Consider the following 57297-nt stretch of genomic DNA (forward strand, 5'->3'; position numbering starts at 1 on the left):
GCGCCGGGACCGGGTCCCCGGCTGGACGTGCTGGTGGCGTGGCGGCGGGTGCCCGCGCTGGAGCGGGAGTTCGACGAGGACGCGTACCGGTCCGGACACCCGTGGCTGCCGGTCGTCCTGGACCATCCGGTGCTGGAGATCGGCCCGGTGGTGGTGCCGGGCGCCGGCGCCTGCCACGGCTGCTACCGCCGCCGGCTCGCGCAGCACGACGCCGGGCGGGCGGTGCGCGCCGCCGTCGACCGGTACTACGACGCCGACCCGCAGGCCGGGCCGGCCGGGTACCTGCCGGCGACCGCGCTGTTCGCGGCGGCCACGGTCGCCGAGGTGGTGGACCGGTTCCGGGCCGACCCACGGGACGAGGCCGGCCGGGTACGCCAGATCGACGTGCCGACCCAGCAGCTGCGCTCCGGCCGGGTGGTCGGCGTGCACGGCTGCCCGCGGTGCGGTTCCGGCCGGGACGAGACCACCCGGTCGTACGAGCGGCTGCCCGCGATGCTCCAGGGGGTGTGGGGATGATCCAGATCGAGGACACCTCCCGGCAGAACGGGCGCCTCTCCGCCGCGGCCATGGCGTACGCGGTCGCCGTCGATCCGCAGTTCAGCGTGCCCGTCCGGCCGTGCCTGGCGCCCGGGCTGGTGTGCGTCCCGCTGGACGACGGGCTGGCGTTCGTGGGCAGCGCCAACCGGCAGACGGTGCTGCGCGGGCGGGCCGCGCTGACCCTGATCCCGCGGCTGCTGCCGGCGCTGGACGGTACCCGTACCGTGGCCGAGCTGGCCGCGGCGCACGCCGACGTGGCCGGAACCGACCTGCGCGCGTGCGTCTCCCTGCTGTACGTCAGCGGGCTGCTGCAGGACGGACCGCCCGGTCCGGAGAGCGAGCTGATCCCGTCCGAGGTGGCCGGCTACCTGGGCCGGAATCTGGACACCACCCGGGTCAACCACAGCCGGGGTGAGGCGTGCGACCGGCTGGCACGCACCCGGGTGCTGGTCGCCGGTCCGGAGCCGCTCGCCGGCCGGCTCCGCGCCGAGCTGGCCGCCGCGGGCGTCGACGCGCACCGGAGCGGTCCGGAGCAGGCCGCCGGGGCCGGCGACTTCCTGGTCGCCGTCGACGACGGGAACGCCGCCGCGATGGTGGCGGTGGACCGGGCCTGCCGGCGTGCCGGGATCAGCTGGCTGCGCACCGCGGCCGGACCGCGCACGGCCGAGATCGGACCGCTGTTCAACGCCCGGTACACCTGCTGCTACGAGTGCTTCGCCGGGAGCGGGGCCGGGCCGGGCGGCGTGCCGTCCCGGGCGTGCGCGGCGATCTGGGCGGCGCTGACCGCGACCGAGATCGTGCACCTGCTGTCCCGGGTCGGCTCGACCCCGTCGACCTCCGGCTGCACCGTCTTCGACCTCGCCGATTGGACCCAGCGGGCGGTCGGCGCGTACCGCCGGCCGGGCTGCCCGCAGTGCCTGCCCACCCGCGCGCCGGCCCGGCCCGGCCGCCCGGCGCTGGCCCACCTGTACGAGCAGGAGGTGGCGGCGCCGCCCCGCGAGTGGCTCAACCTCAAGGACCACCAGGCGCACTACAAGCCGGCGAACCTGTCCCTGCAGCGGTACAACAAGGAGTACCTGGCCGCCCCGCGCATCCCGCTCAACGGCGGCCCGCCCGCCCCGGCCCCGCGCCTGACCCTGGCCACCCTGTCCGTGCTGCTGCGGCGCACCGTCGGGCTGCGCGACGACGGCCCGGCGGCCGGGTCCGGCAAGGTCGGCCGGTGGGCGCCGACCGGCGGGAACCTCGGCTCGGTGCAGGCCTACCTGCTCCCGCTGGACGTGGCCGGACTGCCCGCCGGGTGGTACTTCTACCAGCGCGGCGACCACAGCCTGGCGCGGATCCGGCCGCTGTCGGCGTCGACGCTGCCGGCCGAGGCCGCGGCGGTCTGCCCGGAGCTCGCGGCGCAGCGGCCGGCCGCCCTGATCGCCCTCACCGGGGCGCTGGGCGTGGTGTCGGCCAAGTACCAGGACTTCGCCTACCGGGTCCTCTGCCTGGACGCCGGCGTCGCGCTGGCCCAGCTGTCCGCGCTCGCCGACGAGTGCGGGCTGGCCACCCGCTTCGCCGGCCGCTGGGACGACACCGCGCTGAGCCGGGCGCTGCGGATCGAGGCCGCCGACGAGCCGGTGACCGCGGTGATCGCACTCGACCCGAGGACTGACGATGATCCCGACAACTGAGACCCGTTCCGCGCCCGCCGGGCCGCGTTCCGGCGAGCCGGATCCCGCCGCCGACCGGCTGCGGCTGCTGGAACGGCTGCTGAGCGACACGCTGCTGGACGCCGCGGCGGCCGCCCGGCCGCCCGCGCCGGTGCCCGCGCACCTGCGCCGGGCGCCGGACGACGGGCCGCTGATCGGGCTGCCCGAGCCGGCGGCCCCGCACGCGGCCCTGGACGACGTGCTGCCGGGGCGCAGCGCGGCCCACGAGTACGCGCCCACCGCCCTCACCGGCGCCGAGGTGTCGGCCCTCTTCGCCGCCGCGGACCGGATGGACGCCCGCGGCTGGCCCGCCGAGCGGGAGGCCGGCGTCGACCTCGAACTGTACTGCGCGGCCTGGCGGGTGACCGGGGTGGACACCGGGCTGTACCGGTACCGGCCGGAGCGTTCCGGGCTGTGCCGGGTGGCGAGCCTGCCGGACGGCCCGCAGGCCGAGGAACTGGTGCTGCAACGGGAGTTCGCCCAGGCCGCGGCCCTGTTGGTGATCACCGGCAACCTGGCCGCCGCGCTCGCCCGGCACGGCAGCCACGGCCACCGGCTGCTGCTGTCGCGGGCCGGCGCGGCCGGACACGCCGCGTGGCTGACCGCGCTGCGCCTCGATCTCGTCGGCACGGTCTTCGCCGGCCTGCTGCCGCACGTCCTGCGCGAACGTGCCGGCGCCGACGGTTACCACCGGGCCGCGCTGTTCGCGTTCGCGGTCGGGCATCCCCCGGGCACGGCGGTGTCGTACCGGTCCACAGTCGCGGGTCCGGACTGATTCAGGTCACGGGCCCGGCCGGCGGCCCACGGCCGGCCGGCGTTCACCAGGAGACGAGAGAGCAAGGGAGTTGAGAGATGCGCAGTGAGCTGAAGAAGCCGGAGGTCTCGGAGGAGCTGGACCTCTGGCTGGAAGATGATCTGACCGCCGAGCAGTTACCGACCGTCGTCAGCGCGTCGTTGCTGGGGACCGGTGGCTGCGGCGGTTGTGGCGGCTGCCACGGTTGCCACGGCTGCCACGGCTGCCACGGCTGCGGGCCGTGTCACGGCTGCCACGGCTGCCGCGGATGCCACGCGTGCCGGTGGTGATCGCAGCCGGGGGCGTGTCGTGAACACGCCCCCGGTCGTCCGTACCGCAGCGCCGCCCGGGTAACGGAGGCATCGATGTCCCTGGACAGCGGCACCACGCCGAACGTCGTCGTACCCGAGTGGCTGGACCAGCCCATCGGGCTCGCACCGCAGGTCACCCTGGTCGACGGCGCGGATGGCCATGCCCTGCTGTTCAACGCCGCGAACGGGACGTACGTCCGGGTGAGCCGGACCGGCGCGCGGCTGGTGCCGTTGCTGGACGGCACCCGGACCGGGACGGCGCTGCTGGCCGCCGCCAGCCGGGCACGCGGGCCGGAGGGCACCCGGGACCGCGGGCCGGTCCTGCTGTCGTTCCTGCAGGATCTGCGCGCGGCCGGGGTGCTGTCGGTGCCGCCGGAACCGTTGCGCGGCCGGCGGCTGGCGCTGACCCGGCTCGGCCGGCTCACCCCGCGCGTCCGGTTCCCGGCCCGCCGCCTGAACCGGCTGCTGCGTCCGCCGGCCCTGCTGCTGGCCCGTTACCCCCGCACCGGGTGCACCGTCGCGGTGCTGGTCGCCGTGGCGTCCGTGAGCGCGGTCGTGCTGGCGTTCGTCGTGCCGGCGCCGCTGGTCTTCACCGGTCCGTCGTGGACGATGCTGATCGGGGCGCTGCTGGTGCAGGCCACCGTGCACGAGATGGCGCACGCCACCGTGTGCCAGTCGCTGGGCGTGCCGGTACGCGAGGCCGGGATCAAGCTGTTCTGCCTGCTCATCCCGCTGACGTACGTGGACCGGACGGACGCCTACCGGGTCCGGTCGCGCGCCGGGCGCGCCGGTGTGGCGCTGGTCGGGCCGCTCGTCGACCTGGCCGCGGCGGGGCTGTCCGCGCTGCTGATCCTCATCGACCCGGTCGGGTTCGGGCCGCTGCGCTGGCTGCTCGGGCTGCAGCTGTTCGTCATCATCAACAACCTCAATCCGCTGCTGCCCACCGACGGCAACCACGCGCTGGAGGCGGCGCTCGGGGAGCTGAACCTGCGGCACCGCGCCAACGCGTACATGGCCCACGTGCTGCTGCGGCTCCCGCTGTCCGCGGCGCACCGCTCGGTCTCGGCGGCCCGGCGGCGGCTGTACCTGACCTACGGGTTCGTCAGCACCGCGTTCCTGCTCATGCTGCTCACCATGATGGCGATCAACTACTACCGGCTGATCGACCACGCCACCGGCTGATCAGCGCGCCGTGCGGTGCAGCCGGCGGTAGACCGGCGCGAGTTGCCGGTGCAGGCTGGTGTAGATCTGGTAGATCTCGTCGTAGGCGGCCCGGTCCGGGCCCGGCTGGAAGACCTGATCGTTGCGGGCCAGGCCGGGGATGTCCGGGAAATCGATCATCCCGGCGCCGACCGCCCCGATCCAGCCCGCCCCCCGCGCGTTGACCGCGACCGGGTCGGCGTCACGCCGGATCTCGATGCCGAGCACGTCCGCGAAGATCTGGCACCACGAGCGGGACCGCGCCGCCCCGCCGGTGATCACCAGGGACCGCACCGGCGCGCCGAGGAACCGGTCCACCGCCCGGGTCATCCACCGGGTGTTCAGCGCCACCCCCTCGAACACCGCCCGCAGCAGGTCCGACCGGGTCGTCTCCAGCGAGATGTTGAGGAAGCCCGCGCGCAGGTGCGGATCGTCGACCGGGGCCCGCTCGCCGTAGAGCCAGGGGGTGTAGAGCACGCCGTCCGCCCCGGCCGGCACGGTCGGGATGATCCTGTCGAAGGCGTCGAAGATGGTGCCCTCGTCGCGGCTGATGTGCCCGGCCGACAGCAGCGGGTCGTCGTACTCGACGATCTTGTCGCGCAGCCAGGTCAGGTTCGCGCCGGCGGTGGCCTGCAGCGCGGTCATCAGGTAGCGGTCCGGCAGCGCGCACGGGATGGACGCGATGCCGCTGGTCACATCGGTCTTCTTGGCCGGCACGTGCGCCGCGATCCAGGACGAGGTGCCCAGGTACAGGTGCGGCTCGTGGTCGCGTACCGTGCCGGCCCCGATCGCGGCCGCGGTGTTGTCGATCGCGCCGGCCACCACCCGCACCGACGTGGGCAGCCCGAGATGGGCGGCGGCGTCCGCGGCCAGCGTGCCGATCACCTCGGTGCACCGCACGATCGGCGGGAACTTGTCCGGGTCGATCCCGCTGGCGGCGAGCAGCGACGGCGCGTACCGGATGTCGGTGGCCCGGCGGTTGTCGGTGACCCACGAGGTGAGGATCGAGTCGACGGTCGCCACCGTACGGCCGGTGAGCTTCAGGTTGATCCAGTCGAGGACGTTGAGGAACGTCTTCGTCCGCGCGTACACCGCCGGCATCTCGTCGCGCACCAGCAGCATGTGCGCGGCCGGGTCCTTGCCGGTCGGCGACGGCATCCCGCCGGTCAGGCGCAGCCACCGGACGATCCGGAAGAGCGAGAGCCCGGCGTACGACGGGAACCCGCCGAACTGCCGGCGCAGATGAGCCGCCCCGCGCATGTCCAGCCAGCTGATGCACGGGGTGAGCGGCTCACCCGCGGCGTCGACCGCGATGGTGCCCTCGCCCTGGGTGGAGGAGCAGATCGTGGTCACCGCGCGCAGGTGTTCCGGGACGTCGCGCCCGAGATCGCCGACCACCTCGGCCAGGGCGTCCCACCACGCGACCGGGTCCTGTTCGGCGCCGCCGCCGGGCAGCACCCGCAGCGGCACCGGGCGCTGCGCCCAGCCGGTCACCGTGCCGTCCGCCGCCACCAGCGCGGCCTTCATCCCCGAGGTGCCCAGGTCGATCGCCAGCACCTGCGGCGGAGTGGCCATTCAGACCCCTTCCACCAGAGCGAACACCCGGTCGAACCGGGCCAACGCGTCGTCGATGACCTCGTCGGTGTCGGCCATCGAGGTGTACATCCGGGAACCGGCCAGGGTGATGATGCCGTGCGCGGCGTACGCCGCCCCCATCTGCTCCATCAGCGTCTTGCGGGCCTTGTTCTCCCGGAGCAGCTTGATCGGGCTGCGCATGTCCAGCAGCATCACGCCGCTGCACTCCAGGTGCACGATGGAGCCCTGGTTGTACGCCACGTACGGCAGGCCGTACCGGTCGATCAGCCGCTGCAGACCGCGGGTGAGCCGGTCCCCGGCCCGCCCGGCCAGCACCGGCGCGCCGGTCCGGGCCATCTCCCGGATCGCGAAGTACCCGGCCGCGCAGGACAGCGGGTTCGCCGACAGGGTGCCGCCGACCTGGATGTGCGCGCCGCTCCGGCCGTCCAGGCCGGAGCCGAAGACGCTCATCACGTCGGCCCGCCCGCCGACCCCGCCGGCCATCGGGTACCCGCCGGAGACCGCCTTGCCGAAGACGGTCAGGTCGGGGGTGACGCCGAAGTACCCGGCGGCGCCGCCCATGCCGGTCCGGAAGCCGGTCACCACCTCGTCGAAGATCAGCAGCGCGCCGAACTCGTCGCACAGCTCGCGGACGGCCGCGTTGTAGTCGCGCGGCACCGGCCGGGTGCCCGACTCCGGGCCGAACGGCTCGACGATGACCGCCGCGGTGCCGCCGCGGACCCGGTTCTCGATCAGCTTGCGTCGCAGCGCGCCCAGGTCGTGCGGGAAGGTCTCCCGGGTCCGCCCGGTGGCGCCCCACGGGATGCCCTTGGCGTTCATCCGGAACGTGCCGGGCACCCGTAGGGCGTACACCACGGTGTCGGACCACCCGTGGTACGCCCCGCCCACCTTGATCACCATCTTCCGGCCGGTGTGCGCGCGGGCCGCCCGGACCGCCGCCATCACGGCCTCGGTGCCCGAGCCCAGCGACCGGTACATCTCGATGTGCGGCATGAACTCGTGGATGATCTCGGCGAGTTTCAGCTCGTACTCGTGGAACAGGCCGGTGACCGGCCCGGACTCGGCGATCACCGCGGCCACCTGCTCGTTGACCGGGGCGTAGTTGCTGCCCAGGATGGTCGGGCCGCCGGCCTGCAAAAAGTCGATGTAGACGTTGCCGTCCCGGTCGGTCAGGTGCGCGCCCTCGGCCCGGTCGATCGCCAGCGGGAACGGATAGTTGAACGCCAGGTTGTGCTGGACGCCGCCGGGGATGCGCCGCTTGGCCCGCTCGGTGATCTCCCGGCTGGCCGTGCACTTGGTCTCGAAGTAGTTCAGCACGTCCAGCAGCGCGTCGTGGCGCAGGCCGCGCACCGGCTGCGCGACGAGCGCCTTGAGCCGGCGCATGGTGTCGTCGACGTCCAGGTACTCGCTGATCATGTAGCCGTGGGCGGCCGGCTGCGGCTCGCCGCGCGGCCCACCGGCCGGCTCGGTGGCGGCCGGGGGCAGCGGGTCGGCGACCGAGGGCAGCGGCTCGTCCTCCGGCACCCGGACCGGCTCGACGGCGTCCACGATCTGCGCGGCGATCCGTTTCTCGTCCGCGCGCAGCTTGTTGAACGCGATCTCCCGGATCGTCGCCGGGATCGTGTGGACCTTCCCGGCCTCCGAGGTCAGCGCCAGCAGGTACGCGATCGACACCTTCTCCAGCAGCGCCATGTTGAACACCGCACGCGACGGGTCGGTGCCCACCGCCACCACCCCGTGGTTGGCGATGATGAACGCGTTGTCCCCGCTCGCCACCCTCTTCTGCACGTTGCGGGCGAGGAAGCCGGTCCCGGCCGGCGCGTAGTCGATGATCGCGACCTCCCGCCCGAGGAAGCGCACCTGCTCGTCGGTCAGCGCCGGGATCGGCTTGCGCAGGAACGCCAGGGCCGACGCGTACGGCTGGTGGGTGTGCACGATCGCGTTGACGTCCGGCCGCTCGCGGTAGATGTTCGCGTGCATCCCGCACTCGATCGACGGGACCAGCCCACCGGCGGCGCCCGGATCGGGCACGTGCCGGCCCCGGAAGTCGACGATGCAGACGTCCTCGACGCGCATCCGGTCGTAGTCGTAGTTGCTGGGCGTGACGGCGTAGAGCTCGTGGCCCGGGATGCGGACCGAGACGTTGCCCTCGGTCGCCTTGAGGTAACCACGGTCGAGCATGGTGCGGCACATGTCGACCACATGCTGACGGGACATCCGGTGCTTCACGGGCGGTTCCGATCCTCAAGGGGTGTGACCGGGACCATCGTCACCCCGCCCCGGGCCGGCGGGCACCGTCCCGCGGCCAGCAATCTGCGACCCCGCCGTTGTCACCGGGTGACAAAATGCGGCGATGACGACCCCGTGGCAGCGGCTGCCGACCGACCTGGCCGCCGTCATGCGGCCGCGCCTGCCGGCCGCCGTGCGGGCGATCGCCGAGGCGGTCGCCGCGGCCGACCCGGCCTTCGCCGGCACCGGCGGCGCCAAGTTCGAGCGGGACGTGCGGACCGCCGTCCAGGTGGCCCTGGACCGCTTCCTCGACCTGGCCGGCACCGGCGAGCCGGCGCTGCCGCCGCGGATCCGCGAGGTGTTCGTCGCGCTCGGCGCGGCCGAGGCCCGCGAGAACCGCGGCCCGGAGTTGCTGCTGGGCGCCCTGCGCACGGCCGCCCGGCTGCTGCTGCGCACCGCGTCGCAGGCGCTGGCCGGCTCCCGCCCGGTCTCGCTCGACGAGATCATCGACCTGTCCGACGCGACCAGCGCCTTCGTCGACGAGCTCGCCGCGGCCTGCACCGACGGCCTGGCCCGGCAACTGCGCGAGCAGGCCGGGGAGGGGGACCGGCGCCGCCGCCAGGCCGCCGACCTGCTGCTGCGCGGCGGCGCGCCGGCCGACGTGGCCCGGGAGGCGGTGGCCGCGATCGGCTGGGCCACCCTGGACCGGGTGATCCCGGTCCTGCTGCCACCGGACCAGGCCCGGGACGCCCGATTCCGGTTCGCCGCCGACGGGGTGGTGGCCGAGCGCGGCCGTGACGCGGTGCTGCTGCTGCGCTCCGGCCCGCGGGCGGAGCGGGCCGCGCTGGCCGAGGCGCTCGACGGCCGCGGCGCGGTGGTCGGCCCGGCCCAGCCGTGGACCGAGGTGCCCGAGGCGGTCCGGCTCGCCGAGCGCGCCGCCGACCTCGTCGGCGCCGGGCCCGCGCCGGTCTTCGTCGAGGACCACTTCGCGCTGCTGGCGTTGCGTGGCGAGCCGGGCGCCCTGGCCGCGCTCGCCGCCCGGCGCCTGGCGCCGCTGGCCGGGCTGCGCCCGAACCAGCGCGACCAACTGCTGGTCACCCTGGAGTCGTGGCTACGGCACTGGGGTTCCCGGACGGCCGTGGCCGCGGAGCTCTACGTCCATCCGCAGACCGTCAGCTATCGCGTCAACCGGCTGCGCGACCTGCTCGGCCCGGCTCTCGACGACCCCACCGCCCGCTTCGAGCTCCAGCTCGTGCTGGCCTACCGCGCCGGCTGATCCCGCGCCCGGCGACGCCCTCCCGCGCACTCTTCAGACGCCGCTCCGGGCGGTTGTGGGGGCACTGCTCCGGGCGGTCCTGGGGCACCGCTCCGGGCGGTCCTGGGGCACCGCTCCGGGCGGTTCCGGGGCACCGCTCCGGGCGGTTCCGGGGCACCGCTTCAGGCGGCTCCGGGACGGCGACTGGCTCGCCCGCCGTCCCGGTCGTCGCGCAGCGGTCAGCTCGCGCCGATCATCGAGTTGATCCACGCGGCGATGTTGTCGGTCCGCGCGGCGTTCTCCACCCCGGTGTGCGGGCAGCTCGGCCCGTTGCTGACCACGCCGGCCAGCACCGGGTCCGCGCCCGCCGGCTCGGTGAAGTACGGCCCGCCGGAGTCGTACGGGCACGGTGTGGTGTTCGACTGCGGCGCGTACCCGCGCAGCCCGAGCACCGAGCTGCTCACCGACGCCACGGTCAGCTGCCCGGTCCGCAGCCGCGTCTCGGGCACCGGGTTGACACTGGTCACCGAACCGTACCCGGTCACCCGCAGGATCGTGCGGACCTGCGGCGGCCGGAGGCCGAGCCGGATCGGGCGCACATCGGTCACCGGCTGCTCCAGGCGCGCCAGCGCGACGTCCGCGGTCGCCGACTGCCGGACCGAGACCACCTCGAGCACGTGGCCGCCGGTGCCGGTCACATCGGTGCGGCCCACGGTCGCGGTGGTCGAGTCGGCCACCGGGTACTCGACGCGGACGCCGTTCGCGTCGCGGAAGCAGTGCCCGGCGGTGATCACCCACTCCGGTGCGATCAGCGCGCCGGAGCACGCGCTGTTGCGGCGGCCACCGGTGGCGGTCGGGATGCCGGTCATGGTGAACTTGACCGAGAAGCGGTAGCGGCCGTCGGGTACCAGCTCGCCGTTGGCGATGGCATGGGCGGGCGCCGCGGTCCCGGCCAGCGTGCCGGCCAAGGCCAGCGCGGCGACGGCCCAGCGGATCCTGTTGTGCACAGTCGATTGTCCTTTCCGGACTTCCGGCAACGACCGTATCGACGTTAGTCCTTTCCGGCCGAGCGCGCTGACCCGTCCGGCCATCGACCGGGCCGGATCCCCGCCGAGCGGTCCGGGTCCCCGCCGAGCGGTCCGGGTCCCCGCCGAGCGGTCCGGGTCCCCGCCGAGCGGTCCGGGTCCCCGCTGATGTGCCTGGATCCCCGCCGATCTGCCTGGATCCCCGCTGACTCGCCCGGAGTTCCGCCGAGCGGTCCGGATCCGCGCCGACCGGCGGGGATGCCGGCCGGGGTGGGTCGGATGCCCGCCGGACGGACCGGCCGCCGGTCCGGCCCGCGGCGGTGGCGGGTCCGGGCCGGCGGCCGGTTCTCAGGAGGCGGTGCAGGTCAGCGCCGGGGTGGTGGCGCTGCCGCTGCCGATCAGACCGAACTCGGCGGAGGCGCCGGCGCCGAGGGCGCCGTTCCAGGACGCGTTGCGTACGGTCACCGCGGTGCCGCTGGTGCTCAGCGTGCCGCCCCAGACCTGGCTGACCGACTGCCCGCCACCCAGCGCCCAGGACACCGCCCAGCCGGTGGTGGCCCGGCCGGCGGTCACCGTGACCTGCGCCTGGTACCCGCCGGACCACGAGCTGGTCACCCGGAACACCGCGGAGCACCCGGCCGGCGGCGTGCCACTGCTGCCGCTGGGCGACGGCGACGCCGACGAGGACGACGGCACAGCGGTCGGCGAGCTGGTCACCGGCGGGTTCGGCACCCCGCTGGCCAGGCTGTACGCCAGGTCGGGCTGGAACGACCCGGCGGTGTACCGGCAGCCGTCCGCCTCACCGGGCGGCTTCACCCACAGGAACGCGTCCACCGCGCTGTCACCGGTCGCGGTGGTCGGGTACGTCCCGATCCGCCGGTCGGTGTTGTCGTCCCCGCACCAGTCCCCGGCCGCCCCGCCGTTGCGGCTGGTGTCCACGACCTGGTGCTTGCCGGTGACGCCGCGGCCGTTGAGCGCGCTGATGATCGCCCGGCCGTAGGCGGTCTCCGCCGAGGTGGGGTTGAAGTTGGACACGTTGGTGTAGAACCCGTCCGCGTCGGCCACGCCGGCCGCGACCAGCCGATTGGCCTGCTCGGCGGCGCTGTTCCAGGTCGAGTGGCCGGCGTCCAGGTACACCTTGGCGTTCGGGTTGGCCGCCTTCAGCGTCCGGGTGGCGCTGGCCAGGGCCGCGTTGCGGGCGGCGAGCTCACCGGCGCTCAGGCAGGTCTGCAGCGCGATCGAGTCCGGCTCCAGGATCACCAGGACGGTGCGGTTGCCGAGCCCGCCGGCGACCGCGTTGATCCAGTTCTGGTAGGCGGTGAGGTCCGGCGCGCCGCCGGCGCTGGCGCCGCCGCAGTCCCGGTTGGGGATGGCGTAGGCGGTCAGGACCGGGATCTGGCCCGCGGCGTTGGCGGCACTGACGTACGACGAGACCTCCGACCCGATGGTCGAGTTGTAGTTGGCGAACCAGCGGGACGCCGGCTGGCTGGCGATCCGGTCGCGGATCACCGCGGCTCGGGAGTCGTTCGGGTTGGCGGCCACCCAGCGGGCGGCGGCGGTGTTCGGGTCGCGGTAGAGGGTGCCGCTGATCGAGCCGGCTTCGGCGGCGCCCGCGGTGGCGAGGACGGCGCCGGCCGCGACGGTGGCGCCGGCGGCCGTGGCCGCGAGCCATCTCAGGCGAGGGGATACGGATTGCATGGGCTTCCTTCCGGGGAGAAGGGCCGACTGGGAGCGCTCCCACCGTAACCACATCGACATCGGTTAGCAATCTGTACGTCTCGATGTGCTTCCCGCCGCGCGGTCACCCCGTCGCGCGGTCGCGCGGTCGCGCCGCCGCGCGGTCACCCCGTCGCGCCGCCGCGCGGTCACACGCTGCGCAGCACCGACACCACCTTGCCGAGGATGACCGCGTGGTCGCCGTCGATGTCGGGGTAGGCCGGGTTGCGCGGCTGGAGGACCACGTGCCCGCCCCGCCGCCGGAACACCTTGACCGTCGCCTCGTCGTCGATCATCGCCGCCACGATGTCCCCGTTGTACGCCTCCGGCTGCTGCTTGACCACGACCAGGTCGCCGTCGCAGATCGCCGCGTCGATCATCGAGTCGCCGCGCACCCGCAGGGCGAACAGGCTGCCCCGGCCGACCAGCTCCGGCGGCAGCGACAGCACCTCGTCGGCGCTCTCCTGGGCCGGGATCGGCGTGCCGGCCGCGATCTCGCCGAGCACCGGGACGCCGATGGTGGCCGGCTCGGCGCGCGGCCGCTCGGCCGGGCGCAGGAACATCCGCACGTCGACCGGCCGGGTGGCGCGCCCGCGCCGCAGGAACCCGAGCTCCTCCAGGGCCCGCAGGTGCCGGCTGACCGCCGAGGTGGAGGCCAGGCCCACCGCGTCGGCGATCTCCCGGGTGGACGGCGAGTACCCGTGCCGCCGGGCCCCGTCGCGGATGACCGTGAGGATCCGGCGCTGCCGCTCGGTCAGGATCGTGGTGTCGAGCTCGTCATCCGCTAGCACCCGACGATCTTGCCTGATCGCCTGCCGTCCCGGCGAGCGGGCTCGCCGGGACGGCCCGGCCGCGAGCCCGCGGGTCGGACCGGTCGCCGGGCCTAGTTCAGGCGGAGCGCGGCGGTCAGCCTCGATCGGAACTCGTCGAGCGTGAGCGTCGCCGCGCTGCGCTCCTCGACCGGGAAGATCGCGATGTCGGCGTCGTCCTCGCGCAGCTGCGGCAGCCACTCGTCGAGGAACACCCGCACCGGGATCCGGATGGCGTGCTCGCCGTCGACCTCGCCCTCGTGCTCCAGCTGGGCCACCGCCGCGTACGGCCAGACCGGCAGCAGGGTGCGGCGCTTCGCGTCCTCGGTGAACAGGATCTCGTCCTGGTCGCCCCAGACCCACAGCGCGCCGTTCTCGGCGAGGATTTCGAACGTCCGGCTCACCCGGGCCGCCTCGGCGAGCCCGCGAAGCCGCTGCGCTTCACGGCGCGAGATGTCGTCCGGTGCCACGTGACCTCCGATGGTGGGTTGTACCGCGGCGATGGTATCGGCCACCGCCCGCGCGCCGCCGGCCGACCGGCACACCCGAGCCCCCGGGTGCCCGCGGCCCGGCTCGCCGCCGGGGCCACGAATGGGACGCCCACCTCGGGGTATGCGCCCGGCATGAGTACGAACACCTTTGCCGAAGTGCAGACGCTGCTGGAGGATCTCGACTTCCCGGCGGACAAGGACGCCATCGTGCGGCACGCCACCGAGCGGGGCGCGTCGGAGGACTCGGCGGCGGTCCGCGCCCTGCGCGCCATGCCGCTGGCGACCTACCGGAACATCTCGGAGATCCGCAGCTCGGTCGACCTGGATCCGGAGGAGATGCCGGGCTGACCGCGCGGGGCGCGCAGCCGGGCCCGCCGGATCCGCCCCGGCCGGAACCCTAGGCGTCCAGCCGGGGCGGCGCGGGCTCCCCGGCGGACGCCGGCGCCGGCGACTCGAACTCCTCGAACACCAGCAGGGTCCGCGTGTTGACGACTCCCGGCATGCCCTGGATCTCGTCCAGGACCAGGCGGCGCAGGTCGGCGTTGTCCCGCGCGCGGACCAGCAGGATCACGTCGAACTCGCCGCCGACCAGGGCGATGTGCACCACGCCGGGCAGTGCCCGCAGCCGCTCGCGCACCGGGCGCCAGTCCGCCTGGCGCAGGTTCACCGTGACGTAGGCGGACGTGCCCATCCCGGCGGAGACGTGATCGACGTCGGCGCGGAACCCCTTGATCACGTTGGTCTCGCGCAGCCGCTGGACGCGGGCGTAGGCGTTGGCCCGGGAGATGTGCAGCGTCTCGGCGAGCTTGCGGATCGGCATCCGGCCATCCCGGCCGAGCTCGGCGAGGATCCGCCGGTCGATGTCGTCGAGCGTGCTGGCCACCTGTCTTCGTCCCCCTGCCGCATCGACCGTCCGGGTGGACATCTGGCCCGCTGCGGCCGTCCACGGAACGCAAGTTTCTCGATCTGTCCCAGATTATGGAACAGAAGTGGTGTGGGCCACACCATTACCGCATGACGCCTGACTCCCGTCGGCTGTTGCCGTCCGATGCTCCTGTCACCCTCATCGACCCCCGCGGCGAGCCGGTCGGCGACGGCCGCTACGCCGCCCCGGACGACGCGGTCCTGCTCCGGTCCCTGGAGGCGCTGATCGTCGCCCGCCGGCTCAACGATCAGGCGTACGCGCTGGTCCGGCAGGGCCGGTTGGCGGTCTACCCGTCCTCGCACGGCCAGGAGGCCTGCCAGGTCGCCGCCGCCCAGGTCCTCGACCCGGGCGACTGGCTGTTCCCCACCTACCGTGACACGGTGGCCGCGGTCGGCCGGGGCGTCGACCCGGTGGAGGCGCTCAGCCTGCTCAAGGGCGACTGGCACTGCGGGTACGACCCGTACGAGCACCGGGTCGCGCCGCACGCGACGCCGCTGGCGACCCAGCTGCCGCACGCCGTCGGGGTGGCGTACGCCGCCCGGCTGCGTGACGAGCCGACCGTCGTGCTGGCGATGTGCGGCGACGGCGGCACCAGCGAGGGCGACTTCCACGAGGCGCTCAACTTCGCCGCGGTGTTCCGGGCGCCGGTGGTCTTCTTCGTGCAGAACAACGAGTACGCGATCAGCGTCCCGCTGGCGCGCCAGTCGGCGGCGCCGTCCCTGGCGCACAAGGGCATCGGATACGGCGTGGCCGCCGAACGCGTCGACGGCAACGACATGGCGGCCCTGCTCGCCGTCCTGGGCGAGGCGGTGCGGCGGGCACGCGACGGGGCGGGACCGCAGCTGGTGGAGGCGCACACCTACCGGATGCAGGCGCACACCAACGCCGACGACGCCAGCCGCTACCGCGACGAGGACGAGGTCGCGGCGTGGGCGGAGCGCGACCCGATCACCCGGCTGCGGAGCTACCTGCGCCAGCGGGACGCGCTGACCGGCGAGGCGGAGGCCGGGTTCGCCGCGGCGGCCGACCGGGTCGCGGCGCACCTGCGCGACGGGCTCAACCGCGACGTCGAACCGAATCCCGAGGACCTCTTCGCGTACGTCTACGCGACTCCCACCCCGCAGCTGCGGGAGCAGGCGGCGCTGGTCGCCGACGAGCTGAGCCGGGAAGGGGCGCTCGGATGACGGTCGTACACCGGAAACTGTCGATGGCGCAGGCGCTCAACCGGGCGCTGCGCGACGCGATGGCCGACGACCCGGCGGTGATCGTGTTCGGTGAGGACGTCGGGGCGCTGGGCGGCGTCTTCCGGATCACCGACGGGCTCACCGCCGAGTTCGGCGAGACGCGGTGCTTCGACACCCCGCTCGCCGAGTCCGGGATCGTCGGCATGGCCGTCGGCATGGCGATGAACGGCATGCGCCCGGTCGTGGAGATGCAGTTCGACGCGTTCGCCTACCCGGCGTTCGAGCAGATCGTCAGCCACGTCGCGAAGATGCGCAACCGCACCCGCGGCCGGGTCGCGCTGCCCATGGTGATCCGGGTGCCGTACGCCGGTGGCATCGGCGGAGTGGAGCACCACTGCGACTCCTCGGAGGCGTACTACGCGCACACGCCGGGCCTGCAGGTCGTCACGCCGGCCACGCCGGCCGACGCCTACGCGCTGCTGCGCGCGGCGGTCGCCGCTCCGGACCCGGTCGTCTTCCTGGAGCCCAAGAAGCTGTACTGGAGCAAGGAGGAGGTGGAGCTGCCGGTCCGGGCGCCGGGCATCGGCACGGCCGTGGTGCGCCGCGCCGGGACCGACGCCACGCTGATCGCGTACGGGCCGACCGTCGCGGTGGCCCTGGAGGCGGCTGAGGCCGCCGCCGCCGAGGGGCGCAGCCTGCAGGTCGTCGACCTGCGCTCGATCGTGCCGTTCGACGACGAGACGGTGTGCGAGGCGGTCCGCTCCACCGGGCGCGCCGTGGTGGTCACCGAGGCGGCCGGGTTCGCCGGTGTCGCCGCGGAGGTCGTCGCCCGGGTCACCGACCGGTGCTTCACCAGCCTGGCCGCGCCGGTCCGCCGGGTGACCGGGTTCGACATCCCGTACCCGCCGCCGAAGCTGGAGCACTTCCAGTTGCCCGGGGTGGACCGGATCCTCGACGCCGTCGACGACCTGCAGTGGGAGCAGTGATGACCGAGCGGATCTTCCGGCTGCCCGACCTCGGCGAGGGCCTGACCGAGGCGGAGGTCGTGCAGTGGCTGGTGGCCGAGGGCGACGTCGTCGCCGTGGACCAGGGCATCGCCGAGGTGGAGACGGCCAAGTCGCTGGTGGAGGTGCCGTCGCCGTACGCCGGCCGGGTCACCACCCGGCACGTGCCGGCGGGCAGCACGCTCGCCGTCGGCGACCCGCTGATCACCGTGGCGGAGTCGGCCGCCGACCGCTACCGCGAGGAGGAGCAGGCCGGCTCCGGCAACGTGCTGATCGGGTACGGCACATCGGGCGCGCCGGTCACCGCCCGGCGGCGCCGGCCACGCGCCGGGGTCCGGACGGCCGCCGGAGCGCAGCCGGTTCCCGCCGGAGCGCAGCCGGTTCCCGCCGGAGCGCAGCCGGTTCCCGCCGCCGGAGCGCGCCCGGCCCCCGCCGCCGGAGCACCGCGGGTGATCTCGCCGCTGGTGCGCCATCTGGCCCGGGACAGCGGCGTCGATCTGAACCGGGTCGAGCCGACCGGGCCCGGCGGCGTGATCATGCGGGCCGATGTCGAGCGGGCCATCGCCGCGTCCGCGGCCACCGCTGCGGCGGCCGTGCCCGGCCCGGCAGCCACGCCTGTTCCGGCCGCCACGCCTTTTCGGGCAGCCACGCCTGGTCCGGCGGACGTACCTGTTCCGGCAGCCACGCCTGCTCCGGCGGGCGCGCCCGGCCCCGGGGACGCACCCGGTTCCGTGGCGGGGGAGCGGCGGGTGCCGCTCACCGGGTTCCGCAAGGCGGCGGCCGCCGCGCTGACCCGCAGCCGTGCCGAGATCCCGGAGGCGACCGTCTGGGTCGACGTGGACGCGACCCGGCTGTGGCAGCTGCGCGAGAGCAACCCGGGCGGCCCCGGCCTGCTCGCCTACCTCGCCCGGTTCGTGGTGGCCGGGCTGCGCGGGTACCCGGTGCTCAACGCCCGCTTCGACGCCGACCGGCAGGAGATCGTCCAGTTCGACCGGGTCGATCTTGGCATCGCGGTGCAGGGCGAGCGCGGCCTGGTGGTGCCCGCGGTGATCGGCGCGGACACGATGAACACCACCCGGCTCGGCGAGGAGATCCGCCGGCTCACCGCGGTCGCCCGGGCGGGCCGGGCCACCGCGCGCGAGCTGTCCGCGGGCACCTTCACGCTGAACAACTACGGCGGCTTCGGGGTGGACGGCAGCGCCGCCGTCATCAACCATCCGCAGGTCGCGATCCTCGGCTTCGGCCGGATCATCGACCGGCCGTGGGTGGTCGACGGCGCGCTGTGCGTTCGTAAGATCACCCAGATGAGCTTCGTGTTCGACCACCGGGTCTGCGACGGCGGCACGGCGGCGGGCTTCATGCGTGCCGTCGCCGACGCGATCGAGGACCCGGCCTCGGCGATCGCCCGGCTGTGACCGGCGGATCGAGGCCCCGTCCCTCGACGACGTGACCGGCGGCCCGGCGTACGACGTCGCGCGCGGGCCACTGCCGCCGCGGGGCGCCGCCTCGGCGACGCGCGCGGAGCCGACCGGGCGGTCACGACACCCCGGGGGCATGGTGGCGGGCGACCGGGTTCACCCGCCGCCCGTCCGGCCCGGACCCGGTGGCGGCCGCTCGGTCCCGAACGCCGACACCAGCCGGGCCACCAGCGTCACCAGGAAGATCTGGCCGGTGAGCGCGTTCAGCACCGCGAGGCTGCGCCCGCTGGGCCCGGCCGGGGCCAGGTCGCCGTACCCGGTGGTGGTGAGGGTGACGAAGGCGAAGTACTGGATCGTGGCGCTGTCCGCCGGCTGAGCGCCGGTGAACAGCGGCGCGGTGTCGATCCGGGCGGCGGCCGTGAACAGCGACGCGAAGAGGAAGCCGAGCAGCAGGTAGGCGCTGAGGGCGCCGAGGATGGTCTGCACCGAGACCACCCGGTGACGCACCACCCGCAGCACGATCACGCAGACGCTGAACAACAGGATGGCCGCCGCCCACAGCGCGGCCAGCGCCTCGACCACCCGGCCGGGCCTCGTGGCCGCCAGGACGGCGACGGCGGCGGAGCCGCTCGGCAGCCCCCAGCACAGCCACCGTGCCGACCGTGGCGGGAATCTGGCCAGGCGCAGCGCGAGCAGCAGCGTGGTGGCGTACAGCAGCAGGTTCACCATCCGGGCCGAGCGGTTGTCCAGCATCATGGCCGTGCTGAAACTGCCCAGCAGCAGGACGAAGAGCAGCCCGTACCGGTCCGGCGGCCGGGCGGCGCCCGCAGCGTGCGGACCGGGGCCCGGCCCGGCCGGCGCTCCGCTCGCCCCCGGCTCGGCGCGATCGGACCGGCCGGCACCGGCACACCGGGCTCCGGGTGTGTCGATGCCGCCGTCGTCGGACATGCGGCGAGTCTGTGGCCCGCGACCGGCGGTGTCATCGTCCGGTGCGGATGAGTGGGCGCCGCGGGTCCCGCGGCCCGGGTGCGCCGCGTCCGCCGTCCGGCGGCCCGGAGGCGCCCCGCCTGCCGGACCATCCGGACCGGGGGACGCGGTCCGGCGCCGGACGGCCCTACCGTGTGGGCTTCCGGGCGATCACCGAGCCGCGCCGGGACCGCATCCGCCGCGCCGCCCGGGTGGTCGAGCCGGAGGGGAGCCATGGCCGATGCCGAGGCGTCCGCGGCCGAGCGGGAACTGGCGCTGCTGCGGGCGGAGAACGAGCGGCTGCGTGCCCTGCTGGCGGCCCGGCCGCCGGCGCAGCGGCGCCGCCGTGGCGGGCGGTGGGCGTTGGCGACGACGCTGCTGCTGGCCGGTTGCCTGCTGCTGCCGGTCGGCGCGGTCGCGTTGTGGGCGCGTGCCGTGGTCTTCGACACCGACCGGTACGTCGGGGCCACCGCGCCGCTGGCCCGGGATCCGGCCGTGCAGGACGCGGTGGCGGACCGGATCACGGCGGAGGTCGTCGCCGTGCTGCACGTCGACGGCATCACCACCCGGGTGCTCGACGCGCTGGTGAAGCAGGGCGCCCCGGCCGAGCTGGCGGTCCTGCGCCGCCCGGTGGTGGAGGCCGTGCAGTCGTTCGCCCGCGCGCAAATCGGCGACGTGGTGCGCTCCGACCGGTTCGTGCGGGCCTGGGAGCAGGCCAACCGAGCCGCCCACGAGGGGCTGGTGGCGGCGTTGCGAGGCACCGGGGACGGGGTGATCGGGATCCAGGACGGCACCGTGTCGGTGGATCTGGGCGCGTTCCTCGCGATGATCAAACCTCAGCTGGTGGCGGCCGGTGTCCCGTTCGCCGACCGGATCCCCGCGGTGAGCCTGACGTTCCCGATCGTGCAGTCCGCGCAGATCCCGCGGATCCAGCGCGCCGCCGGGTTGCTCGACACGCTGGCCGTACCCTCGGTCGTCCTGGCTCTCCTGCTGCTGGTCGTGGCGATCGGCGTCGCGCCGGGCCGCCGCCGGATGCTGGCGGTCGCGGGCTTCGGGACGGCCGCCGTCCTGCTGGCGCTGCTGGGTGCCCTCGCCCTCGGCCGCGGGTACTACCTGCGGCACCTGCCCGCCGGCGGCATCGCGTCCGGCGCCGCCGCGGCGGTGTGGGACGCCCTGGTGGGACAGCTGCGGCTGCGGGTACTGGCGGTGGTCGCGGCCGGCCTGACGATCGGGCTCGGCGGCTGGCTGACCGGTCCCGGGCGGGCGGCGCGGGAACTGCGCGCCGGCGCCGGATGGCTGCTCGTGGCGCTGCGTCTGGGCGCCCGGCGGCTGGGCTGGGGCAGCACCGTGGCGGATCGCTGGGTCGCGGCGCACGCCACCGCGCTGCGGACCGCGGCGGTACTGCTGGTGGTCACGGTGTACGCGCTGTGGACCAGGCCGACCGGCGCCGTCGTGCTCGGGCTGGCGCTGGCGCTGCTCGCGCTGGTGGCCGTGATCGAGCTGCTGCGCACGGGCACGAAGCCGCCGGTGGCCGGGCCGGCCGCGCGGCCGGCGCGCTGAGCCGGGCGGCTCAGACCAGCCCCAGCGCGCGGGCGCGACGTACCGCCTCGTTGCGCCGCGGTGCGGCCAGCTTGCGCAGGATGCTGCGGACGTGGGTCTTCACCGTGTTCACCGACAGGTACATCGCGTCGGCGATCTCCTCGGTGCCCAGCATCGCGGCGAGATGGTGCAGCACCTCCAGCTCCCGCTCGCTGAGCGGGTCCACCAGGATCGGCGTGCCGGGCGGCGCCGCCACGGAGCTCGCCTCGGCCGGGGCCGCCCGCTCCGGCGGTGCGTCCGGGGGCCGGCGGGCGGCGGCGAACTGCGGATCGCCGCGCAGCAGCCGGCGCAGCCGGGGCCCGCCCTGGTGGAACGGGCGCCGGTGGCCGTCGGGAGCCGCGAGCGTCAGCGCCCGCTGCAACGATTGGTGCACCGTCGCTGCCGGCTCGCCCTGTTCGCTCGCCGCGGCGGCGGAGATCAGCCACGCGTCGATCAGCAGCGGCGGCGGTGACCCGGCGCCGCCGAGGATCGGCTTGACCAGGTCAGCCGCCTGCCGGGCCTCGCCCTTGGCCAGCCGGGCGGCGGCGCTGACCAGCACCGCCTGGGCCGAGTCCCGGTCGTCCAGGGTGGCGACGGTGGCCAGCGCCTCGTCCGGGCTGCCCATGGAGACCGCCAGTTGGGCCCGGTTCACCGTGATCTCCTGGTGCAGCCAGCGCGGCCGGCGCCCGGCATCGTCGCGCGCCTGCGCCTCGTCCAGGACGGTCGCGGCGCTGCGGAACTCCCCCCGGCCGCTGAGCAGGCGGGACCGGACCAGGGCCACCGCCGCGGCGACCAGCGGGTCGTCGGCGCCGGCGCCCTCCGCGGCACGCAGGTGGGCCCACGCCGTCGCCGCCGACCACCGTTCCGCGTCGACCCAGGCCAGCGCGGCGGACACGGCCGGGCGGGGGCGCTGCGCCGCCCGGTGCCGGCTGTTCAGCTGCGCCGCCTGGCCGGCCGCGGCGACCGCCTCACACAGCCGGCCCTGGTACGCGTTGAGCAGGGCGAGCCGTTCCAGGCAGCTGAGCCGCAGGCCGTCCCAGCCGGAGGGCGGCAGGGCGCGGGTGGCGTCGGTCAGCGTCGCGATGGCGTCGTCCAGCGCCCCGGCCTCGCCCTGCGCCACCGACCGCCAGAACAACCTGATCGCGTCCAGTTCGGGGTGCTCGGCGGGCAGCCGGGCGAGCAGCGCGCCGGCCGTCTCCGCCGAGCGCAACGCCCGCGGGACATCGCCCCGCATGGCGCTCGCGACGGTGTCCAGCAGCGCCGCGGTCGCCCGTACCGGCGCGGTCGCCGGGTCCGTCGCGGCGGCGTCGGCCCGCTCCGCGGCACGCCGCAGGTGTGCCGCCGCCCGCTCCGGGTCGGTGCGGGCCAGCCACCGGGCGGCGGTCACCAGCTCGGCCTCCGGGCCGTCCACGTCGTCCGGCATGTCGTGGAACAACCGGACGAGCCGGTCGGACTCGCCGCCGGCCAGCAGGTGCCCGACTCCCAGGTCGCGCAGCAGCACGGTGCTGGCGTGCCGCCAGTCGCCGCCGCTGACGGCGTGCCGGACGGCGTCGACCGGCCGTCCCCGGGCGGCGAACCAGGCAGCGGCCCGGCGGTGCAGCTCGGGTACCCGGGCCGGATCCTCGTACGCCAGCTGGGCGCGCAGCAGCTCGCCGAAGAGCCGGTGGTAGCGGTGCACCGCGGGGTCGTGGGCGACCGGCTGGAGGAAGGCGTTCGCCCGCTCCAGCCGGTCGACGATGTGTCGTGCGTCGCCCCGCCCGACCAGCGTCTCGGCCAGATCGAGGGTGAAGTCGTCGACGATGCTGGTGCACAGCAGGAACTCGCGCGCCTGCGGCGGCTGGCTCGCGAGCACCTCGCCCAGGAAGTACTCGGCGAGATTGGACTCGTCGCCGACGACGGTGGCGATCAGCTCCTCGGCGTCGCCGCGCCCCTGCGCCGCCAGGGCGAACATCCGCAGACCGACGGCCCACCCCTCGGTGTGCTCGACGAGCGCCCGCACGGCCCGCTCCGGCAGCGCCACGGCGTGCCCGCTGAGCAGGTCGGCCGCCTCGGCGACGGTGAAGGCCAGATCGCCGGCGCGGATCTCGCTGAGCGTTCCGGCCAGGCGGTAGCGGTACAGCGGCAGGGGCGGATCCCACCGCCCCGCGAGGACCAGGCGCAGGTGCTTGTCCGCGTGCCGTAGCAGCGCGTCCAGGTCCTCGGCCAGTCGCCGGTCGGTCAGCATCGAGGCGTTGTCCAGGATCAGCACCACCGGGCCGTGGTGGGCGGCGAGATCCGCGGCGAGCCGGGCGAGCAGGGGCCGCTCGAACGCGCCGGTGCCGATCGCCTCGTCGATCGTCGGCGACAGGGTGATGCCGGCGCGGCTGAGCCCTTCGACGAGATACGGCCAGAAGACGGCCGGTACGTCGTCCCCCTCCTCCAGGCTGATCCACACGGTCGGGCCGGGCGCCCGGCCCGACGCCGCCCAGGAAGCGGCGAGCACCGTCTTCCCGCTGCCGGGCGGGCCGGTGACCACCGTGATCGGCTGCTGGACGGCGGCGCCGAGCCGGTCGAGCAGCCGGGTGCGCCGCACCGCGAACGGCGGGGTGTCCGGCACGGTGAACTTCGCGGCCAGCAGCGGGTCGATGCCGGCCGCCGGTCCGGTGCCGGTTCCGGTGTGAACCGTCGTTTCGCTCGTCACGGCAAGGCCTCGATGTCGGTCGTGCCCGGCGTTCGGCAGGCTCCATTGATCGGCTGGGGCGCGGCGGGATCCACATGCGGTGACCGGCAGGCGGCGCGGCCGGCATCGTCCGGGGGGCGAGAGGGGTCGTCGGCGGCGAGCCCGGATGTCAGGCCCCGTCTGTACTGCGCTGGTTGCTCCGACATGACCCTGCGCGGGCCCGGTCCCCGAGCCCTGACCACCCCTCATGACACTCGGTGATTTTCAGCCTACTCAAGGCGGGCCGCGGGCGGGCCCTTATGCGGGCCGACCGGGACGCGGCCTCGCGGCCGCGCCGGCCTCGCGCGGCGTGGGCGTCATCCGGCGGGGAGGATCCGCGCCGGCTGGCGCGGGCGCAACCTGAGACGATGAACGTGCCGGCCGAGCGCTCCGCGTCCGCCCCGTCCCGGGCCCTGTACCAGCTGCGGCTGGCCGGGCTCATCCCGCCGGACCTGGTCGGAGACATCGAGGGGCTGCGGATCACCGAGGAGCCGGCCGAGACGGTCCTGTGCGGGGAGCTGGCCGACCAGTCGGCGCTGTTCGGGCTCCTGGCCCGCATCCACGGCCTCGGCCTGCAGCTGCTGGAGGTGCGCCGGCTCACCGACGTCGACGCCGAGGACCCGCCGTTCGTCCCGGACCGATGACGCCGCTCCGCGCGGCGCCGGACCGGTCATGCCTCGCCGCGGCTGCCCTCCGGCACGGCCGCGACCGACCGGTCGCCGGTGGCGCGCGGCGGGCACTCCGTGGCGATCGAGCGCAGCTGGACCAGTTCGACGCCGTACCGGTCCAGCCGGTCGAGCAGGCGGTCCAGATCCGCGGCGGAGAGCCGGCCACGGATGGCGCTGTGCCGGGGGAGCGCGCGGATCCGCAGGTCACCCAGGATTCTGCGGAGCAGCGGGCCGAGACGGCCGCGTACCCGGATCTCGTAGCGCTCGCGCATCGCCGGCTCCCTGCCTCTGGCGGATGTCCTCGCCACCATGCCGCCCGGGCGCGCGCCGCCGCCTCCCCCGGGCGGGATGAGCGTCACGTCGAGCCGGCCGGACCCCCGGTGTCCGCGCCCGGTTCATCCGCGCGGAGTGAGGAACGGCGCACCGCGGCGTGGCTGACTGATCGGGACGCCGCCGCCTGCGCCGCGGCGGCGTACGCCAAGGAAACGAGCACCAGGGAAAAGAGGAGAAGTCATGGCAACACTGGTCGCCATCGGATACCCCGACGAGACCACCGCGACGGCGGCGTCGCTGGAGGCGGATCGGCTGTCCAAGGATCTGATCATCCAACCGGACGCGATTGCGGTGATCATCCGGGACCGGGAGGGCAAGTTCCACGTCACCACCAACCATCACGCGGTCGGTGGCGGGGCCACCTATGGGATGTTCTGGGGCCTGCTGTTCGGGATGCTGTTCTTCATCCCGGTCCTGGGCATGGCCGTGGGCGCCGGGCTGGGCGCGCTGACCGGCAAACTCGCCAAGGGCGCGATCGAGAAGGACTTCCAGGAGCGGATCCGGGACCAGTTGCAGCCGGGCACCTCGGCGCTGTTCCTGGTGGTCGAGGCCGTCACCCCGGACAAGGCGGTGGAGGCGCTCAGCGTGTACGGCGGCACGGTGCTCAAGTCCTCGCTGTCCAAGGAGGCCGAGAACGAGCTGCAGGACGCGCTGCACGGAGCGGCTGCCCGGTAGCCCGCCGGCGGGTACGGCGTCGCCCGGGCACCGGGTGGCGCCGCGGGGCGGGTCAGTGCAGCAGGGTCTTGAGGATGATCAGGACGACCCCGAACATGCCGGCGACCACGGTGCACTGGACCCGCTCACCGGTGCTCAGCCGGCCGTTCGCGCCGATCCGCCAGCCGGCCACGGCCAGCAGCAGCGTGCTGCAGGCCAGCGAGACGATCTCCGCGGTGATCAGGCGCGCGCCGCTCAGGCGTACCAGGATGAGCACCAGCAACGGCAGGCCGGACGCGGTGACGATCTCCCAGCCGGCGGTCAGCTGCTCGCGGATGACGTGCCGGGCCGGCCGGCGACCCTGATGGATGCGTTCCGCCACGATCCGGGCGTAGCGTTCGGCCGCCCAGTAGACGAGGAGGGTGACCAGGACCGCGACGACCACGTCCCGGACACTCTCCCCGTGCCCGGCGACCAGGACGGCGGCGCCGACGATGATGCCGTAGACGCCGGACGCCGTCGCCTCCTCCGTCTCGTGGGTCAGCCGGACCCGCAGGGCACGATTGACGGTCATGGGGCTCAGCGTCGCCGAGCCGGCGCGGCGCGCTCCTCACCCGCGGCGGATGAATCGCGGCGTCCGGCGGCGTCCGGCGGCGGACGCGGCGCCCGGCGCTGCCCGGCCCGGCCCCCGCTCCTGTTCCCGGATCAGCAGCTGCCGGGCACGCACGTCCGCCGGCGTCGGGTCGCCCGGATCGAGTCCTCGGGGCCACAGGGCGGCCTGCCGGACGGCGGCCGCCTCCGCCGCGCACACCAGAAGGTTGCTCAGCAGGTAGAGCACGGTGAAGGCGGCGGCCACGGTGGCGAAGCCGCCGTAGATCGGCCCGGCGCGCCGGATCAGCCCCGGCATCAGCGCCGCGCCCAGCTGCAGCACCAGCGTGATCCCCACCGCGCCGGGCAGCGCGGCAGGCCACAGCGCGCGCATCGGCGCCGGCCGGTCCAGCAGCAGCCGGGTGACCAGCACCAGCACCGCGTACGCCGCCACGCACGAGGCGGCCCACCCGCCGGCGAAGGACAGCTGCGGCAGCGCGGCCACCGCCACCACGACCGCGCCGGCGAGGACCACCGCCAGTGCGGCGAGCACCCGCAGGTACCGCGAGACCAGACCGGAGCGCTGCCGGTAGGGGACCGCGGCGAGGTGGTTGAGCGTCCGGTACGCGGACAGCACCACCCCGGCCCCGGCGACGGCGAGGCCGGCCAGCCCGATCAGCCACGCGGCACGCGACGTGGGCAGGGCGGCGAGGCCCGCCTCCACGCCGGGCCGCAGCACCGGCGGCACGATGGCGTCGAACAGCTCCCGGCGCAGCTCGGGCCGGCGGGGCAGCACCCGCGACATGATCGTCACGCCGAGCAGCAGCGTCGGGAAGAGGCTGAGAAACCCGTAGTAGGTGATCAGCGCGGCCTCCCGGGTGCCGCCGTCGTCCAGGTACTTGCGGAGCACCGCGTAGCCGAAGGCGACCGCTCGGTGCCGGCGCTGCCAGCCGTCGAGGCGGCGGATCACCACCGGCACCCGGCGGCGCCCGCCGGCCGGACCGGCGGCGCGTCCACGGCCGCGGAGCCGGCCGGAACGGCGGGCCGGAGCGCCGCCACCGGGACCCCGGCGGCATCGTGGCCCGCGTCGGCCCCGGCGTTCCGGCCCGCCGGACGGCACCCGGGTGAGCCGGCCACCGGCCCGGCTGTACTCGATCGGCATGACAGGTCTCTCTTTGCGCGGCGGGCCGCCAGGGCAGCACCAGCATCCCCGCGGGCCGCGCGCCGGCACCTCATTCCGCCGGGATGAGGCGCCGCACGCGGCGCGGGAGGACCGTGGCAGCGAACCGTGGCGCGCGAGGAACGGCGAAGGTCGCGACCGAGACGGGCCGAGCGATGCCGGAAGGGACCTGTCGCGTCAGGATCTCCGGATCCACCCCGACAAACCGAACGGGATCCACCCGACAAACCGAACGGAGGAACCACCGAGATGTCCAGTACACAGGAGAGAACCGGGTACACCCAGCAGCCGTCGTACGGCATGCCGGTGCCGGGCCGGGAATCCACCGGCTGGGCGGGCATGGTGCTGTTCGCCGGCGTGATGATGCTGCTGCTCGGCAGCTTCCAGGCGATCGAGGGGCTGGTCGCCATCGTCCGGGACAACTACTACCTGGCCACCAGCTCCGGGCTCGTGCTGACCTTCGACTACACCACCTGGGGATGGACCCACCTGGTGCTCGGCGCGATCGCGGTGGCCGCCGGTGTCGGCCTGCTGGCCGGGCAGACCTGGGCGCGGGTGGTCGGCATCGCCATCGCCGGGCTGAGCGCCCTGATGAACATGATGTTCCTGCCCGCGTACCCGGTCTGGTGCGCCATCGTGATCGCCGTCGACGTGCTGGTGATCTACGCGCTGGCCGCGCACGGCCGGGAGATCGGCTACCACTGAGACGGCAGCGGCTGGGCCGGCCGGTGCCGGCGTTGTGTCGGAGAGGGGAACCGTCATGTCCAGGAATGCGGTGTGGCTGCGCCTGGCGGCGGGCGTGCTGGCGGTGGTGATGGGCATCGTCGCCTTCGCCTGGCCGTCGGCCACCCTGCGGGTGGTCGGCCTCCTGTTCGGCTCCCAGCTGCTGGTGATGGGTGTGGTCCGGGCGGCTCAGCTTCTCGTCGACCCGGACACCCCGGTGGTGCAGCGGGTGCTCGGCGTCATCTTCGGCGTGCTCACCGGCCTGGTCGGCATCGTCTGCCTGCGCAACGTCGCCGGGTCGCTGGTGCTGCTGCTGGTGATCGTGGCCGTCGGCTGGCTGCTCGACGGCCTGGCCGAGATCTTCACGACGATCGGTGACAGCGGCGTCCATCCGGACGGGGCCGGTTGGCGGCTCGCGACCGGGCTGTGCGCCGTGCTCGCCGCGATCGCCGTGCTCGTCTGGCCGGGGCTGGGGCTGGCCACGTTCCTGTTCATCGGCGCGACCACCCTGGTCTTCGTCGGCCTCTGCCAGATCCTCATCGGGGTCTCCGGCCTTCGCGCCCACCCCGCCTGAGCGGCCACGCCACCGGACGGGCGCCGCGCCGGTCACCGCCGGCCGGTGCACGGCGCGGCCGGCGGTGACCGCCCGGCCGGTGCACGGCCCGGCCGGGCGGGTGGTCAACGGTGGCGCGGCGCGCCGGTGGCGTCAGCCGATGCGCCGGCGGTCGCCGAGCATGTCGTCGAGCGGCAGGTCCACGGCGGCCGGGGCGGCCAGCGCCGCCGGCACGCCGGCCCAGCGGCGCAGCGTGGCCGTGGCCTGCGCGGCGTCCTGCGCGTTCAGCTTGCTGATGTTCGCGCCGTGATTCGCGCCCGGGGCCACGTACAGCGCGGAGTCCCGCTTGCTGGGCGTGAACCGTTCGGCGCCCCAGGGGTCGTTCTCGCCGTAGATGAAGAGCATCCGCGGCGCGGCGGTACGGACCCACAGGTCCACGTCGATCATCGGTACCGGGTTGTGCCGGCGGCGCAGCTCGGCCGGCAGCGACGAGTTCGCGGTGTACAGGCCGGGGTACGCGCGCAGCCCGCGCAGGTGCTCGAAGCGCAGGCTGGGCCAGCCCAGCTGGGTGGCGGCCTGGTAGTAGTACGGCCAGTAGTACTCCAGGGCCTGGTCGGTGTAGAAGCTCCACCCGGCGACCGTGTCGACCCAGCCGTACAGCTGGTCGTCGGTCGCGGTGGCGGCGGGCACCGTCGCGCAGTCGGCGACCGTGCTGTACTGCCAGAACGCCCACACCGCGTCCAGGACGGTCATCTCGAACGAGCGGTCGGCGGTGCCGATGGTCCGGTCGAACGTCCAGCCCTGTGCGGCCGCGTCGGCCGCCAGCCGGGGGACGAGCCGGTCCCGGCGGCGCAGCGCCTCGCGCTGCACGTCGTCGAGGGCCGCGCGGCACTCCGGCGTGCCGACCGTGTCGAAGAACCGGTCGTAGGCCCGGTCGGCCGGGTTGACCACGTCGTCCGGGGCGACGTAGGCCACCACGCCGTCGACGTCACCGGGGTAGAACCGCCGGTGGTAGACCGAGGTCATGCCGCCCTTGCTGGCCCCGGTCTGGATCCAGCGCCCCGAGTAGAGGGTCTTGAACGCGGTGACGATCCGGTGCTCGTCGGTCGCCTCCTGCCAGATGTCGAGGTCGGACCAGTCGGCCGCGGCGGGCCGGGACGGGGTGAAGAAGCGGTGCTCGACCGAGATCTGGTTGGCGCCCAGCAGGGCGGTCGGCTCGGTCTGCGCCGGCCGCGGGTTGGCGGGCAGACCGTACCCGCTGGTGGCCAGCACCACCGGCGCGTCGTCGGAGCGGTGCAGCAGGGTGAGGCGCTGCTCGAAGGCGCCGGCCCCGGGACGGCGGTGGTCGGCCGGCTGGCGGTACGTCAGCACGAAGAACCGGTAGCCGCTGGCCTGCGTCTCGGAGACGACGGAGAGCCCGGGGACGGCCGCCAGCCGGTCGAGCAGGGGGTCGTCCGCGGCGTGTGCGGCGGCGGTCGGGGACAGAACTGTCAGCAGGGACACGAGGACTGCGACGATGCGAGATCTCACGCCCGCCACCATATCGACGTGCGGCGATCAGCGGCAGTCGTGGGCATCGATGGGCATCCGGCGGCGGCCCGCGCTGCCGCCGGATGCCCGCCGGGCTCAGACCAGGGCGGCGGCGGGCAGCCGTACCTCCAGGTCGGTGCCGGGGTTGAGCAGCAGCGCGCGGTCCCCGAGCCCGGCCGCCAGCCGGGTCACCGGAAGCCGCCGCCAGTCCCGGTCCTCGCCGGCCACCGGCAGGTAGCGGTCCGAGGTCCAGGCGCGCACCTCCGGGTCGTCGCCGGGAGCGGCGGGGTCGACGAAGACCGTGCCGGCCAGCAGAGCGGTGCGCACCGCGTGGTCGTCACCGTGCCCGGTGGCGGCGTTCTGGATGGCCGCCTCGACGTCGTTGGCCGGGGCGGGCAGGCCGAGGACGCGCGGCGACGGCCGGTAGTCGGGGTTGGGGATCATCTCCGTGCCCACCGTGCCGTCCGCGTCGACCGGGTACGCGCCGGCGATCGCGTACGGCGGGATCTCGTCGGCGCCCTCGTAGGCCGGGTCGACCGCGTACATCCATTGCATCGTCATGCTCCTCACCGGTTGCCCGGCACGTAGCCGTCGTTGTCGAACTGTTCCATCTTGAACTGGCCGGGCGGGATGTCGAGCTGCTGCACGCCGTCCTTGATCCCGACGTTGTACGGCATGTCGATCTTGAACGCGTGCGAGATGTTCTTCCCGGGGATGTGGTCCAGCGCGGCGAACTCCATCTGCGACGCCTTGCTGGCGTCGTGCACCGCCTGCACGTTGAGCTCGACGAAGGGCTGGCTGTCGGCACGCACCACGTAGACGTACCCGTAGTGCATCTTGTATTCCTTGCCGCCGATCTTCCTGGTGAACTCGACGCCCTCGGCCGGCAGGTTCTGCAGCTGGAACGCGATGTCCTTGTCCCGGACGAACTGCAGCGCGGTGCTCCAGTCCGAGGTGGTCGAGATGAAGCCGCTGTAGGTGTTGCCCTCGCGCACCTTCGAGCTGTTCTGCTGGTGCAGCTTGATGTCGTAGTGCGGGTTCGCCTCCTTGAAGATGGCGTTCGACTTCAGGCCCTCCTGGAAGATCTTTTCCGGCGGGACGTCCGAGCCGTGGTAGAGCCACTTCGGTTTGGAGACGTTCGGCACGAGGTTCGGGATCACCAGGTACGGGTTCTTGTACGCGGTGATCGCCGACACCCCGAGGTCGCCCGCCTCGTCGAACAGGTCCAGGGTGGCCGCCAGGTCCTCGGTGCCGCCGGGCGTGACGTGCGGGACGCTGGAGCCGCCCGGACCGGTGCACATCAGGCCGAGCGGGTCGGTCAGCAGCAGCGGGTTGGCGACGTAGCCGGCCGGGTCCAGCGCCGGCGCCAGGCCCAGCGGGTCCTGGCTCAGGTACCGGCCGGCCAGCGGGTCGTAGTAGCGGAAGACGTTGTAGTGCAGGCCGGTCTCGTCGTCGCGGTACTGCCCGGGGAAGGCCAGCGGCTGCACCGCGGCCGGGGTGTCGGTGGCGCCCCACAGCGTGGCGCTGTTGCGCCAGCGCAGGGCGCCGTCGGCGCCGAGCAGCTCGGTCGGGGTGCCGGCGGCGTCGGTGACCACGGTCGCGTAGTCCAAGTCGGCCCCGACCCGCACGGTCCGGGCGACCGGCCGCCCGTCGCCCGGGTGGTGGTCCCAGGTGGTGACCCGCAGCGTGCCGTCGGCGTCGGTGTGCGCCTGCTCCACCAGCGTGCTGCCGGACCAGGCGAAGTCGTAGCGCTCCACGGCCACCCCGCCGGTCACCCGCTGCTTGCTGATCCGGCGCCCGAGCGGGTCGTACCGGTAACGCCAGACGTCGCCGCCCGGGGTGTGCGCCTCGACCAGCTGGTCGTCGGCGTTCCAGGTGAAGTGCCAGGTGCCGGCGCCCGCGACGGTACGGCTGGTCATCCGGCCGTGCGCGTCGTACGTGCCGGAGACCGGGCCGGCGGCGCGCAGCAGCGTGCCGTCGTACTCGCCGTCGAGGCGTCCCTGCCGGTAGTGGTACGTCTCGTCGTGCCCCGCGCCCCGGACGCCGGTGACCCGGCCGGTGCGGTCCAGGTCGTACTCGCGCCGCCCGGTCCAGTCGGTGATCGCGGTCACCATGCCGTCGGCCCGGTGCTCGAAGCCGCGCACGCCGGTCCCCGGCAGCTCCTGGGCGAGCAGGCGGTCGCCGTCGCCGTGCGTCTGGGACATCACGGCCCGGCCGTCGACGGCGCGATGCGTCTCCCGGCCCCGCACGTCGTGGCGCAGCCGCAGCTCGTGCCCGCCGGAGCGCAGCGCGTACGGGCGGCCGAACGGGTCCATCGTCCAGGCGCTGACCACCCCGGCCGGGGTGTGCCGGGTGACGGTGCCGGTCGCCGCGTCGCGGTCCAGGCGCACGGTGCGTCCGTCGACCGTCTCGGCGACCCGGCGCCCGTCCGCGTCCCACTCGACGGCCAGCCGGGTGCCGGCGCCGCCGGCCTCGACCAGCCGGCCGTCGCGGTCGTAGCGGTAGGTGGTGGTCCCGGTCGGGGTGCGCCGCTCGATCACGTTGCCGAGCGGGTCCCGCACGAACTCCACGGTCTCGCCGAGGCCGTTGGTCGCGGTGATCGGGCGGCCGGCCGCGTCGTAGCCGAAGTACCGGGTGCGGCCGTTGAAATCGGTCTCGCTGACCAGCCGGCCGGCCGGGTCGTACGCATAGCGCCAGACCAGGCCGCGCGGGTCGGTGACCGAGGTGATCCGCAGCTCGGTGTCGTAGGTGTAGCTGGTGCGCAGCCCGTCCGCGTCCACGGTCGCCCGCAGCAGCCCGAACGGCCCGTACTCGGCGCGCCACCGGCCGCCCGCGGCGTCGGCCCGCTCCACCGGGTAGCCCTCCGGGTCGTAGCTGATCGTCTCGCCGTCGCCGGTCACCGCCCACCCGGCCAGGCCCTCCATCCGCTGCGGGTGGGCCGGGCGGCCGCCGCGCAGCCGGTCCGGGTCCAGGCGCGGGGCGGTTCCCGGCAGCGCGGCGCCCGGGGCGGGAGCCGGCACCACGACGCCGTCCGGCCGGGTCACCGTGGTCGGGCGGCCCTGCTCGTCGTAGCCGTAGAGGGTGGTGTGGCCCAGCGGGTCGGTCTGCGACAGCAGCCGGTTGTGCCGGCCCCAGGCGAAGCGGGTGGTGTTGCCGAGCGGGTCGGTGACGCTGGTCTTGTGGTGGTACTCGTCGAACGTGTAGGTGGTGGTGTGCCCCAGCGAGTCGGTCCAGGTGGTGCGGCCGGGCTCGTAGGTCAGGGTGGCGCTGAGGTAGCCGTCCTCACCGACCGTGCCGACGCAGCGGCCGTCCTCGTCGTAGGTGTAGCGGTAGCCGTACCCGTTGCGGTCGATCCACTGGGTGATCCGGTCCTCGTGGTCGTGCCGGAACGTCGCCGGGACCCCGGAGATGTTGCGCACCTCGGTCAGGCGGCCGTCACCGTCGTACCGGAAACCGGCGACCGCCGTCTGGCGGCCGGAACCGGCCGCGGCCAGGGTGATCCCGGTGATCCGGCCGTCCTGCGCGGTGAACCGGACCCGCCGGCCGGACGGGTGGTGCAGGGCGCGCGGGACGCCGTCCGGGTCGCGCTCGACCCGCAGCAGGTTGCCGTCGTGATCGGCGACCGACCGCAGCCGCCCGTCCGCGCCGAACGTCAGGACGCGCTCGCCGGTGTCCAGGCGGGCGCTGCCGTCCGCGGCGACGGTCAGCGGCCAGCGCGGGCCCTCCTCGGGCAGCACCGCGGTGCCCGGCGCGCCGGTCGGGTAGACCAGCACCATCGCGTCGGCGGCGAAGAACAGCGTCGCCCGGCTGTCGGTCTCGATCCGCTGGTCCAGGGTGGAGGCCCAGCTCCGGCCGAAGAGGCCGCCGCCGCGGTAGGACGACAGGTGGGTGCGTTCCAGCCGGAACGGCAGTGGCGCGGGCAGCTCCAGGTCCACCTCGGTGAGCACCATCTCGCCGGTGGCGACGTCGATCGGGTCGGTGACGCACTCGCGGATGTCGATCGAGCGGGAGACGTCCCTGGGCACCGGCGGGACCTTGACGTGGAACAGGTCGGCGAGCCGGGCCGCGCCCAGGTTCACCAGCCCGCCGAGGTTCTTGACCACGGTGACCGCGCCCACGCCAGCCCCCTTGATCAGGTTGACCATGTCGTTGGCCAGGGCCTTCATGCCGGTGAGGGCGGCCTTGCCGATCTCCTTGAGGCCGCCGGTCTTGTAGAGCGCGCTGAGCTTGGACAGCGAGGTCAGCCCCTTGACCCCGGGGATGACCCCGAGCAGGCCGAAGACCAGGTCCATCACCGACCCCTTGCCGTGCGCGAAGTCCACCACCGCTTTGATCAGCAGGATCGCGCCGGCGGCGAGGGCCACCCAGGCCAGCGGCCCACCGATGATCATCGCGATGATGCCGGCGACCAGGGCCACCCACTTGGCGACCTCGCAGATGATGTTCCACAGCTCCTTGAACGCGTCGCCCAGCTTCTGCCAGAAGGAGCGCGGCTGGATGCCGGCGTCGGAGGCGTCGTCGATCTGCCGGGCGCAGGTGCGCGCGGCGCCGTCGCGCAACTGTTTGGCCTGCATCGCCAGCTGCTTGGCCAGGTCCAGCTCGCCCTGCGCCCCGGCGACCGCGCTGCGCGCCCGGTCGCGGCGCTGCTGCGCGGCCTCGGCGTCCCGGACCGCCTGCTTGACCTGCTCCGGGTCCGGCGCCTGGGTCTCGGCGTTGAGCCGCTCGGCGGCCTGCGCGGCGCCGGTGAAGTCGGTCTCCGCGATGCTCAGCGAGCCCTGCAGGGACGTGAGCTTCTCCGCCGCGATCCGGCCGTCGGCGAGCGCCCGGTCCGCCTGGGCCTGGGCGCTCTCCAGTACGGGCGCGAAGTCCTCCAGCGCGTCGCCGACCATCCGGTGCGAGCGGTACAGCTTGTCGATCTGCCCGGGGAACTCGCCGAACTGCTCGCGGAACGCGTCCCCGGACTGGCCCACCCAGGTCAGCAGCGAGCCGTCGCCCTGCAGCGAGTCGACGGCGCGCTTGGCCCGGTATGCGTGGTCGGCGAAGTCGTGGAAGCGTTCCGCGAGCCGGCGTACCCGCTCCGGGTCGCCGGGCGTGGGATCGCCGTCCATGTCCAGGACGTACCAGTCCGCCGGCCTAGCCATGGTGCCTCCACTCTCCCTGCGACGCGGCGGAGTCTAACGTGTTCCGTCACGCAGCGTTCCGATCATGAGGTTGGATGATCTCCCCTCGGCCGCGTACGCTGCCACCGGCGCACGTGATCGACAGGGACGGAGAGGCATGGCTGCCGACCGCTTAACGGTCAATCTGGACGGCCTGTCGGACTTTGCTGTCCAGTTGGAGAGCATTAGAGCCGGTATGGACTCGGCCAGGACCTGGATGAACGAGTTCTCCGGAGACCTCGGCGGTCGAGAAGTCGACCATGCGATCAGTCACTTCGAGTCACATTGGCGCGACGGCCGGGGACGGGTCGACAAGAACTGCGAGGAGCTGATCAAGATGGCCAAGCAGGCCGTCGAGAACCTGCGCAAGGCCGACGACGATCTGGCTTCGCAACTGCGCGAGAGCATGAAGGGCTGAGCCATGACCGTGACCGGCTTCTCGATCACCGTGCCGGACTCGTGGTTCGAGCTGGAATTGCACCCCGACGCGCGCAACGCCGCCGTCAACTCGCTGGTCGAGACCCGCCTCAAGGACGTGCCGGAGCTCTACGAGCACCGGTCCGCGCTGGCCAAGGTGCTGCGCGAGACGGCGCGGCGGGCGTACGACAGCGGCGCCCGCTTCTGCGGCACGCTGGTCACCGTCGTCGGCGACGCGATCATGTCGGCCACCGTCACGGTGACCGTCGTGGACGCCCCGGACGGGCAGGGCGCCGCCGACGCGATCACCCCGCACCTGACCGCCCGGCCCCGCCGCGGCGCCGACTCGCTCTGGCGAGAGATCGAGTCGGTGGAGATCCCGGGCGCCGGCCGGGTGCCCCGCACCCGCGGCGTCGACGACGTCACGCTGCCCGACGGCGCCGGCTGGGTCCGCTCGCTGATCATGCAGACCTTCGTGCCGTTCCCCGGACCGGAGCCGACCCGGGTCGCCCTGATCACCGGCAGTTCCCCGGTGCTCGCCCTGGAGACGGAGTTCTTCGACGTCTTCGACGCGGTCACCGCGACCTTCCGCTTCACCGGAGCCTGAGTCCCACCCCGCGCCGGCCCGCTCGACCGCGAGCGTCGACCCTCCCCGGCCGGCGCCGCGCCGCCCGACTTCCGATTCACCAGCGCCTGACAAGGAGAACGACATGGCGAACGTCAATGTGACGTACCAGGAGATGCGCGACGCCGCGACCAAGCTCACCAACGGCAAGGAAGAGATCATCTCCCGGCTCAGCGAGCTGAAGAACATGGTCAACAGCCTGGTGAACGGCGGCTACGTGACCGACTCGTCGAGCAAGCAGTTCGACCAGTCGTACACCGAGTTCAACGACGGCGCCAGCAAGGTGATCGAGGGGCTGGAGGGCATGGGCAAGTACCTGACCACCGCCGCGGACACCTTCCAGCAGGCGGACGACGAGCTGGCCAAGGCGCTGCGCAGCAGCTGACCGGCGTGCCGGAGTGACGCAGGGGGGCGCCGCGGCGCCCCCCTGCGTCACTCCGGCACCTGCACGGTGATCGGCTCACCGTCGCCCAGGTGCAGCATCGCCCGCCCGGGCCGGACCGGCTGGCCGACCGCCGCGCGTTGCAGCCGCAGCCCGATCAGGTCGCCGTCGGTGCGGTTCTGCGGCGACAGCAGGGCGCCCCGCCGGCTGCGCCGGGCGTCGACCAGCCAGCCGCTGAAGCCGACGCTGAGATCCTCCGGGTCGCCCGCGTAGATCACCGCGAGCTGCCGGGCCTCGCCGTTGCGGATGACGTCGCGCAGCTCGCCGGAGGCCGCCGCGTCGCGCAGCGTGGCCGCGTCGTCGACCACGATCAGCGCCCGGCCGGTCACCCGCGCCAGCGCGCCGGTCAGCTCCTCCGGGCTGACGTCCGTGCCGGTGAGGACGGCCAGCACGCCCGGGCGGCCGGCCAGGTCACGCACCGGTGAGGTACGCGGCGCCAGGACGATGACCTGCTGACCGGCGTCCAGCGCGGAGCGGGCCATGCTCGTCAGCATGGTGCTGCGACCGGACTTGGCCGGGCCGCCGATGCCGAACGCCGGCACGCCGGTGGCCAGGTCCGGCCCGTAGCGCAGCAACTGGTGCTCGCCGCCCACCCCGGCCATCACCCAACCGGCCCCGGTCGCCGCCTGCGGGAGCGCGACCGCCTGCGCGTAGCCGATCTGGGCCGGCACCTCGCCCAGCCGGAACGGGCGCAGCGCGGCGGGCACCGCGGCGTCGCGCTCGGTGGCCAGCCGGCCGATCTCGGCCAGGGCGGCCGCCTGCGCCGCGCCGCTCGGGTCCTCGGCGAGCAGCGCGACCTGCACCTCGATGCCGGTCTCGGCGCGGAACGCGCGGCCCGGCTCGATCTCGTCCGGCAGATTGCGCGGGTGCAGCCCGAGCATCGCCACGTCGGTCTTGTCGGCCAGCCGGAACGTGATCTTGTCCTCGGTGAGGGCGGCGATCCGGCCGCTGAGCACCGACCGGTCCCCGGTGATCACCACGTGCACGCCGACGCTCGCGCCCTCCCGCAGGAACGTGAAGATCTTGTCGGTGAGGGTGCCGTTGTCCAGCTCGCCCAGCGTCGACAGGAACCCCTCCCAGCGGTCCAGCAGCAGGAAGACGTGCGACAGACGCTCGGCGCCGGTGGCCGCCCGGCGCTGCTCGGCGACGTCCGCGTAGCCGCCGGCCGCCAGCACCCCCTGCCGGCGGCGGATCTCCTCACCGATCCGGTCGATCAGGCGCAACGCCCGCTCCACCTCGGTACGCGTGACCACCGCCCCGCAGTGCGGCAGCCCGCCCAGCGGCAGCAGCGCGCCGTTGCCGCAGTCCAGGCCGTAGAGGTGCACGTCCGCGCTGGAGTGCGTGCGGGCCAGCGAGCCGGCCAGGGTGCGCAGCAGCTGGGAGCGCCCGGTGCGGGGCGCGCCCGCCGCGATCAGGTGGCCGAACTGGTCCAGCCGCAGCGCCGCGGTCCGCTGCACCTGCTGGGCGGGCAGATCCTCCACGCCGTACGGGACACCGTCGGTGGCCGCCAGGTCGTCGAGCCGCACCGACGACGGCAGCGCCGGCAGCCACGGGCTGTGCTGTTCCGGCACGCCGGCCTGCTCGGCCGCCACCCGCAGCGCCTCCACCAGCACCTGCAGGTCGGTGACCTCCTCCTGCCGGGCCTGCTGCGGCGCCTTGGCGGGCTCGATCGGCCGGGCCAGGTCCGCCCAGTCGAGCACGCGCAGCTGCGGCGGCGCCGCGTCGGCGGCACCGGCCACCCCGGGACGGCGCCCGCCGACCCGGCCGGCCTGGAACGGCACCAGCGAGGCGTGGCCGAGCCGCACGTACGCCCGGCCCGGCGTGCTCTTGGCGATCCGGGCCGCGTCCGGCGCGGTGAGCACGTCCTGGCTCTCCGCGGCGTCGGTGACCCGCAGCGCGATCCGCAGGTTGGTGTTGGCCCGGATCTCCGGCGACACCACGCCGCTGGGCCGCTGGGTGGCCAGCAGCAGGTGGATGCCGAGCGACCGGCCCCGCTGGGCGATGTTGACCAGCCCGGTGACGAAGTCCGGCAGCTCCCGGGCCATCGAGGCGAACTCGTCGATGACGATCAGCAGCCGGGGCAGCGGCGCCGCGCCGGGCTGCCGGGCGGCCACCCGGGTGTAGTCCTCGATGTCCTTGGCGCCGGCGGCGGCCAGCACGTGCTCGCGGCGGCGCAGCTCGGCGGAGAGCGACTCCAGGGCCCGGCGGACCAGGTGCTCGTCCAGGTCGGTGACCATGCCGACGGTGTGCGGCAGGCGTACGCAGTCCCCGAAGGCGCTGCCGCCCTTGTAGTCGACGAGCACGAACGTCATCGCGTCCGGGCGGTTGGCCACGGCCAGCGCCGCCACGATGGTCTGCAGCAACTCGGACTTGCCGGCGCCGGTGGTGCCGGCGATCAGCCCGTGCGGGCCGTCGCGCCGCAGGTCGATCTCGAACGGCCCGTCGAACGACTCGCCGACCACCGCCGCCGTGCTCGCGCCCCGGACCGCCCAGCGGGTCAGGATGTCCTCCGGTCGCGGCGGGTCCAGCGCCAGCACGTCGAGCAGCCGGCTGGACGTGGGCAGCGCCGCGTCGTCCTCGTTGTCGCTGACGTCCCGGATCGCGGCCAGCGCCCGGGCCACCCCGGCGCACCAGGCCGCCGGCGGGAGGTCCGGCTCGATGTCGGCCAGCGGGTCCGCTCCGGTACGCGAGATCCGCAGCCGGCCGCCCTCGGCCACCGCGACCGCCTGGCACTCGCCGGGCAGCAGCCGCTCGTCGGTGTCCAGGCAGATCGCGTACACCCCCATCGCGGGGCCCTCGCGCAGCAGCTGCACCACCCCGGGCAGCGACCGCAGCCGGCGCGAGCCGTCCAGCACGACCAGCATGTCCGGCTCGCGGAAGCCGGCCGAGCCGGTCTCCTTGCGTACCGCGGCGCGCTGCTCGACGAGCTCCAGCAGCCCGGCCACCCGGCGGCCCACCGAGTCGGCGTCGTGACCGATCAGCACCGCGGGACCGCCCGGCTGGCCCGGCCGCGCGTGCGGCAGCCAGCGCACCCAGTCCCAGCTCGCCCGGCCGGCCGGGTCGGTCAGCAGGGTCACCTGCACGTCGGCCGGGCTCTGCAGCACCGCGGTCTGCAGCACCGCCCAGCGGCCGAGCGCCCGGGCGCTGTCGCCGGGGCCGGCGAAACCGATCACCCCGTGCTCGCGCAGCGACAGGGTCACCGGCACGTCCGGGATGGACCAGTGCACGGTACGCCGGTGCTCGTCGCGCTCCGGGTCGTCGAGCGCCACCTCGGCGGGCAGCTCGCCGCTGCCCACCCGGATCAGCAGGTGGTCCGGGTCGCGGCGGCGGCGCTCCCAGAGCCGGCGGCGCGGCCCGGTGGCGATCACCGCGATCAGCGCCGGATCCGGGCACATCCCGCGCCGCTCGGCCTTCTCCAGTTCCAGGGCGTCGCGCGCGTCCTGCTCGATGCGGGTCTTGCGGGCCACGTACTCCTGGCGCAGCTGGGCGTACGACTGCTTGCCCTGCTTGCGCGACATGAGCCAGTTGCCGAACAGCGACAGCGGGCTGAGCAGCGCGAGCAGCAGCAGCGTCTTGTTGCCGGTGAGCAGCATCGCGGCGACGGCGCCGACCAGCGGGACGATCGCCATCAGCCACGGCAGCGGGCTGCGCTGCGGCTCCTTCGGCGGCATCGGCAGCCGGAACTTGGTCTCGTGACGCGGCGGCCGGATCCGCGGCGGGCGGTTGTAGTCCAGGCCGGTGCCGTCCGCGGAGGGCTCCAGGGCGGCGTCCGGGCGGGTGTACCCGGCCAGATCCAGCAGCGAGCCGCCGGCCCGGAGCAGCTGCCCGGGACGCCACTCGACACGCCCGGTGACCTCCGCGCCGTCGAGGGTCAGGGCCACCCCGGCGGCCGGCTCGATCGTGCAGCGGGCGTGGACGTCCACACTGACCGCGGCGGCGACGGCCGGCAGCGCCGGGTCGGCGACCGTCACCCAGCACTCCGGGGCGCCGCCGAGGTCGCCGCCGCCGGTGCTGAGCCGGACGAAACCGCCGGCCGCGGGCCCGCCGACGATCCGCACCTCGAGCAGCCCGGGCTGCTCCGGAGCCGGCCATCCGGCGGGCGCGTCGAGGCTGAGCACCACGCCGTCGCGGACCGCCGACCCGGCCACGGTCAGTGCGGGATCCAGGGGTTTGCCGTCGGCGTAGAGGGTCGGGGTTCCGGTGCGCCGTCCCGCATCCCGGAGGTGCCGTTGCACTGAGTGAGCGAGCGCCTCGATCGTGGCATCGCCGTCTGTGACCAGGGCCACGTCCGCGGAGTCGCCTGTCGCGGGGTCGACAATGGTTGATAACAGCTGCACAGCGCCTCCGAGAGCCCGAGTCCACACGCCTCGTGACGCCATCGGAACGGAGACGGCAGGGGGTGACGAGACGGGCAGAAAGTCGCCCCACGTTATCGCACACCGTGAATGTAGGGTGTCGGCGTCACGATCATCTCTGCGCGAGGAAGATGCCCTATGCACCGTCCAACGATCCGTCGCGGCGGCATTGTCCTGCTGGGACTGGTACTGGCCACGACGGTGGGCACGACCGCGGCGCCGGCGGTCGCGGCGGCCCCGGCCCGGCACGCGTCCGTGCTGCCGGCCAAGCGCGAGGAGATGAAGTGGTACCAGGTGCGCCACGAGTACCAGGGCGCGCCCGAGTTCCTCTACGAGATCGCCGCGCGCTTCCTCGGCGACGGCGAGCGGTGGCGGGAGATCTTCGCGCTCAACAAGGGCCGGATCCAGCCCGACGGCGGGAGCCTGACCGACCCGACCGTGATCACGCCCGGGTGGTACCTGTACCTGCCGGCGGACGCCAAGGGCGACGGGGTGCAGACCGGACCGCTGGTGGTGAACGCGCCCGGCGCCGCGGCGAGCGGCGCGCCCAGCGCCGCCGCGGCGGCCCCCGCCGCGCCCGCCAGCGGGAAGGAATCCGGCACGACGGCGCTCGTTCTGTGGATCGTGGCCGGCGTCCTGCTCCTGGCCAGCATCGTCGCCGGTGTCCTGTGGTTCCTGCGCCGCCGCCCGGTTGCCGCGGCGGGGCAGCCGGTCGCGCGCAAACCCGCCGCGCGCGGCGCCGCCGAGCCGGCCGTCGCCGCGCCGACGCGCACCTTCGACACCGCCGCCGCCTGGACCATCGATCGCGCGCTGCAGGTGCTGGTCACCGCCGCCGACGCGGGCGGGCGCCCGACGCCCCCGGTGTACGCCGTCTCGATCGACGAGAGCCGCATCTCGCTGCGCCTGGCCGCCCCGGACGAGGACCCGACCGAGCCGTGGGAGGCCCTGGAGCACGGCCGGATCTGGCAGGCCTCGCTGCGCGACCTGCAGGCGCTGCCGGCCAGCAACGACCTGCCCAGCCCGTGCCCGCGCCTGGTCACCCTGGGCACCACCGGGGGCGTACGGGAGCTGATCGATCTCGGCCAGGCCACCGGCATGATCAGTATCCAGGGTGACAAGGCCGCGGCCCGTGATCTGGTCGCGGCGTGGACCGAGGAGCTCAGCAGCAGCCCGTGGGCCGGCGGGGTGCAGGTCGTCGCCGGTGACATCCGCCCGCACCTGACCGGTGGCGAGCGGGTCAGCATCCGCGACGCGCTCTCGCTCGCCGAGGGGGACGGCTCGGACACCGCGTACACCCTGCGCGGCGGCAGCTCCGGCGGCAAGCGCACGCTCGGCGTGCTGATCCTCGGCTCCACCCCGGGCAGCCGCGAGCTGGAGCGGGCCCAGTCCCTGGTCAACCGGCCCGACGCGGCGTGGGTGGTGATCGTGCTCGGTCAGACCCGGTACGACCGCTGGCGGTTCACCGTCGACGCCGACGGCCGGCTCGACACCGGCGCGCTCGGCCTGACCGTCTACACCGGCAGCGCGCCGGCCCGCGCCGGCCGCTGACGCGCTCACCCCGCGGCGGCGCCGGGCCGCCGCGGGGACGGGCGCCCGTCCTCGCCGGGGCGGACGCCGGGTCCGCGGCGGGGTCCGGGGATTTTCCGGTACCGGGGCAACCTTTGCGGCGCGTGCGGCCACTGACCCAGTGCGTCCCCGCCCGTCGCCGGCCCGTTCGTCCCCGGACGCCGGCATCCCGGAAGGAACCCCCGATGTCCGTTCCCCGATTCGCGATACGACGCCGCGTGCGCGCGGCGGCGGTCGTGCTCCTGATGGCCGTCGCGGCCGTCACCGCGGTCACCCTCCGCCCGCCGCCCAGCGACGCGGCAGTCGCCTTCACCAACCCGGTCGCCGCCGCGCCGTACGGCGCCGACCCGTGGATGGGCTACGACAACGGCTACTACTACCTGGCCGCCACCACCTGGAACTCGCAGCTGGTGATCAAGAAGGCGAAGTCGGTCGCCGCGCTGCCCGGCGCCACCGCGTCGGTGGTGTACACCGGCACCGGCGCCACCAACTGCTGCAACATGTGGGCGCCCTCGCTGCACAAGCTCAGCGGCCCGAACGGCACCCGCTGGTACCTCTACTACAGCGCCGGCACCGCCGCGTGCTGTGACGGGCAGCGCTCCTTCGTGCTGGAGAGCGCCGGCACCGACCCGATGGGCCCCTACACCTACCGGGGGCAGCTGAACGTGCAGGCCGGCAACGGCTGGGCGATCGACGGCAGCGTCGCCACCATCGGCGGGAAGAACTATTTCCTCTACTCTTCCTGGGTCGGTGACCTGCAGAGCCTGTTCATCGCGCCGATGAGCAACCCGTGGACGGTGTCCGCGTACGGCACCCGGATCTCCTACCCCAGCTACGACTGGGAGAAGGCGGGCGGCAACATCGAGGAGGGCCCGTACGTCATCCAGCACAACGGGGCCACCTACCTGACCTTCTCGGCCAGCTCCTGCAACACCCCCGACTACAAGCTCGGGATGCTGACCCTGACCGGCGGCAACCCGCTGGCGGCGAGCTCGTGGACGAAGAAGAGCACCCCGATCTTCGGGCGCAGCGACGCGAACGGCGTCTACGGGCCGGGCCACCACTCGTTCTTCACCTCGCCGGACGGCAGCGAGACGTGGATGGCGTACCACGCGAACGAGACCACCGCGCAGGGCTGCGGCGCCACCCGGACCACCCGGATCAAGAAGGTGACCTGGAACGCCGACGGCAGCCCGGATCTGGGTACCCCGGACCGGCTCTCCGCCGCCCTGACCGCGCCGGCGGGCGACCCGGGCGGCACGGTCTCCTTCCCGGCCGGCGGTACGAGGTACCGGCTGGTCAACCAGGCCAGCGGCAAGGTCCTCGAGGCGCGCGACTGCGGCACCGCCAACGGCACCGCGATCCAACAGTGGTCCTCGCTCGGCAACGCCTGCCAGCAGTGGACGTTCACCCGGACGAGCAGCGGCTACTACCGCATCACCAACGTCAACAGCGGCACCGTGCTGGACTCGGTGAACTGCGGGGCCACCAACGGCACGGCGGTGAACCTGTGGGCCCCGCTCGGCAACGCCTGCCAGGAGTGGAGCCTCACCCCGATCGACGGCGGCCACCTGATCGCCAACCGCGGCAACGGCCTGGTCCTCGACGTCACCGACTGCGGCACGGCCGACGGTGTCGCGGTGCGCCAGTGGAGCTCGCTGGGCAACGCCTGCCAGCGGTGGAACATCACGGCCTGACCGCCGGACACCCCGGCCGGGGCGCTCGCGAGCGGCGAGCGCCCCGGCCGGGGGCGGTGCGGGTGCTCAGCCCTTGTGCCACTTCTGGTTCGCGCTGCCGGCACAGTCCCACAGCTGCAGGGCCGCGCCGTCGTTGCCGTTCCAGTCCTTGATGTCGATGCACTTGTTGGCCTGCGGGTTGACCAGGTCGCCCGCGGCCGAGAGCACGAACTGTTGTGCGGCGTTGCCGGAGCAGGTCGCGATCTGGATGGCCGTGCCGCTGGCGGTCGCGCCCCAGGCCACGTCCATGCACTTGTTGTTCTGGGTGCGCAGCGTCCCGCCGGTGAACGTCCACTTCTGGGCGGCCGAGTTGTTGCAGGTGTACATCTGCAGTTTGACGCCGTCGGCGAAGTTGGCGGCCGGCACGTCGATGCATTTGCCGTTCCAGTCGCTGATCACCGGGTTGCCGGTCGCGGTGGCCGGGGGCGTGGTCGGCGTGCTGCCGCCACCGCCGGTGAACGGGTCCAGGGTGATTCCGGCGGAGCTGGGCGCGCCGTCGTTGACCAGCGACTCGAACGCGCCGACGTCGTCGAAGGCGAACGCGTACGCCTTGCCGTCGACCATGTTGGCGTGCACGAACTTGGCGTACTGGTTGGTCGGGTTGTTCTTGTAGAACTGCGACGCGTCGGTGCTCGGCTGGGTGTCGACCGTGCCGAGGGTGCCGCGGTTGAGCGCGGCGCACAGGGTCCGCGCGATCGGACCGACCACCTGGTCGTTGGGCGCGGCCAGGTTGCCGTCACATCCCCAGACGTTCGCGGAGCTGGGCTTGTTGAACGTGGCCACCCGCTGCCCGCTCGCGTTGGTGAAGGTCATCACGGTGCCGGACGTGCGCCCGAAGTATCTGGTGTTCGGCTGGTCGGCGAACGGCACCACGGTCAGCGTCTTGCCGGTGTACGCGTTCCACGCGCTGGTGATGTAGGAGTCCAGGTACGTGGCGCTGAGCCCACCGGCGTCCGCGGCCTTGCCGGGCGCGAGGACCCGCAGGACCGTGCCGTCCGAGCGGGTGTGGACGGTGCCGCCCCAGCCGGCCGCCTTGACGCCGTTGATGACGTTGTCCCGCCCGTTGGCCACGATGGTGCCCGTCGAGCGGGTGCCGGCGCCACCGGTGACCGAGACGGTGTGCGGCACGGCGAACATGTCCACCTGGGAGCTGTTGAGCCACAGCCCGGCGTCGTTGTAGGTGAACTCGCTCCAGTCGAAGAGGATGTCCCGGTTGGCGTCGCCGCTGGACCACGGCGCCGGCTGCACCAGGCCGTCCGGGGTGAGGAAGAACTTCAGCTTCTGCCCGAACGAGAAGTAGACCCGCCCGGAGACGCCCTTGGGCAGCTGGATGGTGGTGCTGCCACCGGTGCCGGGTCCGGCGATCGCCACGTCGGGCGCCGGGCTCGGCGGGTTGGCGCCGGCCGGCCAGTTGGTGAACGTGCCGGCCGCGTTGACGTAGCCCAGCCGGCCGGTGCTCAGGTTGGTGCCCAGCACGTAGAGGTAGGTCGCCTCGGCGCGGCCGGTGTTGTTGGCGACCTTGAACGGCAGCAGCGCCGGGCCGGTCGCCGCGGACGCCGGCATGGTGGCCGCGTAGAGGCCGCCGGCGACGACGGCACTGAAGGCCGCCAGCAGCGAGATGAGTCTTCGGGGGGATCTCATCGAGTGTCCTCGATTCTCAAGACGGGGGAACCTTGATCGGCCGCGGCGGGGGATGGGGGGCCTCCGGCGAGCCGCGGCCACGCCACCTCATGCCCGAGGGCGAGAAGAGAGCGCTCTCACATGGTGGTTATCGGACACACTTGTGTCAAGAAGATCAATGATGTGAACCGGGTCGTGCTACCGCGCCGTGGGCGACGGCACGGCGCCGGTCAATGCCTCGTGCACCGTCGTCAACAGCATCCGGGCGCTGAACGGCTTGCAGATGAAGCGGGCGGTGCCGCCGCCGGGCGGCGCGGTGGCGGTGTAACCGGACATGAAGATCACCGGCAGGTCCGGCGCCACGTCGTGCAACCGCTCGGCGAGCTGGTACCCGGACGAGCGGGGCATGGTGACGTCGGTGAGCAGCGCGTCGACGTGCACGCCCGGCCGGTGGAACACCGCGCTCGCCTCGTCGGCCGAGCACGCCTCCAGGACCCGGTACCCGTGCCGGGTCAGCGTCCGGGCCACGGTCTGACGGACCGCGGACTCGTCCTCGACGAGCAGGATCGTCTCGGCGTGACCCTCCGGCGCGGCGCCCGCCGGGGCCGGGGCGTCCCGGTCCGCCGCCGCGATGGCGGGCAGGTAGAGGTTCACCGTGGTGCCCCGGCCCGGCTCGCTGTCCAGGGTGATGTGGCCGTTGGCCTGTGTGACGACGCCGTACGCGTTGGCCAGGCCCAGCCCGGTGCCCTGCCCGACGGGCTTGGTGGTGAAGAACGGCTCGAAGGCGTGACTGATCACCTCGGGCGACATGCCGGTGCCGGTGTCGGTGACGGCGATGTGGACGTAACGGCCGGCCGGCAGGGGTGGCGGCGGGGTCGCCGCGTCCGGCAGGGTGACCGCGCCGACGCTGATGCGCAACGACCCGCCGCCGGGCATGGCGGCCCGGGCGTTGACCGCGAGGTTGAGGATGACCTGCTCCAGGTCGCTCCGGTCGATCCGGACCGGGGCGAGGTGGTCGGCCAGCTGGCAGCTGAAGTCGATGTCCTCACCGATGGTGCGCCGGATCAGGTCCTCGATCCCACGGAGGGCGGCGGCCACGTCGATGGCCTGCGCCCGGCGTGGCTCCTGCCGCGCGAAGATCAGCAGCTGGCTGGTGAGATCCGCGCTGCGCTGGGCGCTGGCCCGGATCCGCTCGATGTCCGGCTGACTGGGATGGTCCGGGCCGAGGTCTTCGGCGACCAGCGCCGCGGTGCCCAGAATGGTCGCCAGGGCGTTGTTGAAGTCGTGCGCCACCCCACCGGCGAGGATTCCCAGCGCCTCCAGCCGCTCGGTCTCCTCCAGCTGGCGCATGAACCGCTCGCGCTCGCGCTGGGCGGCGTCCAGCGCCGCGCCGGCGCGCACGAACACCAGGTACAGGACGAGCAGCAGCAGCATGGTGGTCGCCGTGATGGCCAGCCCGCCGGCCGGCATCCGGCTGCCGGACGCCAGGATCGCCAGGATGCCGGCGAACAGCACCAGCGCCAGCACCGGCGCCAGGCGCCGACCGGCCAGCGCGCCGGGACCCGGGCCGCGGAACACCCGGGTGGGCGGCAGCTCCGGCCGGGCCAGCAGGAGACCGGCGGCCAGCACGACCAGGACGGCGTCGGTGCTGAGCGCCAGGCCGATCGTCGGCGAGGTCACGAAACTCAGGTCGTAGGCGCTGCCGAGGATCGCCAGCACGGTCACCAGCGCCGTGGCCGGCAGCAGCAGGCGCGCCGGCCGGGGCCCGTGGCGCGGGCCGGCGTCCAGCAGGGCCAGGGTCGTGCCGAGCGTCACGAAGGCCACCGCGGCGTACAGGCCGGGCTGCCCCGCGTTGCCGCCGGTGGACCACGCCCGCATCCGGTCCGGGAACAGCAGCAGGTCGATCCCGGTGCCGCGGCCGGCGCCGTACTCCACCAGCACGACCGCGCCGACCAGCGCCACCAGCCAGCCCAGCGCCTGCCCGGCGGCCCGGGGCGCGGTGCCGGCGGCGGGGCGCGGCGCGAGCAGCCACAGACTCGTTCCGGCCAGGACGAAGGTCACCGCGGTCAACGGCACCATGAACGGCCCGACCGGGACCGGGCGCACCAGCCACCGGATGCCGGCGGTGTAGCCGAGCAGCACCGCGACGCCGGCCGCCACCGTGCACGCGCCGGCGAGCCGCGCCGGATTCCGGGCCTGGGACAGGATGCCGGCCACCACCCTCCCATTGTCGAACGGCGGCGGCCGATGCCGGGGGCGATTCGGCTCATCCGCGTGCCGGGCCCGGCCCCGCCCAAGGGGTGATCCGGGCCGCGGCTCGGCGCGGTTCGGCCGGGGCCGGCGCGGTGGCTCGACGACGATGGACACATGGACGTGACCGAGGTTCTGCTGCCCGGGGTCGGCGTGCGCTACGAGTTCACCACGAGCGCCGGGGACCGGCTCGGCATCGTCACCGCGCGCAGCGGCGACGTGGACGTGGTGGCGTACACCGCCGACCCCGATGTGGCCGTGCCGCTGTTCCGGCTGACCCGGGACGAGGCGGACACCGTCGCCGACATCCTGGGCGCGCTGCGGATCGCCGAGCGGTTCGCCGACCTGACCCGGGAGATTCCCGGCCTCGGCGCCGGCCAGATACCGGTCCCGGCCGGCTCGCCGTTCGCCGGCCGGCCGTTGGGCGAGACCCGGGCACGGACGCGGACCGGGGCGTCGATCGTGGCGATCGTCCGCAACGACCACGTGATCGCCTCTCCGGGGCCGGGCCAGGTGATGCGGCCCGGCGACGTGCTGGTGGTCATCGGCACCCATGACGGCATCGCGGGTGTCGAGCGCATCCTGCGCGGATGAGCCGTGCACACCTCGGTAGCGCTGCTGGTGGAGCTGGGTGTCGTGCTGGCGGCGCTGAGCTTCCTCGGCGCGGCGGCCCGGCGCTTCGGCTTCTCGCCGATCCCGTTGTACCTGCTGGCCGGGTTGGCGCTCGGCCCGGGCGGCGTCGCCCCGGTGCCGGCGGCCGGCGAGTTCATCCGGACCGGCGCGACCATCGGCGTGGTCCTGCTGCTGCTCACCCTGGGGCTGGAGTTCTCGGTCGAGGAACTGTCCGTCAGCCTGCGCCGCCACCTGCCCTCGGCCGGTGTGGACATGGTGCTGAACGCGGTACCGGGGGCGCTGACCGGCCGGCTGCTGGGCCTGGACTGGACCGGGAGTCTCGCGCTGGCCGGCATCACCTGGATCTCCTCGTCCGGGATCATCGCGCGACTGCTCACCGACCTGCGCCGCCTGGGCAACCGGGAGACCCCGGCGGTGCTGTCCGTGCTGGTGCTGGAGGACGTCGCGACGGCGGGCTTCCTGCCGTTGCTCGCGGTGCTGGCGTCCGGCGGCGCCTGGTGGCAGGCCGTGCTCGGGATGTCCCTCGGCGTCGCGGTGGTGGTGCTCGCCTTCATCGCCTCGCGCCGGCTGCGCGGGCCGCTCGCCCGGCTGCTCGACACCGCCGACACCGAGCAGATGCTGTTGCGGGTGCTGAGCCTGACACTGATCGTGGCCGGAGTCACCGAACTGCTCGAAGCGTCCGCCGCGGTCGGCGCGTTCCTGCTGGGACTGGCGCTGACCGGGCAGGTCGCCGACCGTACGCGTGCGGTCATCGGTCCCCTGCGCGACCTGTTCGCGGCGGCGTTCTTCCTGGCCGTGGGCCTCTCGGTGCACCCGGCCGACCTGGTGCCGATGCTGCCGGCGGCGCTCGCCCTCGCCGCGGTGACCGGCTGCACGAAGATCGCCACCGGTTGGTACGCCGCGGGCCGGGACGGCGCGGGGCCCCAGGGCCGGCTGCGGGCCGGGACCGCGCTGATCACCCGCGGCGAGTTCTCGCTGGTGATCGCCAGCCTGATCGGGACGGCTGGCCACGGCTCGCTCGGTCCGCTGACCGCGGCCTACGTCATCGTGCTCGCGGTGGCCGGGCCGGTCGCCACCCGGCTGATCGACCGGCCGGCGGCGGGAGCGGCCACGGCCGCCCGGGCGCGCCCGGAGCAGGCCGGCGGCGGACGCGGCTGACGGCGCGACGGGGCGTGGTCGTGCCCCCGGCCGGCGCCGTGCCACGTCGAGCGGGCGGACCGGCGCCGAGCCGCCGGATATCGATGGTAATAAAATAGACATGCGTCGACCATTCCTGATTCGATGAATGTCTTGGAACAAATCTCACCCTTTTCGCGACCGCCGCATTATCGAGATGACCAGGCACATTGGAGTGAGCTCGCGGATGCTCCCGGCCGAGACCCGGGACCACCTCACATGAATTTCACTCGCCTCTCACCATTCTTCACGGCGCACTGCCAAGCGACCGGGAGGAATGCGGACAGTGGATCGTTACCGAAAATGGGGCTGGGGCCTCGGCATCGCGACCGTCAGCGCGGTGACCGCCTTCGGGCTCGCCTCGTGGCAGGCGAATGCCGCACCCAGCGCGCCGGCCACCCCCGGTGCGACAGCCGACCAGCCCCGGGTCTCGCACCCCAGCCCGGTGCCCGAGGCCGCCGCCGGAACCGGCAGCGACCCGCTGACCGGCACCGAGGTCGACCGGGCGCGCGGGATCGCGCTCACCCCGGAACTGGCCGCGACCGCCCGGGACGTGACCGGCCAGCCCGGCCCGGAGTACCTGGCCGCCGAGCTGGACGCCGAGGGCACCGGCCGGGAGGCCGAACTGTACTTCTACGACTACCGGACCGAGAAGCTGTACAAGCAGGTCGTCGACGTCCGGACCGGAAAGCTCGTCAAGTCCTACTCCGCGACCGGGATGCAGCCACCGGCGTCCGAGCGGGAGGCCAAGGTCGCCCTGGACCTGCTGCTCGCCGATCCGCTGGGCGCGAACTTCCGCGAGGCGTACCGCAAGGCCACCGGGCAGCAGCTGGGCGGCGCCGACGGGCTCGTCCCCACCGCGCACGTCTACACGGCGAAGCCCGCTGACCAGGGTGCCGGCCAGTGCGGCGCGAGCCGCTGCGTGCAACTGATCGTGAAGACCGCCGACGGGCACTTCATCAACGTCACCGATCTCGTCATCGACCTGTCCGGGCGCACGGTCGCCCGCCTCAAGTGAGCGGAGATTCCCGCAGCATGACGTACCGAAAAACCGCCGGCGCCGTCGCGCTCCTGACGTCGGCCGTGCTGAGCGTGACCGCGCCCGCCGCCGCCCAGGCGGCCCCGGCGGCGACGCCCTGCGGCGCGTCGGCGATGGTCAAGGAGACCCTGCCCAACGGGACCACCTGGCAGCTCTGCTGGCGCATCAACGACAAGGCCGGGCTGGTGCTCGACCACGTCTTCGTCGCCTCCAAGCGCTATCCCGAGCCGGTGCAGGTGCTCGACTCGATCCGGCTGGCGCAGCTCAACGTGCCCTACGACACCGGTGACACCGAGTACGACGACCTCACCGCCATCGGCCTCGGCGGCTACGGCCTGGAGAGCCTGACCGGCGACGACTGCAAGGGCGGCTCGGTGCGCCGCGGCTCCGACGGCGGCAGCGACCCGCAGCAGCGCGACGTGCTCTGCGTCAGCGCGGAGCCGCGCGGCCTGGCCTACCGGCTGCACGAGCAGGAGTGGAACGACGAGACCGAGGAGCCCACGGACACAGTCTACTCCCGGCAGGGACACGACCTGGTCCTGCGCGCGATCAGCAAGCTCGGCTGGTACGAGTACGTGACCGAGTACCGGCTGCACGACGACGGGCAGATCTCGGCGCGGCTGGGGGCGACCGGCGACCTGGCGCCGAGCGAGTACTCGACCGCGGACAACGGATGGCCGGTCGGCAAGGCCGCCAAGGACTACGCGACCATGCACTACCACAACGCGTTCTGGCGGGTGGACTTCAACATCGCCGGCCAGGGCGGTGAGAAGGTCGAGCAGTTCGACACGGCGACGGCCGGGCGCGGCAGCGTGACCGCGGCGCTCAAGACCACGCGCCGGACGATCGCCACCGAGGGCACGTTCGCCAAGGCCAACCAGCGCTTCTGGCGGCTGGTCAGCCCGACCGCCAAGAACGCCGACGGGCACCAGCGCTCCTACGAGCTGGTGCCCGGGCCGAGCGACCGGTACGAGGGACACCCGGAGACCAAGCCGGACGTGACCTTCAGCCAGAAGAACCCGTGCGAGAAGTGGGCCAGCGCCAACGCCGCGGACCCGGAGTGCCCGCTGGACACCGTGACGGTCGTCGACTTCGTCAAGAACAAGGAGAAGCTGACCGACCCGGTGATGTGGGTCCGGGTGGGCTTCCACCACGTGCCGCGCGACGAGGACCAGAGCCCGATGCCGATGCACTGGCAGGGCTTCGACCTGGTGCCGCGGGACTTCACCGGGATGAACCCGCTGACCCCGGACGGCCGTGCGGCCGTGAACGGCAACCCCGGCGACGACGGCTCGCAGGGCTGAACGACGAGCCGGCCCGGTCATCCGTGACCGGGCCGGTCCGATTCCGCGCGAAGGGACTCCCGTTGACCATCCGCCGCCTCGCCGCCGCGCTCGTGCTCGCCCTCGCCGCCGTGGCCGTCCTCGCGCTGCGTACCGGCGACCGCGTGCGCGACCGGCCGGACCAGCAGGTCGCCTCGGAGTCCGGGGCGACGCCGTCCGCGGCCGACGTGCACTACGCGCGGATGATGGTGACGCACCACGAGCAGGCGGTGCGGATGAGCCGCACGCTGATCGCCAAGGGCGCGGTCCCGGAGCGGATCCGCCTGATCGCCGAGTTCATCATCCACGACCAGCAACGCGAGATCGACCGGACGAACGACTGGCTGGCCGCCTGGAGCCAGCCGCCCGCGGCCCCGGCCGGCGGCGGCGCGGAGCACGGCATGTTGACCGCGGCGCAGCTGGCCGAGCTGGACCGGGCCGACGCGGGCCCGGCCCCGGCGGTGTTCCTGCGGCTGATGATCGAGCATCACCGGGGCGCCATCGCCATGTCCCGGTCGCTGCTGGACCGCCCCGGCGGCAACGCCTACCTGCGCAGCCTCGCCAAGCACGTGATCAACGAGCAGACCGCGGAGAACGACGCGATGGCGGCGCTGCTGCGGGCGTGACCGGACCGGCCCCGCGTGGACCGGAAACCACTCTCGCCGGCGCATTACCAATTCACCTGCGACGATGTTCTGATGCGGAATTCGTTGACCCGGGTGAATCGGAGGTCATAGGCTGCGGAGCGTTTCGAGTCATTTCCCGCCGACGGGAACGAGGACACGGTGCGACTTCCCCGAGCCACCCCCCGAACGGTTCGGCCGGGCCGCCTGGCGGGCGCCATGGCCGTCGTGCTGGCGGCCGCCCTGGCCGCGGTGCCGGCCGGCGTCCCGGCGAGCGCGACACCGCGGAGCGCCCCGTGCGGCAGCGACCCGGGCGGCCACCTGGCCACGGTGCCCAGCCCGGAGGAGTACCTCGGTTTCCCGCTCGGCGCCGGCCAGCAGCGGGTGGTCACCAACGACGAGATCCGCGGCTACCTGAGCGCGGTGGACCGGGCGTCCGACCGCGTGGTCACCGGCACGATGGGCGCCAGCGTGCGGGGCCGGCCGCTGCCGTACGCCGTGGTCTCCGGCCGGGGCCAGGTCGAGCCCGGCACCCTGGACCGGATCGCCGCGCAGATCCGCGGGTTGCGCGATCCGCGCCGGCTCGGGCCCGGCGCGGCGCGGCGGATCGCCGCGGAGCGGCCGGCCATCGTGTGGATAGCCGGCAACGTGCACGGCGGCGAGACCAGCGGCGCCGACGCCGCCCTCAAGACGCTGTACGAACTGGCCGCCGGCCGGTCCTGCGCCGCGCGCCGGCGCGCCGACAACCTGATCACGGTGATCGTGCCCACCCAGAACCCGGACGGCCGCGAGGCGCTGCGGCGACAGAACGAATACGGCTTCGACCTGAACCGGGACTGGTTCGCGCGCACCCAGCCGGAGACCGACCACAAGATCGAGCTGCTGAGGCGCTTGCCACCGCAGGTCTTCGTCGACGCCCACGAGATGGGCGGGCAACGGTACTTCTTCCCGCCCAACGCCGACCCGATCCACCACGAGATCGCCGACCAGCCGGTCGACTGGATCAACCGGATCGGTGAGGCGAACAAGGCCGGCTTCGGCTACCACGGCCCCTGCACCGACGCGGTCACCACGGAGTGCTACTTCAATTACGAGTACTACGACCTGTTCTACATGGGCTACGGCGACACCGTCCCGGCCGCCGGCTTCGGCGCGGCGGGAATGACCTATGAGAAGGGCGGCGCCTCAGCGGTGCAGGATCGGGTCCAGCAGCAGTTCCACACGCAGTGGGCGACGCTGGGCTGGGCGGCGGCCCACAAGCGCGAGGTGCTCGACGGCTACTACCGGATCTGGGTGGACGCGCTCGCCGAGGGCCGGGCCGGCACGCTGGAGCCCAACGAGGTGGTCCAGCCCACCAACACCGTCCAGTTCCCGGTGCCGGACCTGCGGATCAGGTCGTACTTCCTGATGCCGGGCCGCCAGCTCGCCGACGTGCGCCGGCTGGTCGAGCGGCTGCGCCGGATGGACGTCGAGGTGTACCGGGTGACCGAGCCGGTCGAGGTGCCGCACGCGCGGATCTTCGGCGGGCGCGGCGCCACCGGCCTGACCGTGCCGGCGGGCGCGTACTGGATCCCGATGGAGCAGCCGCAGAAGCACTGGATCCAGGCGGTCATGGGGGAGGATCCGTACGTTCCGTTCCCGTACTTCTACGACGTCTCGTCGTGGAGCAACCCGCTGCTGGCCGGCATCGACACGGTCTACACCGGCGACCCGGTGCGGCCGCGCGCCGAGCCGGTCCGGCGGATCGAGGGCGGCCGCACCCGGCCGGCCCCGGCCGGCGGCTCGTACACGTACCGGGCGGACTCGGCCGCGGCCGCGCAGCTGACCTTCCGGCTGCTGGGCCGGGGCGTCCCGGTCACCCGGGAGCCGAGCACCGATCTGGTCCGGATCCCGGCACGCGCCCTGACCCCGGCCGCCGACCGGCTCGCCGGGTCGCTGGGGGTGACCCTGACCGCCGGCCGCCGGCCCGCGGGCGGCACGCCGATCGCCCGCCCCGACGTCGGGCTGTTCGCCGGCGCCGGCATCTCCACCACCTCCGGCTCGTACGGGGAGGCCCGCTACGTGCTCGGGCGGCAGTGGGGCCTGGACCTCACGCCGGTGACCAGCGCGGACATCAACGACAACACGCCGGCGTTCACCGGCCGTACGGTCCTGCTGGTGCCGGACGGCGGCGACGCGACCGGCGGGCTGACCGCGACCGGTCAGGCCAACCTGCGGAACTGGATCGCCCGGGGCCACACCTACATCGGGCTGCGCAACCAGGGCACCCGGATGGCCCGCGCGGCCGGCCTGACCTCCACCACCGAGAAACCGAAACCGGCGGACTACCTGGTGATCGGCTCGCACCTGCGGGTGGACGTGGACGCCGGCGGCCCGGTCGCGCTCGGCCGACCGGCGGAGGACTTCCAGTTCAACAACGACGACCCGATCCTGACCCCGAGCACCACCGGCGCCAACGTCGTCACCTACCCGGCCGGCGACACGTTCTGGCACAACGGCTACACCGTCGCGGCGGACACCCTGAAGGGAACGTCGGCGGTGGTGGACGAGCCGATCGGCGCCGGGCGGGCGGTGCTGTTCGCGTTCAACCCGCTGTTTCGGGCGTACCACGACAGCGGCCGGCAACTGGTGGCCAACGCGCTGCTCGCCCCGGCCGGCCCGCGGTCACCGCTGAGCCTCTCGCCCGGCGTCGATCCGGCGCGGGCGCGGGCGGCGGCCCAGCCGGCGCCGGCCAACCTCGGCGGGCAGTGGCGACCGGCCCGGATCCAGGTCGCCACCGCCGACCTGGCCCGCACCCAGCACCTGGTCAGCCGGTACACCGACACCGCGACGGTGGAGGTGGCGGGCGACTCGGCGTACCTGACCATCCCCAACCCGGACGGCCGGCAATTCGACGAGCACCCGTTCCTGAGGGACCTGGTGGGACAGCTGCGCTCGGCCGGGATCCCGCTGCGCCGCGTGGTCGCCTGAGCGCCGCGGGCCACCGGGCGGCGGTCGCTCACCCGCGGCGCAGGACCAGGGTGGCGAAACCGAGGACACCGCGGTAGCCGTGCAGCCACTGGTCGCGGTGCTCCTCGGCGGCGGCGAGCGCCTCGGCGGCGCCCGGGTGCCCCGGGTTGTCCAGCGCCCACCCGGTCAGCGAACCGGTCCACGACCATTCGTAGTCGTCCCACTCGGCCGCGTCGCTGACATGCGCGTACACCGGCACCCAGCCCGCGCTCGCGGCGGCGGCGACCAGGCCGGGCAGGTCGGTGAAGTCGGCCGGCGTCGCGTCCAGGGCGGCCAGCGCCGCCGGCGTCGGCGGGGTCTCCCAGAAACCCTCGCCGACCAGCAGCACCCCGTCCCGGTTCACGTGCCGGCCGGCCAGCTCCAGCGCCGGCCCGAAGCCGCCGAACGCGTGCGTCGACCCGACGCAGAGCACCAGATCGTAGTCGCCGTCCGGGACGTAGTCGCGGGCGTCGCGCCGGTGCAGGGTGAGCCGGTCGGCGAGGCCGCGCTCGGCGGCGGCGGACGCGGCCCGCTCCAGCGCGTACGGGCTCAGGTCGACGCCGTCGGCGTGCCCGTCCGGGTGATGCGCCAGGGCCTGCAACGCCCACGCCGCCTCGCCGCAGCCGAGGTCGAGGATCCGGGCGGCCGGTTCGCGGCCCGCCCGGCGCAGGAGCCGGTTGACGGCCACCCCGGAGACCGGCGCCGCGATCGGGTGGTGGGTGTGCGCGATGCTGCTGAGCCGTTGACGATCCACCGGCCGAGTCAACACGACCCCGCCCCGGCGGCGGCTACCGGGGACGGTCCGGATCTGCCAAGATGATCTCCGCCAGCGCCCGCGCGGTTCGCTCGGATCGACAGGCAACTTTTCCGGCCTCAGCCGCGTCTTTGCTGATACGGCCACGGATGGTGCGGCCGGGACCCCTCGATTGTGAGAGCCATGATTCATCGACGTAAGGTCATCTTCGGCGCACTGGGCGTGGTCGCGGCCGCCTCGGCCGCCGGGTGTTCCGCACACGGCGGGGCCGCATCCGGGAGCGCCGGCCGGGTCGAGCCGGTGGCGGGCACCGAGAAGCCGGTCGCCCCGGTCCGGTTGACCGTGACGCCGGCGCACCGGGCCACCGGGGTGTCCCCGGTGCAGCCGATCGTCGTCGCCGCCGCGCAGGGCGTGCTGCGCTCGGTCACCGTCACCGGTGGCAAGACCACGATCAGCGGCTCCATGCAGGCCGACGGCAGTTGGCGCTCGACCGAGGACCTCGCCTACGGCAAGACGTTCCGGGTGGTCGCGACGGCCGCCGACAGTTCGGGCGCGACGAGCCGGCACACCTCCACGTTCACCACGGTCACGCCGGACCACCTCGCGCGGATCACGTTCCAGGCCAACGCGATGAGCGCGCTCCGCAGCGGCCACACGTACGGCGCCGGCCAGCCGGTCATCATCGCGTTCAGCCGCGCCGTCGACAGAGCCGCGGCGGAGAGGGCCATCGAGATCACCACCTCGCCCGCGGTGGACGGCAGGTTCTACTGGGCGAACGACCGGACCGTGCACTGGCGGCCGGCGAAATACTGGACCGGCGGCACGACGGTCAAGGTGAACGTCAACGCCTTCGGCGTCAAGCTCGGCAAGCAGGTGTACGGCGCGAAGAACGCGTCGACCCACTTCCGGATCGGACGTCAGCTGGTCGCGATCA

At 74.0% G+C, this 57297-nt stretch carries 46 protein-coding genes (2 of these 46 cut by a window edge); 27 read left to right on the forward strand and 19 right to left on the reverse strand.

The genetic code is table 11. The annotated features are described in order from the left end of the window. From ACTEI_RS09920 to ACTEI_RS09935, 5 genes are all read left to right on the forward strand, one after another. Positions 1-516: the 3' portion of a TOMM precursor leader peptide-binding protein gene (locus ACTEI_RS09920; RefSeq protein ID WP_122977383.1), read on the forward strand. It extends 129 nt beyond the left edge of the window; only the last 516 of its 645 coding nucleotides appear in the window; the start codon falls outside the window, past its left edge; the stop codon is at positions 514-516. Continuing rightward, a complete protein-coding gene (locus ACTEI_RS09925) occupies positions 513-2213 on the forward strand; it encodes a SagB family peptide dehydrogenase (protein ID WP_145830838.1) in 1701 nt (566 codons plus the stop codon). Before ACTEI_RS09920 ends, ACTEI_RS09925 begins: the two co-directional genes overlap by 4 nt. After that, positions 2197-3006 (forward strand): nitroreductase family protein, encoded by an 810-nt coding sequence (locus ACTEI_RS09930; RefSeq protein ID WP_122977385.1) that lies wholly within the window; start codon positions 2197-2199, stop codon positions 3004-3006. Before ACTEI_RS09925 ends, ACTEI_RS09930 begins: the two co-directional genes overlap by 17 nt. Before the next feature lie 77 nt (positions 3007-3083). Then, positions 3084-3314, forward strand: coding sequence for a hypothetical protein (locus ACTEI_RS37725; RefSeq protein WP_145830839.1), 231 nt, complete (start codon positions 3084-3086; stop codon positions 3312-3314). A 75-nt stretch (positions 3315-3389) separates the two neighbouring features. Next, positions 3390-4517: a zinc metalloprotease gene (locus ACTEI_RS09935; RefSeq protein WP_122977386.1), complete on the forward strand. Its 1128-nt coding sequence runs from the start codon at positions 3390-3392 to the stop codon at positions 4515-4517. On the opposite strand, the gene ACTEI_RS09940 is transcribed toward ACTEI_RS09935, so the two are convergent. Continuing rightward, positions 4518-6110 carry a xylulokinase gene (locus ACTEI_RS09940; RefSeq protein ID WP_122977387.1) on the reverse strand — a complete coding sequence of 531 codons (1593 nt, stop codon included), beginning with the start codon at positions 6108-6110 and terminating at the stop codon, positions 4518-4520. Continuing rightward, complete coding sequence (locus tag ACTEI_RS09945) at positions 6111-8348, reverse strand: aminotransferase class III-fold pyridoxal phosphate-dependent enzyme (protein ID WP_239082334.1); 2238 nt, start codon at positions 8346-8348, stop codon at positions 6111-6113. A gap of 136 nt (positions 8349-8484) precedes the next feature. Between ACTEI_RS09945 and ACTEI_RS09950 the strand changes: the two genes are divergently transcribed. After that, entirely contained in the window at positions 8485-9636 is a 1152-nt protein-coding gene (locus ACTEI_RS09950; RefSeq protein ID WP_122977389.1) for a PucR family transcriptional regulator, read from the forward strand. Between the two features lie 218 nt (positions 9637-9854). On the opposite strand, the gene ACTEI_RS09955 is transcribed toward ACTEI_RS09950, so the two are convergent. The 4 genes from ACTEI_RS09955 to ACTEI_RS36850 all read right to left on the reverse strand — a co-directional run bounded on the left by ACTEI_RS09955 (position 9855) and on the right by ACTEI_RS36850 (position 13635). Further along, positions 9855-10622: a S1 family peptidase gene (locus ACTEI_RS09955; RefSeq protein ID WP_239082333.1), complete on the reverse strand. Its 768-nt coding sequence runs from the start codon at positions 10620-10622 to the stop codon at positions 9855-9857. A 366-nt stretch (positions 10623-10988) separates the two neighbouring features. Then, complete coding sequence (locus ACTEI_RS09960) at positions 10989-12338, reverse strand: glycoside hydrolase family 6 protein (RefSeq protein WP_122977391.1); 1350 nt, start codon at positions 12336-12338, stop codon at positions 10989-10991. 167 nt (positions 12339-12505) lie between these two features. Beyond that, on the reverse strand, positions 12506-13273 hold the full coding sequence (gene lexA, locus ACTEI_RS09965; protein ID WP_372443250.1) for a transcriptional repressor LexA: 768 nt from the start codon (positions 13271-13273) through the stop codon (positions 12506-12508). Next, positions 13240-13635 (reverse strand): DUF2750 domain-containing protein, encoded by a 396-nt coding sequence (locus ACTEI_RS36850; RefSeq protein ID WP_164465894.1) that lies wholly within the window; start codon positions 13633-13635, stop codon positions 13240-13242. The genes lexA and ACTEI_RS36850 overlap by 34 nt, the downstream gene beginning before the upstream one ends. Positions 13636-13788: 153 nt before the next feature. Between ACTEI_RS36850 and ACTEI_RS09975 the strand changes: the two genes are divergently transcribed. After that, entirely contained in the window at positions 13789-14004 is a 216-nt protein-coding gene (locus ACTEI_RS09975; RefSeq protein ID WP_122982035.1) for a DUF2795 domain-containing protein, read from the forward strand. 49 nt (positions 14005-14053) lie between these two features. Here ACTEI_RS09975 and ACTEI_RS09980 read toward each other — a convergent pair whose 3' ends face one another. After that, entirely contained in the window at positions 14054-14581 is a 528-nt protein-coding gene (locus tag ACTEI_RS09980; protein WP_122977394.1) for an Lrp/AsnC family transcriptional regulator, read from the reverse strand. 89 nt (positions 14582-14670) lie between these two features. On the opposite strand from ACTEI_RS09980, the gene ACTEI_RS09985 reads away from it, so the two are divergent. Genes ACTEI_RS09985 through ACTEI_RS09995 form a run of 3 tightly spaced genes read left to right on the forward strand, consistent with a single transcriptional unit; the run spans position 14671 to position 18184 of the window. After that, positions 14671-15765, forward strand: a complete 1095-nt coding sequence (locus ACTEI_RS09985; RefSeq protein WP_122977395.1) for a thiamine pyrophosphate-dependent enzyme — start codon at positions 14671-14673, stop codon at positions 15763-15765. Continuing rightward, entirely contained in the window at positions 15762-16751 is a 990-nt protein-coding gene (locus tag ACTEI_RS09990; RefSeq protein WP_122977396.1) for an alpha-ketoacid dehydrogenase subunit beta, read from the forward strand. Before ACTEI_RS09985 ends, ACTEI_RS09990 begins: the two co-directional genes overlap by 4 nt. Then, a complete protein-coding gene (locus tag ACTEI_RS09995) occupies positions 16751-18184 on the forward strand; it encodes a dihydrolipoamide acetyltransferase family protein (RefSeq protein ID WP_122977397.1) in 1434 nt (477 codons plus the stop codon). The genes ACTEI_RS09990 and ACTEI_RS09995 overlap by 1 nt, the downstream gene beginning before the upstream one ends. A gap of 159 nt (positions 18185-18343) precedes the next feature. Here the strand turns inward: ACTEI_RS09995 and ACTEI_RS10000 are convergent, their stop codons facing one another. Continuing rightward, positions 18344-19135, reverse strand: a complete 792-nt coding sequence (locus ACTEI_RS10000) for a potassium channel family protein (protein WP_122977398.1) — start codon at positions 19133-19135, stop codon at positions 18344-18346. Between the two features lie 252 nt (positions 19136-19387). Here ACTEI_RS10000 and ACTEI_RS10005 point away from each other — a divergent pair, with 252 nt between their 5' ends. After that, on the forward strand, positions 19388-20713 hold the full coding sequence (locus ACTEI_RS10005; RefSeq protein ID WP_122977399.1) for a hypothetical protein: 1326 nt from the start codon (positions 19388-19390) through the stop codon (positions 20711-20713). A 10-nt stretch (positions 20714-20723) separates the two neighbouring features. On the opposite strand, the gene ACTEI_RS10010 is transcribed toward ACTEI_RS10005, so the two are convergent. Further along, a complete protein-coding gene (locus tag ACTEI_RS10010) occupies positions 20724-23411 on the reverse strand; it encodes a winged helix-turn-helix domain-containing protein (protein ID WP_164465895.1) in 2688 nt (895 codons plus the stop codon). 386 nt (positions 23412-23797) lie between these two features. On the opposite strand from ACTEI_RS10010, the gene ACTEI_RS10015 reads away from it, so the two are divergent. Continuing rightward, positions 23798-24073 carry a hypothetical protein gene (locus ACTEI_RS10015; protein WP_122977401.1) on the forward strand — a complete coding sequence of 92 codons (276 nt, stop codon included), beginning with the start codon at positions 23798-23800 and terminating at the stop codon, positions 24071-24073. Between the two features lie 26 nt (positions 24074-24099). Here ACTEI_RS10015 and ACTEI_RS10020 read toward each other — a convergent pair whose 3' ends face one another. Then, entirely contained in the window at positions 24100-24369 is a 270-nt protein-coding gene (locus tag ACTEI_RS10020) for a hypothetical protein (RefSeq protein WP_187645933.1), read from the reverse strand. Positions 24370-24610: 241 nt separating this feature from the next. Between ACTEI_RS10020 and ACTEI_RS10025 the strand changes: the two genes are divergently transcribed. Then, positions 24611-25105 (forward strand): DUF1269 domain-containing protein, encoded by a 495-nt coding sequence (locus tag ACTEI_RS10025; RefSeq protein WP_122977402.1) that lies wholly within the window; start codon positions 24611-24613, stop codon positions 25103-25105. A 52-nt stretch (positions 25106-25157) separates the two neighbouring features. Here ACTEI_RS10025 and ACTEI_RS10030 read toward each other — a convergent pair whose 3' ends face one another. Further along, positions 25158-25658 carry a hypothetical protein gene (locus tag ACTEI_RS10030; protein ID WP_122977403.1) on the reverse strand — a complete coding sequence of 167 codons (501 nt, stop codon included), beginning with the start codon at positions 25656-25658 and terminating at the stop codon, positions 25158-25160. A 36-nt stretch (positions 25659-25694) separates the two neighbouring features. After that, on the reverse strand, positions 25695-26834 hold the full coding sequence (locus ACTEI_RS10035) for a YhjD/YihY/BrkB family envelope integrity protein (RefSeq protein WP_122977404.1): 1140 nt from the start codon (positions 26832-26834) through the stop codon (positions 25695-25697). A gap of 267 nt (positions 26835-27101) precedes the next feature. Here ACTEI_RS10035 and ACTEI_RS10040 point away from each other — a divergent pair, with 267 nt between their 5' ends. Continuing rightward, positions 27102-27557: a DUF7144 family membrane protein gene (locus ACTEI_RS10040; protein ID WP_122977405.1), complete on the forward strand. Its 456-nt coding sequence runs from the start codon at positions 27102-27104 to the stop codon at positions 27555-27557. A gap of 55 nt (positions 27558-27612) precedes the next feature. Next, a complete protein-coding gene (locus ACTEI_RS10045; RefSeq protein ID WP_122977406.1) occupies positions 27613-28149 on the forward strand; it encodes an HdeD family acid-resistance protein in 537 nt (178 codons plus the stop codon). Between the two features lie 132 nt (positions 28150-28281). On the opposite strand, the gene ACTEI_RS10050 is transcribed toward ACTEI_RS10045, so the two are convergent. The 3 genes from ACTEI_RS10050 to ACTEI_RS10060 form a co-directional block, all read right to left on the reverse strand. After that, positions 28282-29658, reverse strand: coding sequence for a S28 family serine protease (locus tag ACTEI_RS10050; protein ID WP_122982036.1), 1377 nt, complete (start codon positions 29656-29658; stop codon positions 28282-28284). A gap of 96 nt (positions 29659-29754) precedes the next feature. After that, positions 29755-30219, reverse strand: a complete 465-nt coding sequence (locus ACTEI_RS10055; protein WP_239082330.1) for a type VII secretion system-associated protein — start codon at positions 30217-30219, stop codon at positions 29755-29757. Positions 30220-30224: 5 nt separating this feature from the next. Further along, positions 30225-34799 (reverse strand): DUF6531 domain-containing protein, encoded by a 4575-nt coding sequence (locus ACTEI_RS10060; protein WP_122977408.1) that lies wholly within the window; start codon positions 34797-34799, stop codon positions 30225-30227. Between the two features lie 136 nt (positions 34800-34935). Between ACTEI_RS10060 and ACTEI_RS10065 the strand changes: the two genes are divergently transcribed. The 3 genes from ACTEI_RS10065 to ACTEI_RS10075 all read left to right on the forward strand — a co-directional run bounded on the left by ACTEI_RS10065 (position 34936) and on the right by ACTEI_RS10075 (position 36244). Continuing rightward, entirely contained in the window at positions 34936-35235 is a 300-nt protein-coding gene (locus ACTEI_RS10065; protein WP_122977409.1) for a hypothetical protein, read from the forward strand. Positions 35236-35238: 3 nt separating this feature from the next. Next, on the forward strand, positions 35239-35841 hold the full coding sequence (locus tag ACTEI_RS10070; RefSeq protein ID WP_122977410.1) for a hypothetical protein: 603 nt from the start codon (positions 35239-35241) through the stop codon (positions 35839-35841). Positions 35842-35944: 103 nt separating this feature from the next. Continuing rightward, on the forward strand, positions 35945-36244 hold the full coding sequence (locus ACTEI_RS10075; protein ID WP_122977411.1) for a WXG100 family type VII secretion target: 300 nt from the start codon (positions 35945-35947) through the stop codon (positions 36242-36244). A 47-nt stretch (positions 36245-36291) separates the two neighbouring features. Here the strand turns inward: ACTEI_RS10075 and ACTEI_RS10080 are convergent, their stop codons facing one another. Beyond that, complete coding sequence (locus ACTEI_RS10080; RefSeq protein ID WP_239082329.1) at positions 36292-40536, reverse strand: FtsK/SpoIIIE domain-containing protein; 4245 nt, start codon at positions 40534-40536, stop codon at positions 36292-36294. 258 nt (positions 40537-40794) lie between these two features. Here ACTEI_RS10080 and ACTEI_RS10085 point away from each other — a divergent pair, with 258 nt between their 5' ends. Both ACTEI_RS10085 and ACTEI_RS10090 read left to right on the forward strand, forming a co-directional pair. Further along, entirely contained in the window at positions 40795-42204 is a 1410-nt protein-coding gene (locus ACTEI_RS10085; protein WP_122977412.1) for a LysM peptidoglycan-binding domain-containing protein, read from the forward strand. 203 nt (positions 42205-42407) lie between these two features. Continuing rightward, entirely contained in the window at positions 42408-43919 is a 1512-nt protein-coding gene (locus ACTEI_RS10090) for a family 43 glycosylhydrolase (RefSeq protein WP_122977413.1), read from the forward strand. A 66-nt stretch (positions 43920-43985) separates the two neighbouring features. Here the strand turns inward: ACTEI_RS10090 and ACTEI_RS10095 are convergent, their stop codons facing one another. Together ACTEI_RS10095 and ACTEI_RS10100 are read right to left on the reverse strand one after the other, a co-directional pair. Then, positions 43986-45599, reverse strand: a complete 1614-nt coding sequence (locus ACTEI_RS10095) for a beta-1,3-glucanase family protein (protein WP_122977414.1) — start codon at positions 45597-45599, stop codon at positions 43986-43988. 177 nt (positions 45600-45776) lie between these two features. Then, entirely contained in the window at positions 45777-47798 is a 2022-nt protein-coding gene (locus tag ACTEI_RS10100; protein WP_122977415.1) for a hybrid sensor histidine kinase/response regulator, read from the reverse strand. 147 nt (positions 47799-47945) lie between these two features. On the opposite strand from ACTEI_RS10100, the gene ACTEI_RS10105 reads away from it, so the two are divergent. From ACTEI_RS10105 to ACTEI_RS10130, 6 genes are all read left to right on the forward strand, one after another. After that, positions 47946-48422, forward strand: coding sequence for a cation:proton antiporter regulatory subunit (locus ACTEI_RS10105; protein WP_122977416.1), 477 nt, complete (start codon positions 47946-47948; stop codon positions 48420-48422). Between the two features lie 3 nt (positions 48423-48425). Then, a complete protein-coding gene (locus ACTEI_RS10110) occupies positions 48426-49619 on the forward strand; it encodes a cation:proton antiporter (protein ID WP_122977417.1) in 1194 nt (397 codons plus the stop codon). Between the two features lie 295 nt (positions 49620-49914). Further along, the gene (locus ACTEI_RS10115; RefSeq protein WP_244940675.1) at positions 49915-50655 is read left to right on the forward strand and encodes a hypothetical protein; all 741 of its coding nucleotides are present in this window, start codon (positions 49915-49917) and stop codon (positions 50653-50655) included. Positions 50656-50672: 17 nt separating this feature from the next. Then, positions 50673-51980, forward strand: coding sequence for a copper amine oxidase (locus tag ACTEI_RS10120; protein WP_239082328.1), 1308 nt, complete (start codon positions 50673-50675; stop codon positions 51978-51980). Positions 51981-52042: 62 nt separating this feature from the next. After that, positions 52043-52624 (forward strand): DUF305 domain-containing protein, encoded by a 582-nt coding sequence (locus ACTEI_RS10125; protein WP_122977419.1) that lies wholly within the window; start codon positions 52043-52045, stop codon positions 52622-52624. A gap of 216 nt (positions 52625-52840) precedes the next feature. Further along, entirely contained in the window at positions 52841-55591 is a 2751-nt protein-coding gene (locus tag ACTEI_RS10130; RefSeq protein ID WP_122977420.1) for a M14 family zinc carboxypeptidase, read from the forward strand. A gap of 28 nt (positions 55592-55619) precedes the next feature. Here ACTEI_RS10130 and ACTEI_RS10135 read toward each other — a convergent pair whose 3' ends face one another. Further along, on the reverse strand, positions 55620-56363 hold the full coding sequence (locus ACTEI_RS10135; protein WP_122977421.1) for an SAM-dependent methyltransferase: 744 nt from the start codon (positions 56361-56363) through the stop codon (positions 55620-55622). Between the two features lie 183 nt (positions 56364-56546). Here ACTEI_RS10135 and ACTEI_RS10140 point away from each other — a divergent pair, with 183 nt between their 5' ends. Then, positions 56547-57297 carry the 5' portion of a L,D-transpeptidase gene (locus ACTEI_RS10140; protein ID WP_122977422.1) on the forward strand. Its footprint extends 476 nt past the window's final position, so the window shows 751 of its 1227 coding nt (coding positions 1-751); it begins with the start codon at positions 56547-56549; its stop codon lies beyond the right edge, outside the window.

This window comes from Actinoplanes teichomyceticus ATCC 31121, from assembly GCF_003711105.1.
Taxonomy (GTDB): Bacteria; Actinomycetota; Actinomycetes; order Mycobacteriales; family Micromonosporaceae; genus Actinoplanes; species Actinoplanes teichomyceticus.

Coding starts and splice junctions, on each gene's coding strand:
- ACTEI_RS09925 (WP_145830838.1), top strand. CDS start 513: ATGATCCAGATCGAGGACACCTCCCGGCAGAACGGGCGCCTCTCCGCC.
- ACTEI_RS09930 (WP_122977385.1), top strand. CDS start 2,197: ATGATCCCGACAACTGAGACCCGTTCCGCGCCCGCCGGGCCGCGTTCC.
- ACTEI_RS37725 (WP_145830839.1), top strand. CDS start 3,084: ATGCGCAGTGAGCTGAAGAAGCCGGAGGTCTCGGAGGAGCTGGACCTC.
- ACTEI_RS09935 (WP_122977386.1), top strand. CDS start 3,390: ATGTCCCTGGACAGCGGCACCACGCCGAACGTCGTCGTACCCGAGTGG.
- ACTEI_RS09940 (WP_122977387.1), bottom strand. CDS start 6,110: ATGGCCACTCCGCCGCAGGTGCTGGCGATCGACCTGGGCACCTCGGGG.
- ACTEI_RS09945 (WP_239082334.1), bottom strand. CDS start 8,348: ATGTCCCGTCAGCATGTGGTCGACATGTGCCGCACCATGCTCGACCGT.
- ACTEI_RS09950 (WP_122977389.1), top strand. CDS start 8,485: ATGACGACCCCGTGGCAGCGGCTGCCGACCGACCTGGCCGCCGTCATG.
- ACTEI_RS09960 (WP_122977391.1), bottom strand. CDS start 12,338: ATGCAATCCGTATCCCCTCGCCTGAGATGGCTCGCGGCCACGGCCGCC.
- ACTEI_RS09975 (WP_122982035.1), top strand. CDS start 13,789: ATGAGTACGAACACCTTTGCCGAAGTGCAGACGCTGCTGGAGGATCTC.
- ACTEI_RS09980 (WP_122977394.1), bottom strand. CDS start 14,581: ATGTCCACCCGGACGGTCGATGCGGCAGGGGGACGAAGACAGGTGGCC.
- ACTEI_RS09985 (WP_122977395.1), top strand. CDS start 14,671: ATGACGCCTGACTCCCGTCGGCTGTTGCCGTCCGATGCTCCTGTCACC.
- ACTEI_RS09990 (WP_122977396.1), top strand. CDS start 15,762: ATGACGGTCGTACACCGGAAACTGTCGATGGCGCAGGCGCTCAACCGG.
- ACTEI_RS09995 (WP_122977397.1), top strand. CDS start 16,751: ATGACCGAGCGGATCTTCCGGCTGCCCGACCTCGGCGAGGGCCTGACC.
- ACTEI_RS10000 (WP_122977398.1), bottom strand. CDS start 19,135: ATGTCCGACGACGGCGGCATCGACACACCCGGAGCCCGGTGTGCCGGT.
- ACTEI_RS10005 (WP_122977399.1), top strand. CDS start 19,388: ATGGCCGATGCCGAGGCGTCCGCGGCCGAGCGGGAACTGGCGCTGCTG.
- ACTEI_RS10015 (WP_122977401.1), top strand. CDS start 23,798: ATGAACGTGCCGGCCGAGCGCTCCGCGTCCGCCCCGTCCCGGGCCCTG.
- ACTEI_RS10020 (WP_187645933.1), bottom strand. CDS start 24,369: ATGCGCGAGCGCTACGAGATCCGGGTACGCGGCCGTCTCGGCCCGCTG.
- ACTEI_RS10025 (WP_122977402.1), top strand. CDS start 24,611: ATGGCAACACTGGTCGCCATCGGATACCCCGACGAGACCACCGCGACG.
- ACTEI_RS10030 (WP_122977403.1), bottom strand. CDS start 25,658: ATGACCGTCAATCGTGCCCTGCGGGTCCGGCTGACCCACGAGACGGAG.
- ACTEI_RS10035 (WP_122977404.1), bottom strand. CDS start 26,834: ATGCCGATCGAGTACAGCCGGGCCGGTGGCCGGCTCACCCGGGTGCCG.
- ACTEI_RS10040 (WP_122977405.1), top strand. CDS start 27,102: ATGTCCAGTACACAGGAGAGAACCGGGTACACCCAGCAGCCGTCGTAC.
- ACTEI_RS10045 (WP_122977406.1), top strand. CDS start 27,613: ATGTCCAGGAATGCGGTGTGGCTGCGCCTGGCGGCGGGCGTGCTGGCG.
- ACTEI_RS10055 (WP_239082330.1), bottom strand. CDS start 30,219: ATGACGATGCAATGGATGTACGCGGTCGACCCGGCCTACGAGGGCGCC.
- ACTEI_RS10060 (WP_122977408.1), bottom strand. CDS start 34,799: ATGGCTAGGCCGGCGGACTGGTACGTCCTGGACATGGACGGCGATCCC.
- ACTEI_RS10065 (WP_122977409.1), top strand. CDS start 34,936: ATGGCTGCCGACCGCTTAACGGTCAATCTGGACGGCCTGTCGGACTTT.
- ACTEI_RS10070 (WP_122977410.1), top strand. CDS start 35,239: ATGACCGTGACCGGCTTCTCGATCACCGTGCCGGACTCGTGGTTCGAG.
- ACTEI_RS10075 (WP_122977411.1), top strand. CDS start 35,945: ATGGCGAACGTCAATGTGACGTACCAGGAGATGCGCGACGCCGCGACC.
- ACTEI_RS10085 (WP_122977412.1), top strand. CDS start 40,795: ATGCACCGTCCAACGATCCGTCGCGGCGGCATTGTCCTGCTGGGACTG.
- ACTEI_RS10090 (WP_122977413.1), top strand. CDS start 42,408: ATGTCCGTTCCCCGATTCGCGATACGACGCCGCGTGCGCGCGGCGGCG.
- ACTEI_RS10095 (WP_122977414.1), bottom strand. CDS start 45,599: ATGAGATCCCCCCGAAGACTCATCTCGCTGCTGGCGGCCTTCAGTGCC.
- ACTEI_RS10105 (WP_122977416.1), top strand. CDS start 47,946: ATGGACGTGACCGAGGTTCTGCTGCCCGGGGTCGGCGTGCGCTACGAG.
- ACTEI_RS10115 (WP_244940675.1), top strand. CDS start 49,915: ATGCGGACAGTGGATCGTTACCGAAAATGGGGCTGGGGCCTCGGCATC.
- ACTEI_RS10120 (WP_239082328.1), top strand. CDS start 50,673: ATGACGTACCGAAAAACCGCCGGCGCCGTCGCGCTCCTGACGTCGGCC.
- ACTEI_RS10130 (WP_122977420.1), top strand. CDS start 52,841: ATGGCCGTCGTGCTGGCGGCCGCCCTGGCCGCGGTGCCGGCCGGCGTC.